The following is a 57,671-nucleotide window of genomic DNA, read 5'->3' on the forward strand; positions in this document are numbered from 1 at the left end:
CAGGAACCGCTCCGCCTACCCACCCACCCATCCACCCATCCACCCTCCCACCCACCTACCCGCCCACCCTCCCACTCCCCTCCATGCACATCACCTACCTCACCGGCAGCTACCGCCCTGACCAAGACGGCGTCGCCGACTACCTGGCCAACCTGCGATCGCACCTCCACCACCGCCAGATTAGCTCCACGGTGCTCACGACCCACGACTCGGCCCGCGCTATGGCCGACCCCACCGTGCAGGGGGCGATTTCTCAGTGGAAAGTACCGCAGCTGGTGCCGCTGGTGCAGCGCATTCTGGCCACCCCCACCGACCTGCTGCACATTCAGCACGCGGCGGGCAGCTACCGCTTTGAGCGATCGGTGTTTTTGCTGCCGCCGCTGCTAAGGCTGGCGGGCTACCGTCGCCCCATCGTCACCACAGCCCACGAGTACGGCTGGTGGGAGTGGCAGCCCAAGTGGTTTCCGGCTCCCTGGCTGGAGCGATTAAAAGAATGGGGCCAGGCCCGCACCTGGTGGGATCGCGAGGATGGCTTTTTGCTCACCGGCAGCGACGCTATCTTCACCACCAACGAGAACATTACGCGGATTATGAAAGAGCGGCTGCCGGAGCGGCGCGATGGTTCAGGAACCGGCCCAGCGGGCCATCGCATTAACACCGTTCCCATTGCCGCCAACCTCGCCGTCGCCCCCGTAGACCGCGCCACCGCCCGCCAGCAGCTGCGCCACGACTGCGGCTGGCCTGAGCAGGCCCAGGTTGTCACTTTCTTTGGCTTTTTGCACCCCGTCAAGGGCATTGAGCCGCTGGTGCAGGGCTTTCGCCAGGTGGTCGAAGCGCAGCCCCAGGCCCGTCTGCTGCTGCTGGGCGGCGTCGAAACCCTGGCCCTGCGCGGCCAGGACGCTGAGCAATACTGGCAAAAGATACAGAAGCAAATCCGCGACCTGGATCTCACCGATCGCGTCCACTGCACCGGCTATATTGATGCCGATCGCGCCTCCCGCTACCTCTCCGGCTCCGACCTGGGCGTGCTGCCCTTTAACCCCGGCGTGACGCTCAAAAGCGGCTCGCTGCTGGCCCTGCTGGCCCACCGCCTGCCCACGATCGCCACCCGCACCGCCGAAACCGATGCCGTTCTGGTCGAAAAACAGGTGATTTGCCCTGTACCCCCGCGCAATGGGGCCGCTTTGGGGGATGCGATCGCCGCCCTGCTGCAAAACCCGGCTGAACAGCAGCGTTTGGCGGAAGCAGGGCACAGCTTTGTTCAAGCCTTTAGCTGGGATGCCATCTGCGATCGCCACCAGGAGGTCTACCAGCGGCTAGTAGCTCCCGCCTCGGTGGGGGCCGCCCATCCGGCTTGATCAACTATTCTCAACGATTCAAAGTCTTCCCTACTGTTGAGGTCGCCAAGGTCTCTCTTTCCTAGACTAAAAGTCCACCATCACAGACAGGACTTACCATGGCTAACCCCGAAACCCGTCAAGACGACCTCTCCGACGACGTCGCCCAAAACCCTGGGGCTAGAAAAGCCGCCACTAAAACCAACCCCGAAATTTCTCAAGAAGAAGCTGGCAATGCCACCGCTGGCGAAAGCCCCAACGGTGCCGGCGGCGGAACCCCCAGCACCGCCGAAGATCACATCCCCTCCGAATCCAGCCCGGAGGCCAGCGACTTGCCCACCGCCAACCGTCCCAACCCCGACTAATCAGCGTTGCTCCGCCCGCCCCAAACAATAGGCCAGGACAGGGTCAATACCAAACATTAGGGTTCTCGTAGGTTGAGTGGAACCCAACAGCAGGCGACCTTTTCGGGTTCCGCTGGCGCGTCCCCAACCTACAAATTTAGTTTTGACAGATCGCTAGGGCTGTAGCCGCTGATGGTTTACGACTCAGCAGCTACAGCCCTAGCGAGTTTTTCGCTGGCCAAAGGTTTCAATTGGTGAACCAAGACCTATCAAAAGCATAGATTTCGCCTGTATGGTGCGAATGAAGGAGTTTTTTGCCGTCTTTACCCGTCAATTAACCTTTATCGCGAGAAAATCATGCTCAAACCCTACCTGCTTTCCGCCCTGACCACGGGTGTACTGACAATGGCGCTGATGGCCTGTCAGCCCTCCACTACCACCCCAGAGGTCGTTCCACCCGCTACAGAAGACCCGGTTCCAACGCCAGGGGAGGAAGATACTGGGGGCGATCGCTCGGCCTACAGCGAAATACCCGTTCCCGAAGGTGCGGTGGGCGCAGACCCCACCGAAGTCGCCCTCGCCACCTTTGGCAGCACCGAGCCGGGGGAAGGCAACTTTGAAGAAGAGGCCGAGCTAGTCGAGCAAACCGACGAGCAGGCGCTGGTTATTCTCACCCAGACGGGTCTGGCCGACGACTCGGTCAACGGTATGCGCTACTACCTGGAATTTGTGCCCGAGGGCGACCAGTGGCGGCTCGACTGGGCCGGTCGGCAGGTGCGCTGCCAAGTGGATCGCGGCTCCCAGGAGTGGACTACCGACCTGTGTAGTTAAGCAAACTAGGGTCGAAGATTATTCTCCGTTAAGACTGTTAAAGACTGTTGAAGCGCGCGGTTGCCCCAGGCTCAATCGGCCTGAGGATTAGGGAGAAAAGCCTTTCGGACAATCTTCTATGACCCCCACTCAGCGCATTGGCATTCTTACCAGCGGCGGCGACTGCCCCGGCCTCAACGCCGTCATTCGAGCGGTGGTTAAGTGCGCCAATCGGCGCGGCTGGGATGTGATTGGCATTCCCTACAGCACCGCTGGGTTCATTGAGGTGGCCGACGGCAAGTACGACCCCGACCACCTGCGCCTCACCGACCACGGCTACGACATCCCCGGCATTTTGCAGGGGCTCGACGTGCTGCAATTTCTCAGCGGCACCATTCTCGGCTCGCTCAACAAGGGCTACCCCGAGGGCATCGACAATGTTGAGAAAATCTTGGCGGGCTACCAAAAGCTGAACCTGGATGCGCTGATTGCGATCGGCGGCGACGGCAGCCTCGACATCATCTACGACCTAGCCCAGCGCGGCGGCTGGAACCTGATCGGCATTCCCAAAACCATCGACAACGACGTGCCTTTCACCGAAAAATCGATCGGCTTTAATACCGCCGTGCAAACGGTGAATAGCGCCCTTTACGACCTCACCTTTACCGCCGCCAGCCACGATCGCGTCATGGTAGTTGAGGTCATGGGCCGCGACGCTGGCCATCTGGCGCTCCACGGCGGCATTGCGGGTGGGGCCGATGTCATCCTCATTCCTGAGCTGGTACCCGAACTGAACCCTCTGGTGGTCACACAGATTTGCCAGCACATCGCCGAGCTGCGCCAGCGGGGCCGCAAGTTTGCCCTGGTGGTGGTGGCCGAGGGCGTCCACGGCGAAGACGGCCAGCCCCAGCACCTAATTGGCGAATCGCTGGCGACGGCGATCGCCAATCGCAGCCGCACCCTCTGCCAAACCGGCGACATCGCCTACTGCGATATGGATCGGGTCGAAACCCGCGCCATGGTGCTGGGCCACATTCAGCGCAGCGGCATTCCCACCGCCAGCGATCGCCTGCTGGCCGCCGCCTTTGGCCGCAAAGCCGTGGATTTGATTGCCGAAGCCCGCTACAACCGCCTGGTGGTGTGGGAAGCAGGCCGCGTGCGCTCCAAAGACCTCAGCGACGTGATCGCCACCGTGCGCAGCTGCCACCAGCGCGGCGTCTGCCCCAGCCCGGTAGAAACCGACAGCACCATGGTCAAAGTGGCCCGGTCATTGGGCATCTACGTGGGCGACCCCGACACCCTGCCCGACCCCAAAGCCGTGATGCAGGAGGTGCAAGAGGTGTCGGCGCTGGTCTAACGCGCAGGGGCAAATGGCGTTTGCCTAACCCCAACCTGTGCCCAGCGACCATCTAAGCCCAGCGATCGCAGGGGCGCAAGGTTTGCGCCCCTGCGATCGCGCCGTCCTCAATAGGTCAAGGTCGGAAACACGTTTACATCAAACTCGAAGCAGTGCCGTCCCTCAGGGTGCTGCCAGCGCTGAGCCTCAGGGGTAGGGTTTTGATTGCTCAGGCGATGGGTGCTGCTATCGGTGTCGAAGGTGGCGCAAAGCTCAAAGGTGCGATCGCTCAGCCGCGCGTATTCGTAGGGCTGATTGGTCAACGGGTCGTAGCGCAAATTTTCTGGTTCCAGGGTGGTGGGCAGCGGCAGGTCGCTGTTGGTCCCCAGGTAGCGCTCGTGGAGCTGCTGAGCCATGGTGGCAATATCCTGCAATCGCTGGCGATCGGCGGCGATCTCGCGCTGTCGCCCCGGCGTGCCCAGCACCCAAAAGCCCGCTGCGATCGCAGCAATCACCGCCGCCGTTGCCACCCCGGCAAAGGCCCGATCAAACGACTTGTGACTATCCGTCGTGCTAGTCATTGCCCTTGTCCACTAAAACTTTTTTGTTTGCCAAGTTCAAAGTTCAAAATTCAAAATTCAAAGTTAGATTCTCATTTTGCACTGTCCATTTTGAATTTTGAACGGCTCCACTTTACCCTTCACCCTGCACCCTCAATCTCTTCGGAGCCGGTTTGCGCCGAATCCAGTCGAAGTAGTACCACAGCACTCCACCATCCAGCACCAGCACCACCAGCACCTTGAGCAAAAAGCGCAGCGTCAGTTCGCCCCGCAAAAACGAGGTCAAAAACGCAATCACCGCGCCAATAGCAATGATGGTGGCGATCAGCAGGGTCAGGTAGGTGAGCACCTTGCGAACCTCCGAAAAGTGCTTCTCGCAGTGGGCGGCCAGGTCGTAGTTGATCTGCCGCATCAGCCCCAGGTACACCGGGTAGGCCACGATCAGCCGCGCCAGGGCAAAGGCCACCTGCCACGACGGGTCGCCGTAGTAGTTGTTTAAACTGTCGGGAATCAGATGGTTGATGAAGATAAACGCCATCTCCCCCAGCGCCTGAAGCCAAATGCCCAGGGTGACAAAGGCCAGCAAATAGAAAAACGCATCGCGCGCCAGCTCGCCCGATCCGCCGCGCGGCGTGGGGATGGGGCGACCCAGCAGCCCTTCGTACACTTCAAAAAAGGCCCGCTCGACCTCGCGGGAGGGCCAGCCGTAGTCGCGCAGCAGCCTGCTAATGAACTCGTCGGAAGTGCCGCGATCGCGCGCCAGCAGAATAAACTGCACCAGCTCGCTGCGGCTGTCGGGGGGTGGGGGAAGGTCTGTACTCATGGCCCTACGGTAATGCGCTGGCAATACCCTGACTATACCTAGCGATCCACCTGTTTAACTGGCCTGTGAAACCAAAAAAACGCTGACTATACCCAGAACGCTGTAGGGGCAAAGGTTGTTTGCCCTGCTCAACGGCGTATTCATTTGGTGGAATGCCCATGGGTTGGCCGGGGATGGGGTCGAGCTGGGGTTTACCCCAGGCGCGGGGTTCGGCAACGCCGATGCCGTGGAGCCTGTGAGTCGCCGAATAGTATGTCAGTGCCGCATAGATATCCCCTAGAAAACTGCTGGGGTGATGGTAGACAATCGCATCGGTAGTCAGGTTTATCTGCTCATACCAAACCGCAATATCCTGCACCCGAACGCGGTGCTCAGCAATACGAAGCTTGCCGCCGCACACCCCCGCAGTCTCAATAGGCTCTCGCCATTGCCCCCTTACCAGGTATCGATTTTGGATGGCTTGGACTGAGCACCAGCCTAAACAAACGTGGCTGGGGTAATGTCGGCTGCACTGGTCGACAGTAGCTGGGCCATCACGTCAAAGGTTGTATTGTCTAAAACAAACGTAGTGCTGGCCGCTGCGCCCGTACCCTGAGCCAAAATGACATCAAAAAAGGTGGTGTTGGTCAGCTTGTCCACAGCGGCATCAAAGTCGAGTACGGTAGTAATGCCAGCCCCCTCAACCAAGGCAAAGGTATCTACACCCTCGCCACCAGAGGCAATATTGTTGCCGGTGCCAGCGTTGAAAAAGTCGTTGCCGCCAAAGCCAAACAGGCTGTCGTCACCGCTGCCGCCAAGTAGTTCGTCGCTGCCGTTAGACCCCTCGAAGCGATTGGTGCCCGATATCAGTTGCGTCTCTGGGCTGATGTGAGCAATCCCGGCAAACGCGCCATTGAAAGTATTATTCTCAACCACAATGTCGGAGAAAGCCTCAGCCGGTTCTCGATGATCAAACGCTACGGCAGCGGCTGTAATGCTATTGAAAAGATTGCCGCTAATCTCAATGTCAGACTGAGTGCCCTGCTCTGATTCGCCTGCCGCCGCTGCCAAACGAACGCCATAAAATAGGTTGTTGAACGTGTTGTTGACGATATCTACCCCCGTCAAATCGCGATCGTCGAGGGTGACGATGCCGTCGTAGGCACCTGAGAATGTGTTGCCTGCGATCGCAACATTTGAGGTAGAGCTAGCCGAGCCATCCTTATCTAAAGAAAGCTGAAGATTGTAGAGGGCGGCACTAAATGCGCTTGCTTCGCTGGAAAAGTCGGTTACACCTAGATCAATAACATTGCGTACAATCTCAACATTCTGAGAATTGTCAACCTGAATGCCTCGCCGCCCAGAGGCACTGGTGTCGTTATGGAATCCGACATTGTCAGCGATCAGCAGTCCGTTGACGTTGTCAATGCGCATAATCGAAGCATCGTTGCCGCTGATGCCGTTAAAGTAATTTTTAGTAATTGACCAGTTGGCCCCTCCCGAAGATGCGCCTCCGGTACCAAATCCATTGGTAATAAAGGTCTGAGTCGAGTTGGTTAGCCCCACAAAGTCGTTAAATGCGATTGCAATATTGCTGAAATTATCGCGACTGCCGCCGCCTTGAATGGTCGCTGAGTCGTTGACAAACTCAAACCCCAGAATCGAGATATTGTTGTCGCCGAGCGTAAATGATCCTTCAACTATAGACTCTGGGCCACGGGCACTGTCGTTACCAGCTAGGCCAAAGTTAGCTCCAATCAGGGTTAATTCTTTATCGAGAATAACGTCTTCGCTGTAGATGCCAGCGGCAGCAACCAAAATATAGCCATCGCTAGCAGCATCTACAGCGGCCTGAATGCTGCTAAAACCGCCGACCAAATTATTGCTGGTGTCGAAGAGCTGTAAAGGCTGAGGCGATAGCGTACCGCCATTTAACCCCGCAACCAGGGTGATGTCGGGGTCAAACTTATTTAGGGCGAATGGCCGCTGTAAAAAGTCAAATATTACATTAAAGCCGTTGGTATTCGGTAGACCAACCAGTCCCTGATCAAAAATGTCGTTGGCTATATCTGTCGCCGCTAAATTTTTGATCTGAACTGCATCAATGGCCTCTCCCGAAGCCAGACCAAAATCGCTTAGATCGAAGGCTGTGGCAAAAAGCCCTGTACCGTCGCTGGGGCCGTTGATTGCGCTTTCGTCGTAGCTGTCAAAGGTTTCGTAGCGAAACGGGGTGAACTGTCCCGTAGTGGCGCTGCGTACGGCGACAGCGTAGTATTCAGGGCCATTAGCGAACCCATTTTCAAAGACAACGAAGTCATCGCCCGTTTGGTTGACGGGGCCAGCGCCCATATCCCAGGTCAATTCTAGGGTTGAGCGATTAAAAAGATTACCCAACGCAATCGATTGGCCATTGCTGCCACTCACTAGCGCGCCGACCGTGTTGTCTAAAAGGTCGGGAAACTGCAGCCCCGACAAAAAGAGCTGGGTTGTCGATGCTCCTTCTACGATAGAGCCGTCGGTGACGAGATCGCTCTCTTCAAACGTAAAGCCAGCGATTGTAAAGGCAGCCATAATTTGCAAGATCCTGTTTGCTTGTAGGTGCAAGAAGTACAAGGCGACGATTCAGGCAACAAACCCATTCAGCAGGCGACCCAGGAATAAGGGATGGCACTACCTAAATTAGTAAACACGTCATCTTACTGAAGGATGACTTTGAGCTGACAGAAAGTTCGGCGGGTCCTTGGGCACGCAAATCTCTACTTTTTACTTTAATAGTGAGGGATTCTGCAGCTTTATGTGTAAAGAGAAATGAAGCGATCGCTCATTTGCAATTTGTAACAACAGGGCGGCCATTTTGCCCAAGCAAACCAGATATTTGCTCTACAAAATTTCACGGTTCACGCTGAATTGCTGCAGGATTTAGCCTGCTCAACCATTAGCAGTAGCCAGGTGTGTAAAATCTATAACTAACGGTGAATAACACTTAAGAAAAAAGTCTATAGGCTATAAGCATCAAAGGTTTGCTCTACTGAGCTTAACCCTGGCTAAACCGTAGCTTGTGGTCAACAATCTACAGCCAACGTTTAGCTGCTGTGGACAGACTAGGCATCCTTTGTGGTTAAAAACTTGGCTTTAGGAACTGAACGTATGAAAAGCAATCTTGCATCGAAATGGGTTGGAGCTAGTGCACTGGCGCTGAGCCTGGCTGTTCTGCCATCTGCGCTACCGGCTGCTGCCCAGACAACTCCTGAACCGGTTAATCCGACCCTTTCTGACGACGCTGCGCCTGGGACTGTCGCGCCTGATGCAACCTACTCTGACCCAAACTACGCTGTCGAGGACAACGACGGCTTTGACTGGGGCTGGTTGGGTCTCTTGGGCTTGCTTGGCCTGGCTGGTTTGGCCGGACGCAACAAGGAGCGGACCACAACAACCTATCGCACCGACGATCGCGTGACGACTCCGACCTCTACGGATCCTCGCATTTAGGGCAACGGTTTCAGAACTAATTGATGTAACCAGACTGCTTGGGGAAGGGGTGCCATTCGGTACCCCTTTTTTGACTGGAGGTTTGCCCTTCAGATTCAGTCTAACGGCGAAGTTGGGAGTCGCCCCGCTTCTGCGCCTGATTGAATGGGGTGGTGGCGATCGCGCTAACGGTTCAATCAAAACCGATGGAAGTTATTGCGATCGCTCCAGAAACTTTGGCATACCCTAACCACGCTTGGCGATCGCGATACCCGCTTAAAGCTAAGGTGTCCGGGTTGAGACTTACCTCAACTCGGACACCTTAAATATTGCTTAGCTTGTTAGAGCTTGTCACAATAGACAAAGCGAATTTGCCACCGGCCCGCTGTCCCTACGTTGCCAGGGTGTAGCGGTAGACCGCCGCTGCCGGGGTTTGAGTTGGCATGGCCTCTTCGTCAAGCACGTAAACAGTACCCCCCTGCAAAAAGGTCTGCACAGCGGCCAGATCGAGCAAGTCCTGGTCGTGGGGCTGGGGCTGGTCGTGCTGCTGCAGCTGACCCGAATTGAAGTCGAACTGTCCCCAACAGTGGGCATTGGCTTTGGTAAACAGCACATCGACCTGGCCGCGACAGGCGGCGGGCAGCAGGTCGGGCAGGCGATCGCTGGCCTGGTCGGTGCTCTTGAGATTGTTATAGTGCACCACCGCCTGCTGTTGAGACTCCTCCAGCAGTCCGGCGACTTTTTCCCAGGCGGCCTGGCGCAGATCCTCGGGTTTGGCCTCGTCTGGGTTGCCCGAAACACCGTCCTCAAGCAGGTGGGGGTAAGTATTCACCTCGCGGTAGATCGGCTGCAGGTAGTCAACCGAGGCAATTACCAGAGGCGCGTCTTCCTGGTTGAGGTAGGGGTGCAGCCCTTCGTTCACGGTTCTTAGGAAGCGGCGAATGTTGTCTTTGTTGTCGTCGGTGCCAACGCCGTGACCGTGGTAGTTGGGCACGCTGCCCGAGCCGCTGACGTTATGAAAGTGCAGCTGGGCCTCGGGGTCATCGTAGCGCAGCGCCTCATCTAAACTGGTGGGCACCCTTTCGAGGGTCACTTCGCTGATGTGGTAGCGGGTGGCCTGAAACAGTCGCACCTGGTTTTGGCTAAGCGCCAGCAGGTAGAAGTAGCGATCGCTTGAAAACAGCGGCAGCAGGGGCTTGAGGTGAAAGCGATCGCCCACCACCACCAGCGACTCAAATTCCAGCGGCAGTCGGTACAGTTCCATCGACTCAGTGGTCAAAAACAGCGCCAACCCCTGACTCTGGTGTCGCCAAAAGCCATCGTCTTCGAGCAGATCAAAGCCGGGCTGCAGCAGTTGCTGTCCCCCCCGCTTGTCTAAGCCCGCTTCGAGCAGTTTGGTTTCTGCTTCACCGAGCAAATTCTTGAGTCGAATTGGGTCTTGCTGAATCTCTGGCCCAGCCACGTGGGTGGGCAGGTAGATTGAGGCCGAGTAGTCGCTCGCAGACTGGCTCAACCGCTTAAATTCAGATTGGGATAGTAAAGGCATAATCTCTTCAGCATTCGTCTTACTGGCAGCCTAACGAACGCGCTGGGGATCAACTTCTATCGATTGGACTGTTTGTTTTGACTCCTGATATTGGCAGGCCCCCAAAGAATATTGTGGGCGGTCGGGGGCTCGGCGTCGGCGCTGCCGGTGGTCAGCACGGCGGCGATCGCTAAAAGAATCGCCAAAAGAATTGATAGATGAGGCGTTCTACTAAACTTTATTACGATTGAGCACAGGTCGCTTCATCTTATACCAATCGTCCATGCCGCTAGCGCGGCACCCCCAACGATAAAAACAGCCATAGCCGGTCCCTGAGCGAAGTCGTTGGTGTTCGCGAAGCGAGTGCTGGGCACTCAGCCGCCCCAAAGGGGCTAGGGACGGCTATTTATAGAGCAAATCCTATCTGTATACCCCCCGATTTGTAGGGGCATTGCACTGCAATGCCCCTACGGGGTGCTGGTTTTAAATTGGGGGTTTGTGGATCGGATTCGGTATTAATCAGGCGCTCTATCCCTTTAGTAGCTTTGTAATGAATGCCACTCTAACGTTCATACCCCTATAAAAAACCTAGCCGATGCCAGCTAAAGACCAGCATCGGCTAGGTTGAACAATTCAGACTATAGCAGGCGCAAATCTGACCAAGTCTAAGCAGAGGCCGCTGACTCAGATTCGTGCTTAAGAACTTCGCGAGCTTTAAACGACAGCCCAATTCGAGAAATACCTGTAAACAAAATACTGGCACCTACCAGAGTACCCAGCAGCCAGGGCGCATCGAAGGGAAACTGAAACCAAATCATCGCCCCCAGCAGAAGCGTGACAATGCCGTTGCCCAAGGCCCAGGTCCAGTTTTGCTGAGGTCGCAGCCGAAAGGCCAAAATCAGCTCAAATACGCCCTCGGTGAGCAAAAAGCTGCCCAGCAAAAGGGTCAGCGTCAAGATGCCGGTGCGGGGATTAATAAACAACATAATGCCCGTGGCGATGTAGAGAACGCCGAGCAGCACCTTCCACAATGTGCCACCCTGGGCGCGGGTTTGATACGCGTAAAACAGCTTGGTCGCCCCGGCGGAGGCCAGAATTAGGGCAATCCAGGTTTCAACAAAAATGGTGGAAACAATCGGTAGTGTGATCGCCACCACGCCAAAAATAGCGAGTACAACGCCAGTCCACAGCGAGCGATCGCGCACCTGCTTAACGTCGTTTGTATCCAGTGAAACATCGCTAGTCATAAACACTTTTCTCCCGATCCAAATAAATAAACATTGGTCTCAAACTAAAGAAAAAATCAAAGACTGAGTAGCGTCAAAGGGTAGAACGTAGTATCAAACTCGACCCTCTCAGGCTGAAATAAGTGCAGGCTGAGCTAGTCCAGGTCAAAAATTTCTTCGCCAGAGGTGGGGTGGAGACCAATGGTTTCCGACAGTTCCGCCAGGGTTAGCCCCCGCCGCAGCGCCGGAATAAAACCTTGAATCATCTCTGCGGCTTCGTCACCTACCAGATGCAGGCCCAGTATTTCTTGAGACGCTGCGTTGACCACCAGCTTGATCATCGCCTCTCGTTTTTGCGACAGCGGCCTGTAGCGCAGTGGCGTAAAGCGAGAGCAGTGCACCTCAATCTCCAGGTCGTCGTGGGATCTCGCTTCGGCCTCGCTCCAGCCCACGGTAGCGGCCTCGGGAGAGCAGAACACTGCCGAGGGCACCCAGCGGTAGGAGACGGCCTGAGGCTGATCGGTAAAGAGAGTCTTGGCGGCGGCAGCGCCTTCGGCCTTAGCCACGGGGGTTAGCGGCAGGCGATTGGTGCAGTCGCCGATCGCAAAGATTGACGGCTGCGAGGTGCGGCTGTACTCATCGACGGCGATCGCCTTCTCGTTGACCTCAACCCCTGCTGCCTCCAGGTTGAGCCCCTCCAGGTTAGGGGCACGCCCCAGCGCCAGCAGCAGTGTATCGGCCAGCAGCGTGTCGTCGTGCTGACCCGAAAGCGAAACGTGAATGCCGCTAGAGTCGGTGCGTACCGATTCTAGCGCCGTCTCTGACCACACCCGAATGCCCTGCTCCATCAGGCTGTGGTGCAGGGTTTGGCGAATATCTTGGTCAAAGCCGGGCAAAATCCAGTCGTTTTTGTCAACCAGGGTGACGTTGCAGCCCAAGGTAGCAAAAATGTTGCTGAACTCAACCCCAATGTAGCCGCCGCCCACAATCGTGAGCTGGTTGGGCAATGTCTCTAGGCGAAACATGTCGCGCGAGGTGAGGCCACAGTCGACACCCGGTAGGTCAGGCTTTACGGGCTTAGCGCCAGTGGCAATAATAACTTTGTCGGCGGTAATCGTGCGATCGCCCAGCTCAACTTTGTGGGGGTCAACAAACCGGGCTGCACTGTTCAGCACGGTAACGTTCAGTTTGGCTAACTTCGACTGATACGACTGCCGCAGCTTGGCGAGTTCTTGATCGATCACACTGCGCAGCGCCAGCCAGTCAAGTTTGCCACTGGGGTTGACCCAACCGTAGCTTTTAGCCAGGCACTGCTGGCGAGCAAAGTCGGCGGCAAACACCAAAAACTTCTTAGGAATGCAGCCGCGATTGATGCAGGTACCCCCAATTAAGTCGGGGTCGGCGATCGCCACCTGGGCTCCGTACTGAGCAGCGGCCCTTGCCGCCGACAAACCAGCCGACCCGGCACCAATAACAAGGAGGTCGTAATCAAACATAGAACCAGTCACGGCGTACTCCAGCGCGATCGATCGCCGTGCTTAAAGCTGTTTTGAGCCATGAAAAATTATTCGCTCTGCAAAGGGAAAGCTAGACCCCTTCAGCTTAAAGAGAAACCTCAGCTCCGCCGCTCTGTCTTTTGGTAGAACCCGACCTGTAGGGCCGTGCGCTGCGTACCCAAGGTACTTCTGCTTCAGTACAAGCCATTTAAATGGGTCGGGCGTGGCAGCGCTGGTGAGATTGAGCACTGTAGCGGGAGTTGGTCGCGCGCCCTACAGTTCGCAAAGCTAAGGGTTTTATAGTAAGACGTTCATCCCAAAACCACTGGCAGCTCAGGCAGAATAGCTATCTACCTTTAGATTAAGCGAACTGTACCCTTAGAGAGTATCACCAGCCAGGCTGGCTTGCTAAATTAATGTTGAAAAGAAAAAAGCAAGTAGGTTTTTGAAGTTCTTAACTGCTTCCTAACTGCTTTTTTCAACACTCTGGAGACAGTCTTATGAATATTTTAGCTTGGCTTATTTTGGGTTTGGTTGCCGGTGCAATTGCTAAAGCAATTTATCCCGGCCATCAGAGCGGCGGCATTCTGGGCACCCTCATTCTAGGTGTTATCGGTGCATTTGTGGGGGGTAGCATTTACACCCTGCTCACCACAGGATCATTAGCCCTCACGGCAACTGGCCTCAGCATTGGTGGCGTCATCATCGCTGTTTTGGGTGCCATTGTTGCCCTGTTCATCTACTATGCAGCAACCAAGCGGACTGTCTAATCAGCAGCACTTACAGCTAACTGAAATAGATGGATGCCAGTAGCCTAGGCCAAGAGTGCGTCGTGGCCCTAGCCCAATGCACTGTAAGATAAGGCCCCGGTACGCTACACCAGGTAGTATACTGCCCTGGAATAGTACGGCTCACCTGCTTATAATGATTTAGGACAACTGAATGCCAGTTGTCCTAAAGCCTTTTTTAAAGGCGGGTTGTCAAGGGTTTCGTTGTGTTAACTAGGGTTTTCTGTGAACGATCAGTTAAAGCGATCTGAAGAATTAAAGCAAGAACTGTATAACTTTGTGCTGGACGCCGATGGCGCTTTAGCCACGGCCTTAGAAAGCTACAGTGCCGATCGCTTAAAACACTGGTCAGCGACCAATCTGCAAGGCATCAGTCGCTCCGAACTCGCCATCGATATGTTTCTAACCGAGGGTCAAGTCGCCGACCACTCGGTTCTAGATGCTTTTATCCAAGCTCAATCCCAGCTGTCTGCGGCTGACCAGGCGTTGGTCAAGAGCTGGCAAAATACCTTCAACGGCCTGTTCAAAGTTCTTCAGGTGCCAGACAAGGGTTCGCCTGAGGGTTCACCCAGGCGCTACGAGCTGATGAACTGGCTGACAGAAAAGCACTACTGGGTAGAACCCAACGGAGCCCAGTCAGCCGAAGAGCTGGCCCGGTTCAGTCCGGGCGAAATTGTCGTCACTCGCCTGCTGCCCATTGCCCCAGACGAGTGGACGTTTTCAGGCCCGCTGATGCTGCTGGGCAAGCTAGGCAAGCCCAAACTGGCGGTCGCCATTGGCAACTTCAAAAACTGGTTCCCCAACTACCTCTACGGTGATGCCCCAGATCTTTTAGAAGAAGCCTGGGAGTCTGTAGAGCGCTTTCACCAAGACTTTGTTGATTTTTTTGGCGGCGATCGCGTCACCCTCTCGGGTCATGAGCTCAACAAAAAGCTGAACGAATACCAGGATGTCACCACCCAGCGCCGCCTGGAAGAAGCAGGGATTGATGGGTCTAAATCGCTGCAGGAGCTGGCGGCTGAAGCCGGTGTTTCTGAAGAAGAGATTGCAGAATCGATGGAGTCGTTTGGCGAAGACGGCAGCCAGGTGAGCCGCCTGCTCCAGAACAAAAAAGCTCTCAAGATGGTTATGCCATCTATCAATCTGCCCGACGACCTGCGCCGGGCAGAAGCGGTTACCGTGTTTGTTCACCCCCGCTGGGGGCAGACATTTCTAAAAGACTACACCCGACTCACCGAACTGGTGGAATCGACCGACGAAGCCTCCACGGCTAAGCTAGACCGCTTGGTTCAGAAGTATCTCAAGGATGACGCGGTCAATGCCTACATCTGGCGCTGCCTGGTTGACGAAAACCCAGGGCCGCTGATGGCGGCTCTGGGCCGAGTTTTAGATCGCCCAGAACTAACCCCGGCCGATTTAGATGAGGTGTTAGTTCAGGCCGACAAGCCGCTAGAGCCGACGCTGCCAGAGATCGCAAACGTACCGATACACCTGCACAACCTGTTTCAAGAGGCGTTGCAAGAGGTCGGCCAAAGCTCGTCAAAGAAAAAGTCGAAGACCAAACGAAAGCAAAAGACGGGTTTCTCCGTTTGAGTTTGCTACAGAGCCAGGCTCTCTAACCGACTGACGGCGCGATCGACAATATCTAAACTGGCTTGCCAAAACTGAGGCTGGCGAATGTCTTGCTGCAGATGGCGTTGCACAACGTCTTCTGCGGTCATGCTGCCGGTGTCGCGCAGCAGGTTGGTATACAGATCGTTAAAGGCGCTGCCGTAGCGGTCTTTTTGAGCGTAAATGCCGAGGCTAAATAGATAGCCAAATAGGTAGGGGTAGTTGTAGAAGCTCAGTTCTGCGATCGAGAAGTGCAGCTTGCTGGCCCAAAACATGTCGTCGTAGCTGGTCAGGCTGTCTTCGTACCAGTGCTGCCAGCTGTCGCGCATCATGGTTTTGAGGGTGTCTGCGAGCACAAATCCGCGCTGGCGAGCTTCGACCAGGTTTTGCTCAAAGGTAAAGCGCGACGGAATGTTGAGCAAAAATGTGGCGGCGGCAGACCCCTCCTCCCAGGCAATGTTGAGCTTTTGCTCGGGGGTGCTGGCCTGCTCAAACAAGGCGTCGCGCACCAGGGTTTCGCCAAAAATGCTGGCCGTTTCAGCCAGGGTCATGGGGTAAAAGGTTTTGTAGCGGGGCAGATCTTGCATGACCCAGTTGTGCCAGGCGTGGCCCAGCTCGTGGGCTAAGGTCAGCACGTTGTTCATGCTGCCCTCGAAGGTCATAAAAATGCGCGGCTCTTTCGGCTCGGCAAAGCTGGTGCAGTAGGCCCCCGTGGACCGGTTGGGGGTAGGCTGGGCGTCAATCCAGCCTTTTTCGGCCATCATCACGGCAAAGTCGCCCATGGCCGGGGTGAACTGGCTAAAGGCGTTGGCAACCAGGTCAATGGCCTCGGCAAAGGTGATTTTTTTGCTCTGGCCCTCGTGGCTGCTGTCAGGGGGCGGCGCAAACAAATCCCACGGGGCGGGCTGAAGGTCGAGCACCTTGCCCATTGCCTTTAAGGCCCGCTGGCCAATGGCTCGCCGCTGATAGGTGGTGTCCATCATGGCGTCGAGGGTGGCGCGATCGATGCGGCTCTGGTGGCAGCTTTTGTCGAGGTAGTGCAGGGTGCGGTGGTGCGATCGCCGTCTGGTTTCCTCTAGCCGCCAGCCGTTGATAGCGTTGAGAATGGCCGCTACCGTTTCGGCCCGGCTCTCCCAGGCGGCATTGACACCGTGCCAGGCCTCAGAGCGAACCGCGCGATCGGGGGAACTGAGCAGGTTAGCCGCTTTAGCTAAGCCCACGCTGTCGCCCTCGACGGTGCATTTCAGGGTGCCCGAAAGCTCGGTGTAGAGGTTGCCCCAGCCCTGTAGCCCATTCACGGCCAAGCCGGTGATCAGCTTTTCTTCGGCCAGGCTGAGCAGCTGGTCGTTGAGCTGGCGCTGGTGCTGCAGCGAAAAACTTAGCTCTTCAAGCACCGGATCGGCCACTAGGGCCTGAATAAAGTCGTCGCTGGCCCGCAGCAGAAAAATATCCAGGGCTTTGGTGGCCTGGCTCAGCTCAGCGCCGAGCTGCTGTAGGGTAGGCTTCCACTCGCTGGCGCTGGCATCGCGGGAGTCAACGCTGAGAATGGAGGAAATAAAGGTGCGCAGGTTACCCAGCTGTTTGGCGGTGGCGGTGCGCTGCTGGTGGGCAGCTCTAACCTGGGTCAGCCAGCTCTCGACCTGATCTGGAGCGATCGCGGCGGCCTCAATGGGCTCGACGAAGGGAGCGCAGAGGGTGGCCAGACTATCGATTTCAGCCTTGAGGCGATCGACGGTAGCCGCAATTTGGGGGTCGTCACTGCCGGTGAAGAAGCGGCTGTTATCCCAGGTTTGTTGCAGATCAGGCATGGGGGCACAGAGCGAGAGGAGTGACTTCAGCTTAGCCAATGTTTGAGAGCTTGACCCTGGATTTTAATCAACGGGACTACAACCCCTATTTTTGGCCAACTTTGAAAGGGCTGACGGTGCCTACCCCAGTAGCTGACGCAAAGTATACCGCTAGAGGGAACAGGCGCTACCGCTCGCGCCGTTAGGTTGAACCAAAGCAGAGGTAGGCCAGAGGGTTTGCCTCTCAATAAAGACTACGAGATTTTCCTATGACGCCATTTTCCTGGTTCCACTGCGATCGCATGGGACGACGCTTGCTGATGATCGGGTTAACCTGTTTCCTGAGCCTGACCAGTTTTTTGACCATTGCCGTACAGCCGAGCCTAGCTCAAATTCCCTTTGACTCGAAAGAAGCCCACGGCCAAACCAAGGATGAGCTGACGGGGCGCACCCAGGGCAAACCCTTGAGTGCCGAAGAACGGCTCAATCGGGCCTATGACATGAGTGAAGCGACAGGCATACGCGAAGAAATGCGCCAGGCCGAAGGCAAGGTTGACCCAGAAGAGGACAACGAAAGCCTGATTGAAAAGGCGACCGATGCCGTCAAGCGCGTTACGGGCACATCGGGCAAGTAGACCTAATGCTGACTACTGAATCCGCCCTGGCTGACTCTCGGTTGGCCAGAGCAAAGACTGTTTGCCCTGCACAAGCCGCCTGTTTGGCATCGGGGCTATGCAGTTCGGAGCTGGTATAGGCACTAACCGATTAAGCCCTACTGAGAACCCATCAACGGCTGTGGAGAACTACTTCACGCTTAAGCAGAACTGGTTAGCATCTAAAGAGAACTGCTTTACGCTTAAGCAGAACTAGTTAACGCTAATACCAAATCCGAGTCACACAACCCCGATTCGTAACCGGTACCTCGTAGGGAGCATTGCACTGTAATGCCCCTACAAATCGGGGGTATACAGACAGGATTTGGTATAAGGAGACCTAACAAGCTGTTAAGTCGAACTGCTTTACGCTTACGCAAAACCGGTTAGCAACTGAGTTGAACTCTTTAGGTGACTTCTGGCTAATAGTTACCCCAATGGTGGGCAGTGCCCACCCTACAGCGGCTGTAGTTTAGCCACTATCCTGTTTAGCCAACCCAGGAAACGTCATCCGGGTTAGGCTCGGTTGGCGTTTCGGCCTGCGGCGCTTTAGCCGTCTTTGGCTGGCCGGGTTGCGCCTGGGCTGCCTGCTTTCGCTTTATAAAAGCAGAAGCCGCAGACTCCTCCGGTGCCAGCGATCGCAGAAACCAGTCTAGGGTCTCTTGAGACAGCCATCCGTGCAAAACCGCCAGCGCCCCAATTCTCAACCCCGCCTGCGTCTGCTCCTTCAGCAGGGCGTCTACCTGTTGAGAGTTCAGCAGCCCCGCCTGCTGAAAGTAGTACCCAATGGGGCCATTCCGGCCCTCTATGGCGAGCTTTGGCCACTGTTCGGCGAAAAATTCAATGGCGTCGCGCTTGACCCACCCGCGCAGCTCAAGAATGTCGCCTAGTCTCAAATCAGGCTGCCATTTTTGATCCTGAAGCACCACGTCAAGCTGCGCCTGGGAGAGCAATCCTGCCCGCCGCAACATTTCACCGAGGGGTCTGGTCTGAGGCTGAGTTGGCATGGCTAAACAGTTAATGTGGACTAAAAATATAGTTAGACAATTTCAAGGCGTGAAACGTTTGTCTTACCGTTGTACTCCAGGGTGAGGGAAATAAGGCGTTGCTGAATCAAGAGATGAACCTTGACGGGACTGGCACATCGCCGAACTTGAGGTAGTGAAGTAACAAGCGAACAGAGTGAGCCAGCATTTCTACGGTCTTGGAGTAGCAGAGCGTTTTGCGGTGCAGACGGGCTAGATAGTGCCGTAATCGAGTGTTCTCTCCTTCAACCCGAGTCATATAGGTTTTGCTGACAATCTGATCGCCTGCTGGAATAAAGCTGGGATACACCGTCCATCCATCGGTGACATAGAAGTAACACTGCCAGCTGCCAACCAGGGTCCAAAGCGGTTGAAACGTCTCGGCACTATGGTCGCCTAAGACCCAACCCAAGATTCCTTTTTTGAAGTGGTCAACGGCTGTCCACAGCCAAATCTTGTTTTTTTGAGCCTACAAAGGTTTCCAACTCGTCGAGTTCGCCGACCTCTGGCGTCGTTTCAGGGGCGTAAGCATCGGGGAGGCGTTCGCCCACTTGCTTCACCCAAGTAATGACCGTCGTATGGTGCACCCCTTTGACTCGCTCTATCGCTCGAAACCCAGCGCCGTTAACGTACATCTTGAGGCATTCGCGTCTGACCTCATCCGAGTACCCTCGGTGAGGCTCATAGGCCTCAATAAACTGACGACCGCAGGCTACACAGATGTGGTTTTGTTTACCTTTCCGCTTGCCATTCTTACGGATGTGAGTGGCTCCACATTCTGGACATTGCATCGCAGATCACCCTAACTCATCTCTCAATTATGCAACGCCGGAAATAAAAAGGTAGAACAGTTTTCATTACAATCGAAAAAATTCAATTTTTTTGAAAAAACGGTTAAACAATTCCCGAAAGCCTTATGTACCAACGGAATCAAGTCTCAACTCTTTCTGGGGCCATGGGTGGTTGAAGCATTGTTACTCTAGCCTTGAAGTTGAAAAACCAGGTCGGGGAGGCAACTGTTTGATGACCACGCAGCTTCTGGGGCGTTACCTAACGCTAGACGAGTTTTGTACCTGTACTCGGACTTACCGCAAGTACGCCGACCAGATTGATCCGTACCCCAGTAACTCTGACGAAACGCTTCCGGCCTTGGAAGCCCTATGCCGTCATATTGTTGATCCGGTAATTGATGAGTTTGGGCGCGATCGCTTCCTGCTCACCTACGGCTTTTGCTCGGTAGAGCTGAAACGGTGGCTGGCGAAAAAAGACCCGGTGACGGGCAAGAAGCACGGCATCGCAACCCCCAGCGTGGACCAACACATGGCCCACGAGGTGAATCGAAACGGGCGGTACTACTGCGATCGCCTCGGGGCAGCCTGTGATTTTCGTGTCCTTGACTTGCCCAGCGATGTCCTAGTGGATTGGATTGTGGCTCAGAAGCTACCCTTTGACTCACTCTATTTTTATGGAGCACATCGCCCTATCCATGTTAGCCGCGGCCCTCAACACAAGCGCTATCTTTGGGCCTTTGCTGCCAAGGGAACACCCATTCGATTTAAGCTTTGACCTAAAGATCGTTACCAATCAAGATGAAGGGTGCCCAAAAGAAGGGGTGGCTGGCATCGACGGAATGCTGAGGGGAGTTTGCTAGTTCAAACCCGCCCCGGTGCAGATCATCGGCAATGGCTTCTGGGTTGTCTAGAAAGTCTTGTTGTGTTCTTTGCAAAGCCTGACCTTTGGGCAGACCTTGGGCTAGGTAGCCGTAAAACCGCTGCATAAATACGCTGGTGCTGGCATCTGCAACTTTCCATAGAGAAGCGATTACCGTTTTGGCTCGGTTAGGGGCCAGAAAATAGGCGCTGATGCCGGCAATTTCTCGACCGTCTTCGGTGCGCTGGCCACCGAGGGCAGTTTCACAAGCCGAGAGCACGACCAAATGCACGTTTTGGAGCTGACGACCGATCGCATCAACGTCATTCATACTCAGGCGATCGCCATTGCCCAGCACAAAATAGGAGCTTTCGTACAGCCCCGGTACAAACTCGGCGTGGGTAGCGATGTGCACAATTCTGTGATTGCGGGCATTGTTGCGCAGCGCATCTAAGTTGAAGGCATCATTTAGAAAGATTTGACCGGGGAAAATCCCGTCAATTGGGGCTTCAGCATTTCGAATAATGCCTTCTAACTCGGCCTCAACGTAGGGCAGCGCAGTGAAGTTAGGCACTTTTTGCGATAGCCCTAACCCTAGAACAGGAGACAATTCTACAGCACCTAAACGCTCTGTGGTGTCAGTTAGTTCTACCGCTAACACGGTGGAGAGGGCATAGCGCTGAACCAAATACTGCTCGCCATCGTATAGCGCCGCCATAGGAATGTAGCGAGTAACGCGATCATGGGCAAATACCAGCCGTTGAATACCCCGAATATTACTCTGCCGAAGAGAGGCCTCCAGGGGGGCAATCAGCCAGCTGTGGAGAGTTTGAGATGTCTGTTGCAGGGCTTCGAGGGAGTATATTTCTGGCTCTTGGAGTTGTTGACGAAACTGCCACACGGTTTCGCTAAGTGTGGCTAGGTCAACGGATACCTCTACCTGGCCAGCAATGCCGCCGGCAGTAGCCCAGAGCAACACCAGGCGATCGTCTAGCACGAAAGGATAGACCAGCATGGTATTTGGTGTAGCCAGAATGTCTCGGGCGCGATCGGACAGGTTATCGGGATATTGGAAGTAGGGGTCGTTGGCGCGGCGATCGCTAATGATCTCGTAAAAAGCTAGCAGCTTGCCGTTATAGTCGGCAACCAACCGCTCCTGGTCGCGGTAATAGCTGTTTAGCTCAGCAGATGGACAGCCCCCCTGCTCACAGACCAAAATTTTGCGCCCTAACTCGATCAGGCTGTTGTGGGCCGCTACAATCTCGCGCTCTAGATCATCTAACACCAAGCCTTGGCTGGTCCACACGGCACGGGTTTGGCGATTAAATTCACGAATTTCTTCAAGCTTGAGCAAATCTAGCACTTGCTGAGCCTCTAGAATACGCCCCTGCTTAATCAGCACATCGGCCAGCAGGCGATACGACTCCTCTACAGAGGACAGGTAAGACTGTTCGTCGGCCTCACTCAGCCCGCCCTCGACCAGCTGTTTCCGAAAGCGTTCGGTGACATTGACCGATTGTTTGAGGAACACTGTGGCTGTGGCCAGGTCGCCCCTTTGGCTGTACAGGGCCCCAATGCGTCGCAGAGTAAGGGCCTGGCGGCTGAGGTTTTGCTGCTGCTCGGCCATGGCTAAGGCCTCTCGGTAATACGCCAGGGCGGTGTCATACTGCTTAAGCCCGGTGTAGATGTTGCCCAGATCGTTGAGGGTAACGGAAAGTCTAAATAAATCGCCCTCCTGACGACGAAAGGTAAGCACAGACCGAGCAATTGGTAGGGCGTCCTGATAACGCTCTAAGGAGGTTAGGGTACGAGCAATGTTACCAAGGGTTGTAGCTTCTGCCCCCAGATCATTGGTTTGACCCAAGAATTGACGTTTAATTTGCAAACTTTCTTGGAAGCTCTGGAGGGCGAGGTCATACTGGCCTAGGTTTCTATGGGCCAAGCCTAAGTTATTGAGAGCAGCGCTCTGGGCTTCCAGGGTGCTATTGCCCAAGGACTGATAAATCCGCAAAGCCGCTTCTATGTACTGAATGGAGGCACTGTAGTCACCCACGTTGGAGGTCACAGTGGCTAGCTCTAGCAGGGTGGAACTTTGCCAATCTCGAGAGTCGTAGGGCCAGGTAGGGCTGGGGGGCGCGCTAAAGATGCTCAACGCCTGGTTGAGGGTAGTGAGCGCCTGGGCGTAGTGAGTGAGTTCAGTATGGCTGAAGCCTTGGTAGTAGTAGATTTGCCCCAGGGCGAAACGCGCCTCGGGTGAGCCTGAACGGGCAATGGGTTCAACGATTTGCAGGGCAGGGGCCAGGCAGTCTAGAGCAGTCTGAAAGTTGCCTGATTCAAAATAGCGAATGCCTGCGCTAAGCAGTTGGTTGGGGTCGCGGCTTTGGCAAAGGGTAGGGGTTTGAACAAGGTTTACCGAAGCGGCGGCTGGGGCAAACCCACCTGCGGCTACCCAAGCTGCCAAAACTCCGTAGCCGAGGCCTTGAAAAAGAAGGCGCATATTCATGGCAGACAAATCTCTGTTGAGCAAGTCGGGTAAATCTCCTCATCTTAGAAGAGCCCTTTTGGAGCCTTTGCGAAGAGTTGGTGATGGACAGCGTTGGCACGTTAACACATTGACTGAATTGGCGGTGTGTTTGGGAGGTGTTAAAGACCATTGCCGATCAAAATGAAGGGTGCCCAGTAGTGGGGATGGGCCAGGCCGCTAACAACCTCATCGGGGATATCGGCGGGCACAAGCCCGCCGCGAGGCAACCCAGCCGCTTCACCATTGCCGGTGAGTAAGGCTTGTTGCGCCAGTTGCAGAGCTTCGGCCTTGGTTTTGCCAGTGGCCAGGGCGCTATAAAACGCATTCATCAAGACCTGGGTGCCGCCGTCGCTGACGGGCCAGAGAGAGGCCAGGGTCGCCTTGGCCCCCGCCTGCTGAAGTTGATCGCCTGCTTAAGGAAAATGATGGCTAAAACCGGGTCGTCCTGGGCCTCAAACAGCAATCCTATGTTGCCTAGGGTTTGAGCTTCGCTAGCGCGATCGCCAATCTCGCGGAAGGTTGCCAGACTTTGCTCGTAATAACTCAGCGCCTCGGAATAGTTCCCCAGCAATTCATAAACGACGCCAATGTTGTTAAGGGTTGCTGCTTCGGTGGCCCGATTACCAAGCTCGCGGGTAATTGCCAAGTTTTGCTCGTACTGCATGATCGCCGCCGAATAATTCCCTAGCGATTCATAAACGACACCAATGTTATTGAGGGTTCTGGCTTCGGTGGCCCGATCACCAAGCTCGCGGAAGATCGCCATACTTTGCTCGTACTGCACGATCGCGGCCGGATATTGCCCTAGCGATTCATAAACAAGGCCATTGTTGTTGAGAGTTCTGGCTTCATTGGCCCGGTTACCAATCACTTGAGAAATTTCTAAGAGGGTGTTTGAAAAGTCAGACGAGGACAAAAATTATGCCAACCGCCTGACCATGATACGGATCATGGCGAGGTAGATGAGGGTTTCCGACGTTTCCGGCAGCCGTTCGTAGTCTCGCACCAAGCGTCGGCATCCCATCAACCACCCGAAGGTGCGTTCGACCACCCAACGCTTTTTCAGAAGGACAAACCCTTTGGTCTGCTGCGGTCGTAAGACGACCTCGACAATCCAACGACAGGTATCCATTACCCACATCATGAAGGGGGGACCACTAAAGCCCCCATCGGCCCAGATCAGGTTCAGACGCTCCATGGACGAACCCATCGCCTTCACCCGAGAGAGCACCTGCTTGCCGCCCTCCCGGTCGGGCACACTGGCGGCGGTGACCAGCACCCACAACACTAGACCCAGCGTCTCGACGGTCATAAACCGTTCGCGACCAGTAATAATGTTGCCCGCATCGTAGCCCACCGCCTCATGGACCATGGCCGCACTTTTCACGCTTTGGCTATCAATGACAGCCTCTGAGGGTTGGGCACGGCGGTTTTGCTCGATGCGCACCCATTCCCGGAGATGATCATGAATGGCCACCCAGGTGCCATCCTTACTCCAGTTGCGAAAGTAGGTGTACACCGTTGACCACGGTGGAAAGTCGCCCGGTAACGCCTGCCATTGCACGCCTTCTACCAGTAAATACAAGATAGCGTTGAGTATCTCCCACAAATCCACACTTCGGGGACGTCCACCGGGCTTAGCCTCAGGCAGTAAATCACTCAGGAGTTCGTATGGGTCTCGCGTTAAATTGCTGGGGTAGTCTTTACTCATAGTTCCACTCCGGCGTTGCTGTCATCTATCTGCAACCTACACGGAGTGAGCTTTTTTACTCAAACCTTAGCTTTTCAAACACCCTCTAAGGCTTTTTGCCATATAGTTAGAGCTGCTTGCCATTCACTACGATCGTACTGAGCAGCGCCTTCGACCAGAAGGCGGTTGGCTTCGGTTTGGCGGGTAGTTGCACTGTCTGTGTTTTGCTTGATCTGTCCAAATGGGTTATCGCTGCTGCTAATTAATGGCAACGGCTGAGCCGTCTCAAAAAAGACCTCAGTGTATTTGCCTTCAATGAGCTCCTGCTCTAACTCGGTGGCTAGTCCAGGCATTCCCCACAGCAGCAGCGGCAAGGGCAGCAGGCTCAACCAGGGCAACCGATGGGGCATGGGAATTTTCTATGGGTAGCTGCAAGTATAAACACACTTGCTCACACCCATTCCGGAAAAGCGTTCGTAACAAGTTACTTTAGACATGCTGCTACGGCAGTTCAGCGGCGATATCATCAGCCAGGGTTATATCCCCCAGCGCCAGGGCACCCGCCTGGGCTGCCTCTAGGTATTCAACCGCTTTCTCAGGTTCCTCCACCCGAGCATAGAGCGTACCCAGACCATACTGGGCCAGCACCTGTTCTTCGAGATTGTCTGTGGCTAGAGCCAGGGCCAGGGCGGTTTCGTAGTTTTGCTCCGCCAGCAGGCGCAGGCCGCTTTTGAGGTAGAAATCGCCCAGCAGCCGCCGCACTTTGGCGGTTTCGCAGCCCCCGGCTACCATTTCCTCTAGGACGTCAATAGCGGCTCCGGTCAGATCGTAGCGGGGGTAGATATCTTCCACTAAGATCAGCGCTTTTACCATATCGGGCAGATCCAGGGCCTCGACGGCAGCGATATCGGTTTGGGCGGCCTCAGCGCGATCGCCCGTCAGCAGATTAAACCGCAGAACGGGAAGATCATCGGTAGAGATCGCGCCTGTATCGGTCTCCACCACTAGGGTATATAAGGTGCCAGGAGACAGAGGTGGCTGGTCTTCGGGGTAAGGGATGGTGGTTTGGTCAGTTTCGATTTCCCACAGCGGGCCGCGTCGGGTTTGCAGCGAGACCCGGTAGGTCTCAGCCCCTTCTACCGGGTTCCAGCGCAGGGTCGGCGTGGGCGAGAGCACTGTATCAAGTCGGGGAGAAATGACGTAGGGAGTGGCTGGGTCGCTGCCCCCGCGCAGATCGCCAACGCCGAACTGGGGTTTGATTACTCTCGGGGTGCCGGGGCAGCCGTTATGAACCGCAGATTCCGTGCCTGCGGGCACGAGCCATCGACTGCCGCTGGGGCAAATCACCAAAATCCGGCTGCCTCGGCTGGGCTTCAGCCAGTCGGAACCGTACAATGCTGTGCCGGGGTTGGCACGGCGAAACTCGCTCCAGGCTTCGCGTCGCAGCTCTACAGTGCCGCTGATGGTCATGATGCGGGCTAGGCCAGCGTAGGCAGCGGTGGGCAGCAGCGCCAAGCCGACTCCGGCGGTCGAGAGGGTGAGCAGCGATCGCCAGAATCGGTTCCAAGTAAGCGGTTGATGCCGCCGCAGGCTCAAGGGCCAATCCTGAGGGCTATTGCGATGGCTCGGCATAGTCTGGGGTCTCCGTGGTTGTTAGGGCATCTCGGGCCAGGCCTGCCCAGCGATCGTCTTCGGGGCGATTGGCGTATTGCAGGCACTGGGTCCAGGTCTCTCGGGCGGTGGGAATGGGGGCGGCAGGCTCGGTTGCCCCCTCGGGCTGTTGTTCCAGCACTTGAGCTAGCAGACAGTAGGCATCCGGGCGGGGTGGGTCAAATTCCTCGCCAATGCGAATGGCTTCTAGCAGCTCGGTCTCAGCCTCGGGCAGACGACCCTGCTCCAGTCGCACCTGGCCCAAGTTTTTGCGCAGCGCATACTCTAGTTCTGGGGTTTGCTGCTGCAAATTGGGGTTGCTGAGGGCTTGCAGCAGCAGGGGAGTAGCTTGGTCGTTGTTGCCGTCGCGCAGGTAGAGACGGGCCAGGTTGTTGTAGGCGGGGAGGTAGCCCCCTTGTACTGCTTTTAGATATTCGGTTTGGGCCTTGTCGTACTCCTGAAATTCTTCATAGATCACCCCCAGGTTGAACTGGGCCTCGGGGTAATCGGGCTTTAGGCTGAGGGCCTGCTGAAAGTCGTTTTGGGCGCTGGCCCAATCACCGGTTTTGTACTGCGCTTCACCCTGCTGGTTATAGGCGGCGGCGATGCGGGGCAACCCCAGGGAGTGAAAGAAAAACAGCCCCAGGGCGAGGGCAAAGGCGAGGACAAATTTGATGCTGGCCCAGTTTTTGCGGGCGGGGCCACGGGTAGACAGAACGTTTTCTAGCGCCTGCTGGCCCACTTTGGTCAGGGCTCCACCGCTGGCAAACAGTGTCAGAATGACCGGGGCGATCGCCCCCAGCGAACTCCATACTCCCGGCGTATCGGCGGTAAAGCGGCTGGCAATATCCTGCGCTAGGGCCAAACTAATGGTCAACATCGCGAGGGTGAGGCCGCCCCACAGCCAGGCCAAAGCATCCTTGGGCGGCTCGGGGTCGGGCGGGTACCACCACCAGTGGTGCTCAGGGGGGTGGACACTTTTGCGCCAGCCCGTCAGGGCAGGCATGGCCCGCAGGCGATCGCTCTGACGGCCCAAATCGGCATCGGTGTTGGCCAAATCGAGCCAAAACTGGGGTGGCAGCGTTTCTTCGTCGGGCATTTCGGCCAGCTGGTCGATCAGGTGCTGAACGCGATCGCGGCTATGGAGCGTTGCCAGCACCGTTTCCTCGCTCCAGGCATCGGTGTTGCCCGCCAGTTTGCTAACCCACTGGCGGTAGTCGTTGGCAGAGCGTTCTAGCGGATGCACGGTGTCCATATTCTCGGGTGGGGGAGCGAGGGAGCGAGGGAGGGCTAGGTGGCGGAGACGACATCAAATAATAACGACAGCACCGCTACAGAGTTGGCATTGATCAGCCGAGGCCCCGGTGGCGGGTTGCTCTCGGCACTGCTGCGACGACTGTCTAATGCCCCAAACATATCGCGCATGACTTCTTCAGCGGAGGCCTCACTGGCGCTGCCCCGCACCGCTGGCGCAATTCGCCGCAGGGTTCTAAGGGCACTCTGCAACGGTTGAGCGCTGGCCATCACCAGCACCTGGGTAATGCCGTAGGGCTCTGCGGCCCTAAGCCGCGGCAGCGACAGCGAACGACCTGCCCGCACAATATCGGCATTGGCGTCATCGCTGGCGGGCGGAAACAACACGTTGACCTCCCCAGCGGCATCAATCACCAGCAGGCCGATGTGAAGGTCGGTGAGCTCGCTGTTGGTGGCCCGAATTGTAATAAGGTCATCGACGGGAATTACCTCAATGCCCTGGTCGGTCTGCTGGGGAATAAGAATGGCGTCGTCGCTGCCGCCACGAGTGGCGGTGCTACTGCGCGAACTGCCGTGCTCAATGGCAAGGCTAACTTTGAGCTGCGAGGCATTTTGGTTCACCATCAGGGCCAGCATACGACCAATCAGCAGGCTGGTCAGCGGGGCTTTGAGCCGTCGGCTCAGCGCTGCCTCAACGGTTTCGCTGGGGGCACCAAACGAGTTCAGCAGCAGTGGTTCCTGAGTGGCGGAGAACAGCCCGACGCTACCCACTGCTGGCAGCCGCGAGACACCGCTCAGTGCCATGCGCTGGTCAATGGTATCTGTGTAGCGCCCCAGCAGCACGTGAGGTGGATTGGTGGTCTGCACATTTACCCCGGTCCACTCGATTGCGCCGAAGCCTTGCAACAGCTCTTGGGCGATCGCCTTTTCGGCCTCATTTAAGGTGGCGTCGAGCCCCACCCGCAAGGTGATCACCTCAGGAATGCCGCGAACGCGCTCCTGTAGCAGGGGGCTGGGCGCAGCCCCACTGCGGGAGGTTTGGCGCTCAATCCACTCCCCCGTGGCAAGCAGGCCGTTGCGACTCAGAAGTTTAATTGTGCCAAGGGCATTGCCCGTCTGATCGATCTGGGTGAATTCGGCGTTGCTGTCAAACGATTCCAAGCTGATTGGGTCGAGGCCGCCCAGCCACAACTGCACCTGACCATCGGCTTTACTACCCGTCGCCTCTAGCAGAATGGCCTCGGCGGGGGGGGATACCGGCTGCAGATGGTAAACCGGGGTTTCCCTAACCCGAGGGATGTCTTGAGGGTCGTACTCTGGAATTTGGCTGTAGCGCGACAGGCTGGTGGTGCTGCTGGCTACCGCTGGTAGGGTAAGCGAGAGCGGCTGGCTATTTTGCCAGAGATGCTGAGTCAGCAGATAGGTAAATGCTCCCGCTGTGAACCCATCGAAGGCGTAGTCGGCGGACTGCTGGCTGGCCCGCGACGAGGTGACGACAAAGCCGTTGCTAACTGGGGAGTTAATTGCTTCAACAAATCTCTCAAAATTCCACCCAAGGCGATTGAGCAACTGCTGTTGGTAGTCATCTTCTAACGTTGTAATTAGAGGCGCGTTGCCGTTGGCAACTTCCAGCTCAGTCTGGCGCGATCGCATCACCACGTTGCCTCGCTTGCCGCCGCCTGCGTAGCAGCAGTCGAGCACAAACGTCAGATTTTCGGTGGGCACCAGCGATCGCAGCAGCAGCAGGGTATGGCCCATAATATCATCGACTACAGCGTCTCCCCGACTGCTGTAGTCGATGGGGACGAGGGTGGTGTTTTGACAGCTGGCGTCAATGCAGTCGCGGTTGGCGGCATCCAGCAGCGATCGCATCCGCTCGTATTCCTGCACCTGGCCGCCGTGGCCCGAATAGTGAAATACCGCTACATCACCAGCGCTGACGGGCTTGATCAAATACTCGTCAAAGGCGTCGAGAATGCCCTGGCGGGTGGCCTGCTGGTTGGTGAGGGTGTGCACATCGCTGGGGTGAAAGCCAAAGCGGTGGATGAGCAACTGCTTTTGCAGCTCTACATCTATGACGGGGCCATAGAGGCGTTCGCGGGCCGGGTAGTCGTTAATGCCCACCAGCAGAGCCACTTTCCGAGGGGTACTCTGGGCTAGGGCTTGTCCGTATTGGACAGCGCGACGTTCAAGCCCAAACTGGCTGAGGCCAATAGCCCCGAGCGCCCCAGCGGCCGCTTGTAGAAAATAACGGCGATTGATGCGAGTCATCGTAACGACCTGAGAAATAACAAACCAACTTCTAAGTCTTATTCAGAGCAAAAGTGCCTAAATTTAAGCACTTTCCGCTGGTATCAGCCCATTACCCGACCGGGTGATTCAAGGAAATGTAATGCTACTCCGCTGCACCAATCAGAGTGAATGCTGCCCAATCGGTAGGGTTGGGGTGGGTTGCCATGGTGGTAAGCATGGCCTGGCGAAGTGCTTGGGCCTTGTCTTGGCCCTGCTGTATCTGGCGATAAAACTCGGTCATAAGGTCTGCCGTAGGAGCATCGGGCACCGACCATAGGGAGACGACGACGCTAGAGACACCGGCTGCAATCAAAGAACGGGAGAGGCCAATCACCCCATCACCGGTAATGTCGCCCAGACCAGTATCACAGGCGCTAAGAACGACTAATTCGGCATTTAAGTCGAGGTTCAGAATCTCAGCTGAGGTAAGCAGGCCATCTTCGTCGCTATCAGGGGTGAGGGCGATCGCGCCCGGCACGTCGCTTACCCCAGAATTTTGGGGATTGCCATATTCCAGCAGCCCGTGAGTAGCCAGATGGATGAGGCGGGCGGTGCCTGCTCGCTGCTTGACAGTGCCCTCCAAGGCATCGGCTCCGGTCAAGGCCTGGGTATTAAAGAAGCTGGCAATGCGGGTGGCCTCCTGGTGAGCACCAGCTAGCGGCGAAAGCGGCTTTGTCTGTCCAGATTGGGCATCCCACACCTCTGGCATAATCGGGTTCCCGACGATAAGCATGTCTTCTGCCGTGAGGGAGCGATCGCGCCTCATCCTGTTTTCTTGCTGTTGAGTCAGAGCTAAGACCTGAATGGAAGGAGCACTCAGCACAGTGTGGTGCTGAATTAGGTAGTTTCCGCTGCTGTCGATCAGGGCCGGAAACGGTACTAAAAACAGATCACCCTGAGGAACAAACACTACTTGATCTTCAGGTGTTGCAGGTAGCAGATCTTGGATGGGAGCGATCAGCAGCTGATGCAGAACTTTCAAGTTCTCTGTAGCTTCTGAGGGGATGACTTCGGCAGTTACAAACCCCCCTCGGCTGCGCTGGCCGATCGCACTGTGGGCGGTTTTAACCAAATCTTCGAGCCGATGCTGAGGATCGATGGGGCTGCGGCGGAAGTGAACGGTGCCATTGGGCTGGACAACCCAAATATAGATTTCAGCGGTGGTGCCTCGCAGCTTGCCCTGATGGACAAACTCGTTGTCGGGAACCAGAGAATATTCCACCAGCGTAGCCTTTTGGCGGCGGGCGATCGATTGAAGCTGATTCAGAGAAATGGCCTCTGGATCTAGTTGCTGCTTTTCAGTCAGCAGGGTAGTGAAGGCGCGCGATCGCCCCTGTTCCGAGGCTTGGAGAGCAGCTTCCTCTTGGTCTTGCTCAACCAGTACCTGCTGAAGCAGGTTATAGGTCATAGCTTGGGTGTCAAAGACCGAAACTTGCTCAGCGTCAGTACTGAGGGTACTGCGAATGGAGTCTAGTAGGGCAATCGCGGCATTGAGGTCTGTGGCTGCCTGCTGAAACCTGGCTGTCGCATCAGTCGGTGCGCCGCTGGTTCTTAGGGCTTTGCCCCACTCCAAAAGGGTGTGGGCTTTGTTATTAAGGGTCATCGCTATATCTGGTTTAGAACCGACCTGTTGAAACAGTTCACTGCTGCGATTATGAAAGCCCAGGGCCGTTTCAAACTGCTGGAGTTTTTCGTGGGCTAAGCCCAGATGAGAGGCATTTTTGGCGGCTAGCCACAGATCGGGGATTTGCTCGGCCAGAGATAGCGCCTGGCTCCAGTGCTGGAGGGCGGCCTCGTAGTTGCGCTGATAGCTGAAGTAGGTTGCCCCTAAGTTTGTCAGGGCGTAAGCCTGGCCACGCAAATCGTTGAGGGAGGTGGCAATCGCCTGACTATCCTGGTAGTAGCCCAAGGCCTCAGCGTAGTTACCCTGGTCTGCATTGAGCGCCCCTAAGCTGGCGAGAAGAATTGATTCTGCTGGACGGTTTTGTATACCTCTAATCAAGTTCAGGCTTTGCTGGTAATTAGCATCGGCGGTGACGTAGTTGCCCAAGACTTGATAGATTTGCCCCAGGTTGATTAAGGCTTCGGCTTCGCCAAGGGCGTCTTGGTGGGTACGGCGCAGGCTGAGCACTTGCTGCTGTACTGACAAAGCTTCGACATAGTTGCCGGTCATTCGGTGTGCCAGAGCCAGATTGCTCCAGGCGGCAGCTTGCCCCTGCCAGTTGGTGTCTTCAGCAGGGACATCTAAGAGGGGGCGAAGATGGGCAATCACCTGGTCGTACTGCCGCAGCTTGAGATAAACCGCTCCCAAGGCTTCACGGGCGGTTCTGGCTCCAGTTGAGTTTTGGGCAGCCTGGTATTGGTCTAGAGACTGCTGCCACAGTCCAACTGCCTGTTCAAAGTTCTGGTTTTGATAGGCATCCCAGCCCTGCTGATAAAGCTGGTCTGGGTTGACTTGGGCAAGTCGTGGGGCAGGCGGCGATTGAGAGAGGGTGGGAATCGTGGCTATTGCTGGAGGGTTAGCAACGGTCACAGACAGAAAGGCTGGGAGCAGGGCGATCGCTAGCGGAAGGCGATCGCACCTAACAAACTTAAGGAGTCTCTTCATCTTGAGCCCCAACTGATGGTGTTTCAGGAGCCGTTGAAGCCTGACATTCTTCTGGAGCTACTTCCTCTACAGACAATACCTCATTAGAGTCAAATATCTCACAGACATCATCTTCATTTTCACTATCTTCTTCCTCAGGGTTATCTAAGCTATCAGAAGAGGCTAAAAGAGCTGAGTTCCTAGTCAGAGAAATCTCAGGGTTGATACTATTATCACGAGGCACCTGAGGCGGTTCATATTCTATTCCTAATACTGCTGCCCCTATTCTAGTATCAAGATCTCGTACAAGTATCATTCCTGCACTTCCACTTACAGTTTCAGGAAAACGGTTAGATCTAAAAACCAGCGGAGAGTAGTCTTGAACTCGAATCGCAATTACTGGTTCAGCGTTAAAAATTTCAAAAAGAGGTAAATCAGTTCGAAATGCAAAGCTATTATTTCCAGAATTTTGCCTCCTGGCAACACTAGGGCCAATGACAAACTGACCTTCTCCGTTACCTTGTATTGAAATTCTAGTTCTAGATTCTATGTTCTCAGAATTTTGAGAGGTTAATCCTTGAACACTGGCAGGATCCAATTCAACAGCCCGCCCTGAATGGGTAATTTGAATCCTTGCGTTCGGGTTATCAGTCGCAACTATACTAACAGGTATACCAGAAGTATCATTGAAAACGAACCTCCTTTGAGAACCTGGCTCAGTGCTGATTAAAAGAACTTTTGTAGAACCTTGTGGAGTAATATCATTCGGAGGTCTTGCGATGAACCTGTTGTTGCTATCAATAAATACATGCCCAGAGGGACTCACAAATTCCTCATTTATTTCGCCATTACTTTTTAATAGGTTTTGGCTCATCAAAAATGACTTGACATCAGCATTTTCGGGCAAATCTAGGTCGAGTGTCGGTGGAGGAGCAGAGCCTTGCAAATCAAAACGTTCTATCTCTCCCGTAGCTTGAAAAAGCCCTTCTGCATCAATTACAATAACTCCGGGCCCTGAACTGATCGCAGAAACTTGAATATCCCCCTCCTGAGATTCTATGAAAACGCCGTCGCCACCTCCATTAGTAATGGACTCAGTCTTGATACTGCCTCTTGCATATAAACCAATTGTTCCATTAGAATTAATGTCTCCTACTGAAATTGTTGAGTTAGAAGAGATCCGAATTGAATCTCCAAAATTATCTGCATTAGAGAGGTTTCCAGCCGTGACAGCAGCCCCGGAAATCGTCAAGCTTCTACCTGGCGTAGTAATTGACTGAGTTCTATCCATACGGAAAGAACCCATTCCGTTCCCGTCTGCATCCGCCCGAAACCAAATAGAACAAGAAGGGCTGCTGCAAGCTGAAAAGGCTAGTGACAGGCCATTATCAACAGTAATGTCATTGGTCGCTTCAAGAATGATATTTCCAGGTTGGCTAGTCAGTGTAGTAGCGCGTACGGTAATGTCATTTCCTAATGAATCATTCGCAAAAATATCGGGTAATTGACTATCTACCCCACTAGTACTTGGCTCATCTGCAATTCTGATATTTCTTGGATCAAGCAATAAAGTACCTGCTGCACCGTTAGCAGCACTCATATTTGCGGTGCCATCATACACTAAAGTTTCATGCCCAGAGACCTCAGCAAAACCACCATCGCCGGAGGCAACACCACCCCCGGCACTAATAGCGCCATAAAACCTGGTAGCGTCGTCTGCCCAAACAATGACGCGTCCCCCATCGCCTTCTGCCAACGCATCTGCCGCAATAGTTGAACCCGCACCAACATACGTCTGCTCAGCATTGGGCACCGTCCCCTGCCCACGATAGTCGCCGCCTACTCGCACAGTACCGCCCCCAGCGCTGCCAGAAGCTTGTAAGGTGGCATCCAGCAGGGCAACACGATTTCCTAACACATCAATGGTGCCACCCGTACCGCCAGGGGCCGCATCCGATGCGTCTAGCGTGCCTGACGCAATTGTAGTGCCCGCTTCCGTAGGCAAAATAGTGTTCGTAATGGCTAATCTAACTACGCCATTGTCAACAACTAATCCTAAATTTTGCGGTGCACTGGCGCTTGAGAGCAGTTCTGGAATTTCTATCGTGTTTAGAGCCTGTACTTCGTTGTTCAAATTATCCTGAACTTCGACAGGAAGCTCTAAGCTCAGTAAACTTCCTTCCTGGGTAATGCGTACTAAATTTTCACCGGGAACTGAGGCAATCGTGATTTTCCCTCCGGGGGCATCAATCGTTCCCGTGTTCACAACAAAGCCGCCTAGCAAGGTTACGCTTTCTCCGCTTAGGTTTCCTGCATTAATCACTGTGCCTGGTGAACTATTGGCAAAAGCAAATCCGCTGGGTGCAGCTACCAGATTGGCGTAGTCATCAGTCCCCAGAGCGTTGAACCAGTAATCACTGAGCTGAATTGCACTTGCAGTTGTAGCCGTAAACGCACCTGGCACAATCACCTGAGCATTAGGGCCAAACACAATCCCTGCTGGGTTCATGAGAAACAGGTTAGAGTTGCCTCCTGTCACCTGAAGCAGACCATTAATGACTGACGGGTCACCGCCAACAACTCGACCCAAGATATTTTGAATAGCAGGATTAGAAAGAAAGTTCGCTACCTGCCCAGCATCGAGACCTAGCTGTTCAAAGCTATGAAAAAGATTGGCACCCGTTTGAGTACCACCAGTAATATCAAACGTGTTACCCGTTTGCGTGACCACGCTGCCCGTCCCATCTGCCGCCGCCTCAATAGACTGAGCTAACAGCACCTCTGATTCTCTAGAGCCGCTAAACTGCGGTGCCGCTGAGATAGTAGGACTGGTAGCTGTTGCTGATATCCTGCCCGCTGTTGACACCGTTTGCGGGCTGACCTGGGGCATAATGCCGTCGCTAGTGGTTGATTGCTCAATACTTGCCTCAACAGGAGCCGCTTGCCCCGCCGCGATGCTTGCCAACGCCAGCGCCGTTATGGCGACAGAATGACGGCTAGAAAACCTAATCAGCTGTTGAATCAAAGAGGCATTTGGACGAGTCATAGATAAAGACCTCAAAAATGTAGCGGATTGTAGCGACGGCCCAGCGGGCCAGAATTTAGAATTCGTAGCGCACGTCGAAATGCACCTTGAGCCCGGAAGGGCGATCGCCTGGTACTTCGTTTAATCGCACCAGAGGTACCCCCAAATCCATCCGAGCCGTTAGTCCTGGAGCTGGGTTTAATAAAAATCCGACTCCCGTTCCCGCAATCAAGTTTTGATAAAAGGCTTGGGCAGGCACCGGGCTATTGTTCCACACGTAGCCCACATCAAAGAACGGAATCACCTGGGCAATTGGCGACCCGTCCTCCTCCTCACGCACTAACGTAATCCGATCCTCAATTGAAAACCGCAGGCCGTTGTCCCCATAGCGAGCGTTTTGGTAGTAGCCCCGCACCGACTGGCCGCCTCCCACAAAAAACTGCTCTGAGGTAAACAGGCGATCAGGGGTGAGCTGTAGGTCAGCGGTAGCAATCAGCAAATGATCTGGACCCAGCACCTGCACTCGCTGGGCCTGACCCAGCCAGCTAAAGAAGGTTTCATCTTCTCGGGTAGCCTGACCGCTAGTCTCACCGCTGGCGGTGCCAATGTCGAACTGCGATCGCAGTCCCCAGGCCCCAGTCGGGTCGCGCCGCGTATAGTCCTGACCAAAGGTGAAGACGCTACTGCGAGTCGCCGGGGTGACGGTTCCTAGAACAACTGTCGAACCATCCCGATAGCGGTAACCCAAGGACAGGGCGAACTCCTCTCGCAGGCTGCGCATTAACGGCTGCCGCACAGAGACCTCGTAGATATTGGTAGAGCCATTAATACCCAAGGCAAAGCCAGGCTCTTGGGGGTCGGTAATGCGAAAGTTGTTGGGCGCTACCCGCAGAGTTACCGTACCGTTGGTCGGGCTAATTGGCACCTGATAGCTCAAATCGTAGACCTGCGAACCGCCGCTGGTTGAACGGTAGGCCGAGGCAATCAGCCTGTCGCCCAAGCCAGCCAGGTTTAGGTATTGCAACGTAGCCCCGGTCCGGTACTCTCCCACACTGCGGGGAGATAAGGTATCGACTCCAATGTTTCCAGAAAAGCGATCGGCCTCCTCCACAGTGACTATCAGCAGGGTTTGCCCCGGCACTGTGCCTGGCTGTAAGCTACCTCGCACTGTCTCAAACAGAGGATCCGTGGCTAGTAACCGCAACTGTTCTTCTAGCTGTAGCTGGTTGAGGGGAGTCTGCGCCCCTAGCCCAATTCGACTGCGAACATAATCAGCCAGTTGATTGGTGCCCTCCACCTGAATAGCTTCTAGCCCTCCCTCGATCACCTGAATCTCAACGATTCCAGCTTCGATTGTTTGCTCTTGGAGCACTGCCTGCGAGGTGATGTAACCTTCGCTGAGATACAGCTGGGTCACCGCATCTGCCGCAGACTGCAGATCAGCCACGCTCAAAGGCCGATTCTCATAGGCTTGCACCACCTGATCCAGAGCTTCGGCACTAAACACCGTGCTGCCAGTCACCACAATCTCGCGCACCTGAATCTGCTCTAAGGATGGAGCTTCTCCCTCGGGTAGAACGGGCGTTTCCGGTGGAGCGATCGGTTCCAGCTCCTCAGGCGTAGCCTCAGGCAAAGGCTCAACCGGCAGCCCAGGCTCTGGGAGACGTTCTTGTCCAGGGTTGACCTGGCTTACCCACTGGGCCATAGTGGCTTTAAAAGTAGGCGCTTCATCCATCTTCCGCTGGGTCGTTTCAGCAGTAAGAGCAGGGGATGATAGCGTTAAAAAGATACTTAAAAATGATGCTTGAGTCAATAAAAACGAAGCTGGGGGCTGCTGAAAGCCGCAAAAGCTGATCTTTATTTGCATATACTAGCTTTCAGGAAATGAAAATTAGGGACATAAGCATACCCAAAACGTTCTAATTACAACGGGTTCTAACCACGAGTTACCAAAGGACTCCGTAATCCTACGGATTTAGAGTAATGCAGAATATATCCTAGAAAATGTAGGAGAGTAAAAAGCTTGATCAAAATCTTTATGTTTGACTCCACTGTTTGTAAATTATTTAGTAGTTGGCCACCACGGTGAGGGTGGTCTGTTGCGCAGAACCCTTAGAGTAAGAGACATGACGAAGCATCTGAGCACCAAATGGCGGTACTAACAGGTCGCTAGGTGCGGAAAGGTTTTCCGCTAGCTCAGAAGGACGAATAATCAACTTTATTTACCGAACGCAGTAGTCGCTACTGGGTTTCGGCCTAGGCGGGTCGTGAAGGATAAACCGCTCTTTCAGCGAGAGACGTAACAGGCTTGGCAGTGGGCACAAGCTTGTCCTTAATCGGATGAGACTGCACTGGAGACTAAGGCATTTTTGGGGCAGGAGAGTGGAGCGAAAATTGTGGCTTCTTTTGATTTGATCCTGTAACACCTGTAGCAAAACAACATAAATTTTAGCTCTGCTGTGAGTGTAAATTACTACGAATACTGTAATATGATTTGCACTGTTTTTTTACAAAAGAAATTCAGTAAGGGTGCGTTGCTCTCAATTTGCTAATCTTTGCCCATTCTGGTTCCTAAAGGGAGTCAAACACGCATGGCTGGTAGAAGTTGGAAGAATGCTGCTAATGGAAACTGGAGTGCCTCAACAAACTGGGATACGGGCGTTCCAGTAACTACTGATACGGCTTCAATTACACTTAATGGGCTCTACACGGTTGATCTGGATGTTGATACCACGATCGTTGGACTTGCATTAGGCAATACAACAGCTGGAAGCCAAACGCTCATTTTGAATGGGTACACTCTTACCTTAAATGGTGCCAGTACAGTCAACAGCAAAGGAATTCTCAACTTCAACGGTGGAACTCTAACAGGAACGGGCAGCCTCACCGCAAATGCTGGAAGTACACTCATTTGGAGTGGTGGAACTCAGTCGGGCAGTGGCAAGACGATTGTTACGGGCAACTTGCAGATCAATGATGACAATTACTACAAGAACCTGGATGGTCGCACCTTAGAGACTAGAGGCAACACCACTTGGACAGGCAATACCTTACACCTGTACGGTTCCAACGGCGCAACTTGGAACAACACCGCTAGTGGCAGCATCGACCTGCAAAGCGATGCAGACTTTTATGGCGACAGTAGCACCACCTTTAACAATGCTGGAACGCTAACGAAGAGTGTAGGCAGTACAGATGGCACAGATTCGTCCGTCATTTCTGCACTCTTCAACAACTCCGGCACTGTCGAAGTACAGCAGGGAGTATTGTCTTTACAAGGAGGAGGCAGTAGTACAGGCAACTTCAGTATTCAAAGTGGTGGGTCTCTAGAGTTTAGTGGTGGCACCCATACTCTGGGTAATAGTTCTTCCATTGATGGAGCAGGCAAAGTTCGATTCAGTAACGGCAGCACGACCGAAGTTGGAGGTGCTTATAATCTCACAGGTACTACTGAAATTACAGGTGGCATAGCCAACTTCGGCAGTAGCAAGGCTATCAGCACAACTAACTTTGCTCTTTCTTATGGTGACTTGAGTGGTTCGGATACTGTCACTACAACCAATATGGTTTGGAGTGGTGGAACTCAGTCAGGCAGCGGCAAGACAATTGTTACAGCCAGCTTGCAGATCAATGATGACAATTACTACAAGAACCTAGATGGTCGCACCTTAGAGACTAGAGGCAACACCACTTGGACAGGCAATACCTTATACCTGTACGGTTCCAACGGCGCAACTTGGAACAACGCCGCTAGTGGCAGCATCAACCTGCAAAGCGATGCAGACTTTTATGGCGACAGTAGCACCACCTTTAACAATGCTGGAACGCTGACCAAAAGCCTGGGAGTAAGCGATGGCACAGATTCGTCTGTAATCTCTGCCCTCTTCAACAACTCTGGCACCGTCAAAATCCAGCAGGGAGCACTCACTTTTACTAGTGGGTATACTCAGACAGCAGGCTCAACAATCCTTAGTGGCGGTTTGTTGACAGCAAATGCTGCAATCGCCCTTCAAGGAGGTTCACTCTTAGGCTTTGGAAATATTACAGGTAATGTTTCTAACGCAAGTCAGATTGACCCTGGTTTAGGAACTGGCATTCTCAACATCGACGGAGACTATACTCAAGCAGGAACTGGCATTCTCAATTTTGACTTGGGTGGACGAACGGCTGGAACAGCTTTTGACCTGCTCAGTATCACTGGAACTGCCACTCTGGATGGCACGCTCAAAATCAATCTGATTAACGGCTTCACACCTACGATTGGAGACACGTTCCAAGTTCTAAAAGCTGGCACTCTCAGCGGCAGTTTTACGAATATTCAGGGTTTGAATCTGGGAAATGGTGTAATTCTTGCACCAACCATTGCTAACAATAGCCTTATACTGACAGCAACCCAGGACGCTAATTATAAGCCAGGAACCCTCTCCTTCAGTGCTCCTACCTTTAGTGTGAATGAGGATGGTACAACTGTTGCGGCTGTCACTGTGTTCCGGACAGGTGGAAGTGATGGTGTTGTAAGTGCCTCAATTGTATTGAGCAATGGAACAGCAACCTCACCTGCGGACTATGATTCTACACCTGTTGTCGTCAGCTTTGCTCCTGGAGAAACCAACAAAACCGTTACGATACCAATCGTAAACGACACTTTCTACGAAAGTGATGAGACGATTAGCCTAACGCTCACTAATCCTACGGGTGGGGCAACACTTGGAACTCAAAAAACGGCTGTTTTGACAATTATTGATGATGATAAATCAGCTGGTATTTTAGCTTTTAGTAATGCAACCTTCAGTGTGAATGAAGATGGCATACCCATCACCACGATTACGATTACACGCACAGGTGGTAGTGACGGGGCAGTAAGCGCCACCGTTTACCTGAATAACGGTACTGCAACTTCACCGGATGATTATAACAGCACTCCAATTGTTATTAACTTTGTCAATGGTGAAACGTCCAAAACAATCGCAGTTCCAATTTTGGATGATGTGATTTACGAAGGCAACGAAACGCTCAACATTTACTTAGAGAATGCTACAGGTGGAGCAACCATTGGCGCTCAAAGTTCTGCCACTCTGACGATCGTCGAAAATGAAGTTCCCGCATTTGGGGCACTTGCCTTCAATGGTGCTACCTATAGCGTGAATGAGAACGGTGTACCAATCACTGAGGTTATAATTACACGCACTGGTGGTAGCGATGGAACAGTTGGAGTAACTCTTACCCCCACCAATGGTACTGCTACTACCCCCGCTGATTATGACAGTGCCCCTATTACAATAGATTTCGCGGCAGGCGAAACCAGCAAGACTATCACCATTCCGATTGCTGATGATACGCTTTATGAGAGCAATGAGACAATCAATCTAACCTTAAGCAATCCGACAGGTGGGGCGACACTTGGTACTCAAAAAACAGCAATTCTCACAATTGTAGATGACGATGCTGTGCCAGGAGTTTTGTCCTTCGGTAGTTCTGCCTTTAGTATCAATGAGGATGGCACGCCTGTTGCAGCTATCACGATTAATCGAACAGATGGCAGCGATGGTATTGTTACAGCAACAATTACGCCCACTGATGGCACCGCTACTGCTCTAGCAGACTATAACAGCGCTCCGATCGTGGTTACTTTTACTGAAGGTGAAACCAGCAAGGTAGTCACTTTGCCCGTCATTGACGACAGCCTTTCTGAAGGTAGCGAAACGATCGATCTGATTCTCGGCAACCCAACGGGTGGAGCAACAATTGGCGCACAAAGTGCAGCTGTGCTCACTATTCTTGATGACGACGTTCCCGATCTTGTTGTTAGCAATATCGTTGCGCCAGTAAAAGGAATTGCAGGACAACAGATTGAAGTTGCTTGGACGATTACAAACCAGGGTACAAAAGACGCAACTGGAACTTGGACAGATTCAATCTATCTCTCTGGCGATCAGCAACTTGGGAATGATCAAGCCTTGGGAAGCTTCTCCTTCACTGGTACGATCGCGGCAAGGCAATCCATTACTCGCCAGCAACTGGTAACGCTACCGACAGATTTGACTGGCGATCGCTGGGTTGTTGTTCAAGCGGATACTGGAAATCAAATTACTGAATCTGTAGAGGATAACAATGTTGTCGTTGATAATCGGTTAATTAGTCTAAAGTCGCCTCTATTGCCCGATCTGAAGGTTACAGAGGTTACTGCGCCACCAACAGCCTTATCTGGCGGACAAGCGACAGTTAAATGGACGGTTACAAACACAGGTACAGGAGCGACGAATTCACCAGTTTGGTATGACAGCGTTTGGCTTTCCCTTGACAATGAGTTTGACAACACTGATATCTTCGTGGGGCGGGTAGCGAACCCCAGCTACTTAAATCTAGGAGAGGGTTACACCAATAGCCTCACAGTCTCGCTTCCTCAAGGCATTGCTAATAATTACCGCTTCATTGTTAAAACAGATGAATACAATCAAGTCGAAGAATTAAACAATGAAGGTGACAACTTTGGAACCAGCGCTCCAACGGATATACAACCATCGCCGCTAGCGGACTTACAAGTATCTTCAGCAAATGCTCCTACTCAGGCATTTTCAGGTCAATCTCTGTCTTTAACCTGGACAGTCAGCAATGAAGGCCAAGGCAAAACGTTAGGAGATTCTTGGTACGATGCCGTCTATATGTCTACCGATACAACGCTAGACAATCAAGATAAGCTGCTGGGATTAGTTTTACACACTTCTGAGTACGAATATCTCTACTACGTTCCTGATGGGCTATCCAAAAATTTGATTCGCTCAGGTGTTTTAGGATCAAATGAAAGTTACAACGCTACTCAAAACTTTGCTTTGCCTATTGGTATTAGTGGCGATTTTTTCTTCCTTGTACAAGCTGATACATCTAATGAAGTTTTTGAGGGTGGTTTTGAATCTAACAATGTCAGTTACGATTCGATCGCTACACGGGTCACTCTAACGCCTCCTCCTGACCTTGAGGTTGAAAGCATTGATGTTCCCACAGCGGCATTAGCAAGTAATCCATTCACGATCAATTATCGGGTTACAAACTTTGGAGCAACTGTAACACCAAACTTCTCTTGGCAGGATGCTTTTTATCTATCAGCTGATGATCAACTTAATTTAAATACAGACCTGTATTTAGGAATCCGGAACCACTCTGGAGCCTTAGAACCAGGCGAGTCTTATGATGGCTCTGAAACCTTTACGCTGCCAGATAGATTAACAGGCAACTACCGTATCTTTGTTGTCACCGATAGCGGAAACGATGTCTTTGAACTTGATAATGCGAACAATACTGTCATTGGTGAAAATGAGATTGCTATCTCATCTCGTCCGGCTGACCTAATTGTTCAAACAGCTGGTATATCAGGGAATGCAGAAGCAGGCAAAGCAGTTCGTGTCGATTGGACTGTTACTAATCAGGGGACTGGCAACACCGCAGTTGAGAACTGGACAGATCAAATTTACATCTCTGCTGACGGAGTTCTCGACAGTAACGATATTATGCTGGGTTCCTTTGCTCGCAGTGGTCTCTTGAATGCTGGAGCTTTCTACACTCGTAATGAGTTAGTAGAACTACCCTTCAATCTCGCTGGTGATTACAGCCTCTTTGTTGTAACCGATAGTGGTGGCAGCGTTTATGAAGCGACAAATGAAGGAAACAACAGTTCATCGGCGTTGCCTGTCACTGTAAACCGTCAAACACCAGATTTAAGAGTCACTCAACTTAATGTACCAGTTACGGCTCAATCAGGCGGAGCGTTTACTATAAATTGGACAGTTGAAAATCAAGGTATTGCTCGAACCAATGTAGATTTCTGGTATGACCAGGTTTATTTGTCTCTTGACTCAGTCATTAGTGATGATGATATTAGCCTTGATCAGGTTTATCGTACAGGTGCGTTAGATCCAGCAGCGAGCTACCAGGTAAGTAAGACCTTTACGCTACCGAGTGACTTGACAGGGCAGTTTCATGTGCTGGTTCGCACTGACAGTAGTGCAAATGTCATCGAGGGAAGTTTAGAAACCAATAATGACCTAGCAACGAACGACCTCACAACCATCAATCTTGGCGCTGTATCCGATCTCGTTGTGCAAAGTGTAGATGCGCCTGCAACTGCTATTAGTAATCAGCTGTTTTCGCTGACCTGGACAGTTCAAAATAACGGTGCAGCGACAGGCGATCGAGCATGGCGGGATACATTCTATTTATCGCGTGACCAGTTTTTCGATCGCAACTCCGACATCTTCCTGGGCTATCAAGATCAGGCTGAGGGTTTGGAAGGAGGAGAATCTTATACACAAACTCAATCCTTCCAAATTCCGCGTGGGCTATCTGGTTCTTACTACGTCTTCGCTGTTGCAGATAGTGGTGAGGACATTTACGAACGCACTGGGGAGCAGAACAATATTGGATATAACGGTAACTCAATACAGGTGAATCTGCCTGCACCGGCAGAGCTAAGCATCAGTTCAATTACGGTTCCTGCGACGGGTGTTTCTGGCAAGAACACGACCATCACCTACACAGTGACGAACCAGGGCACAAATGCAGCTGAAGGGGGCTGGTGGGATTCTGTCTACTTGTCTAAAGACAGCCAGTGGGATATCGGGGATACGTTAATTGGACAGGTCTATCACTTAGGTGGTGTTGCAGGTGGTGCAAGTTACACGGAAACACTGGAGGCACCTCTGCCTGGTGCAGTTCCAGGTAATTACAACATCATCGTTCGTAGTGACATTCGCAATCAAATTCCAGAAGTTAATGAGGCAAACAATACCCAGGCTTCGGTCGATCGCATTGCTTTAGATGCAGAGCGGTTAGATCTGGATGTTCAAGCAACAGGAACTTTAGCTCAGGGGCAGGCTGTTTACTACCGGATTGATGTCGCAGCAGGCGAAACCTTGCAAGTGAAGCTGGATAGCCAGTCGAATGCGATCAATGAGCTTTACATCCGCTATGGGGAGATGCCAACCCGCAGCCAATTTGATGTCGGTTTCTCTGAACTCTTTGTCGCTGATCAGGAAGTCGTTATTCCTACGACACGGGCTGGAACTTACTATGTCTTGGCTTACGAGAATGCCGGACCTTCAGCTCCATACACCATTAAGGCTGAGACCCTTGACTTCTCACTGCTAGACATTGGTACAAGCCGTGGTAGCAATTTGGGGCAAACCACAATCACCCTATCAGGTGTGAAACTATCAACCGATGGGGTTGTTCGCCTAATTGCAGCCGATGGAACGGAGCGCACTGCCAGTCGAGTTCTGTGGAAGGACGATTCTACCCTATGGGCAACGTTTGATCTACGAGGGTTGGCTATTGGGGAATATGACGTTCGGGTTGATGATAAAGGAAAGACGGCAACCCTTGAAGACCGTTTTACAGTTACGGCAGGACCCGTTGGCAAAGTTGAAATTGGACTCAGCACCCCTAGTGCTTTGCGCCCAGATCAGCAGGGCATTGTTACGGTTGCTTACACCAATACAGGCGAAACTGACTTCATTGCGCCTCTATTGGAAATTGTGGCTGCTAATGCTGATTTGCGGATGCCAAATCAAAGCAGTTACACCGATTCTGAAGTTCAGTTGCTTGCCATTAATACGAATGGTCCAGCCGGAATTCTTGCTCCAGGTGCTACAGGGCAGTTCTCTTTCATGTTTAAGCCTACAGTTGATGAAGGAAGTGTTAACTTCTCAGTCAGTCAACTTTCGCCTAGCAGTGAAACGATCGACTGGTCAACGGTTAAAGAGAGTGCTCGTCCCAGCGATGTTTCGCTAGAGGCTTGGGAAGCGATTTGGAGTAATTTCACGGCAGGAGTGGGACAAACAGTTGGTGATTATCTGACTGCTCTAGCGGACAATGCAACGCATCTGAGTCAACTGGGTGAATATACAGCTAACGTTTCTCAGCTATTAGGGTTTGAGTTGCAGCAAGCTGGAAATACGTTGACTGGTGTTGCTTTAACCTCTGCGATCGACCTTGTCGATGAAGCACCCGGAATCGCACTCGCATTTGGTCGAGTGTTCCAGCAATCTTTAGTAGAACGTTACACCCTTAGCTCTCTGGGACGGGGTTGGACTCACCAGTGGGATACTTCTTTAACCGCAGATGCTGATAGTAATGTCACCATCCAAACCGCCAGTGGGCAACGTGTATTTACCCGTCAAGCGGATGGGACATACGTGGGTGCGACGGGTGATTTCGCTAGCCTGACAGTTGATCAAGGTGTTTATCGACTTCGTGAACTAGATGGAGCAATTTCTGTCTTCCGTTCGGACGGCAAGCTGGATTATGTGCAGGATACCAATGGCAACCGCATCACAGCAGGGTATACTAGCGGTCGTCTTACGAGCTTGGCTCACTCCAATGGGGATATTTTAGCAATTGCCTACAATCCTCAAGGTCGAATTGGGCAAGTGACTGATTCCACAGGTCGCACCACGACCTATACCTACGATGCTGTTGGCGAGCATCTGTTATCGGTTACTGGAGTAGAAGGAACCACGTCCTACACTTACGACACGGGGCATAGCGCAGCACGAGAACATACGCTGCTATCGATTACCAATCCTGATAGCACTCATCGCTATTTCAATTACGACAGTCAAGGTCGCCTAACACGCGAGTTTGGAGATGGCGGTGCGGAATCCATTTCTTACAGCTATGACACCGCTGGCGGTATTTATGTCACTGATGCAGTAGGAAACACCACAAAGCTCTTACTGAATAGCTCTAACTCAGCTAATTTCGATTCTAAACTGGGTCAAGTCCGTGATGCTCTGGGTCAGACTACTCAGTTCAATTACGATGCCAATCAAAATCCGATTTCGCTAACTCTACCGGGCGGTAATTCTTACTCCTACGAGTACGATGCACGGGGTAATGTCATTAGCCAGGTTGATCCGTTAGGGCGCAAAATTGAGTTCACTTATGATCCAACTTTCAATCGACTCCTTAGCGTTCGAGATGCGAAGGGGAATATCGGCACCTACAATTACGATAGCCAGGGTAATTTGCAAGGGATTACCTATGCAGATGGCAGCAGTGAGCGGTTTAGCTATGACTCAACTGGCAATTTGACCAGATCGATTAACCGTCGTGGCAAAGACATTGACTATACCTACAACAAAGACGGGTTGCTGATTCGTAAAGAGTATGCAGATGGATCATTTGTCAGTTATGGCTATGACGCTCGTAGCAATTTGATCTCTGCTACCGATGCTAGTGGCACCACCCCTATGACCTATGATGCGGTAGATCGGCTGACCCGTATCGTTTACCCCTCTGGTCGCTCTCTAGATTTCACCTACGATGCGGGTGGTCGCCGCACTCGCATGGTCGATCAGGATGGCTTTGTCGTGAACTATGCCTATGATCCGAACGGACGATTGGCAAGTTTGACGAATACCACGGGTGAATTAATTACGAGCTATACCTACGATGCAGTGGGTCGTTTGGCTCTTGAAACCAATGGGAACGGTACGTATACTACCTATGCTTATGATGCGGCAGGTCAACTGCTCCAAATTATTAACCACGACAATGATGGAACTGTAAACTCTCAATTCGACTACGGCTACGATGCGCTAGGACGACGCACTAGCATGACAACGCTCGAAGGCTCCTGGCAGTATGAGTATGATGCAACCGATCAGTTAACGGGTATCACCCTTCCCGGTGGTCGTACCATCCAGTACCGCTATGATGCGGCAGGCAACCGGATTTCTGTGACCGACAGTGGCGTTGCAACCTCCTACAGCACAAATGGTCTAAATCAGTACACCACTGTTGGCAATACCACTTATACCTATGATGCAGACGGCAACCTGATTTCTAAGACTGAAGGTAGCAACGTCTGGACTTATCAGTACGATGATGAAAATCGTCTGATTGGCGTTACTGCCCCCAACGGTGCCTGGACATACCAGTATGATGCTTTAGGCAACCGTATTGCCACCATTCAGAATGGTCAACGAACTGACTATCTCCTTGACCCTACTGGTTTAGTAGATGTTGTCGCTGAATACGATAGTAGTGGAAACCTGGTTGCACACTATACACACGGTATAGGACTTACAAGCCGGATTGATGCAACTAATTCAGCAACTTACTACGACTCGGATGCTATTGGTTCAACGGTTGGTCTAACAGGTGCGAATGGTGATTACCTCAACCGTTATAGCTACTTGCCGTTTGGGGAGAACTTTACCACTATTGAAGCCGTTGCTAACCCATTTGAATATGTTGGGCAATGGGGCGTGATGGATGAGGGCAATGGGCTCGATTTTATGCGAGCAAGGTTTTACAGCCCAAGTTTTGGAAGATTTTTAAGTGAAGATCCACTAGGACTACAAGGAGGAGATGTAAACTTCTACACCTACGTCATAAATAATCCTCTCCAACAAATAGATCCGTTGGGACTTTCAGGGGGAGCAGCCGTAATAAACCTTCCTACAAGGCAACCAAAACCTACTCCCACCCCAACTCTCCCCCCAACTCCCACCCCAACTTCAACTCCTATACCAAACTCATCCCAAAACCTTGCTTCAGGGGGAGCAGCCGTAATAAACCTTCCTAGAAGACAACCAAAACCTACTCCCACCCCCAAACCCCAAAATTTAGCAGATAGAGCTTCTTCATTGTTATTTCCAGAGGCTCAAGCAGCACCAGCAATACCCGTACCACCTGGAATTCCAAGTGCTAATGGCAGCACTCCTATTGTTCGCCCCTCAGATCCTAATGATATTGTAGGCCCAGCAGGTTTCGGTGAAGAGAAATGGATTTCCTCATCTGCTCTTTTGCCCTACACTATTCGCTTTGAAAACCGTCCTACCGCTACTGCACCCGCCCAACAGGTTACCATTACCCACCCCCTCGATCCTGACCTCGACTGGCGCACCTTCCGTCTAGGCAACTTTGGCTGGGGCGATCTCATGTTTGAGGTTCCCGCCAATACCGCCTTCTACAATCAACGCTTAGACCTGAAAGATAAGCTTGGCTTCTTTATTGATGTGGTTGCAGGGATTGACATTGCCAAAGGGGAAGCCTTCTGGACTCTCACCACCATCGATCCCGCAACGGGTGAAATTCCCGTCAATCCCTTAATTGGCTTCCTACCTCCCGATAATCCCACCACCGAAAATCCTGATGGCGGTTTAGGAGATGGCTTCGTCAACTACACCGTCAAAGCCAAACGAGATGTTACAACGGGTGCAGTCATTGACGCTAAAGCCACGATCGTCTTCGATACTGAAGAACCGATCGATACTCCACCTATCTTTAATACGATCGATGCTGGCAAACCCACCAGTTCCATCGCTGCACTGCCTACCACTGCCACAGGCGAAGAATTCCTGGTCAGTTGGTCTGGTAACGACGGTACCAATGGCTCCGCCCTAGCAAACTTCACCATTTACGTCTCAGACAACGGCGCACCCTTTACCCCCTGGCTAGAAAACACCAAACTCACCGAAGCAACTTACATCGGCAAACCCGGTCACACCTACATCTTCTACAGCGTTGCCCGTGATAACGCAGGCAACCTTGAAGCCACCCCCACGACTCCAGACGCACAAATCAGCGTTCCCGGCACTGCGGTTGACATTGGAACTCTCGCTTTCAGTGCGACTGAGTTTAGCGTCAACGAAGATGGCACTCCCATCATTGCCATCACCGTCACCCGCACAAACGGCAGTTCTGGAGCAACTAGCGCCACGATCGCCCTGGCTAATGGTACTGCCACTGCTCCGACTGACTACAACAATGCCTCTATCCCCGTTAACTTCGCTAATGGAGAGACAACAAAGACGGTTGTTATCCCGATCTCCAATGATGGATTGTATGAGACGAATGAAACGATCGCTTTAACGTTAAGTACTCCGACTGGAGGAGCTGCGATCGGCACACAGAACACTGCAACGCTCACGATCGTCAGTGATGATTCGCTGACTGTTGTTAATTCCCTGCCCGACCTGAGTACCGCAGAAGATACGTCCTTCATCTTCACGATTCCTGACAATACCTTCAACGCAGACTCCACCGTTAATCTCAGCTACAGCGCCACTCTCAGTAACGGAGCTTCCTTACCAACCTGGTTAAGTTTCGATCCGACCACTCGCAGTTTCAATGGCACGCCTACAAACGAGCAGGTGGGAACTCTCAATATCCAGGTAACTGCGACAAATAACACAGGCAGCAGCAGCAGTGAGACCTTCACGCTGACAGTGACAAACACCAATGATGCGCCGATCGCGAGCAACGCGATTTCGGATCAAATCGTTGCAAAAGGCTCGCCTTTCAACTTCACACTTCCAATCGATACCTTCAATGATGTAGATGCAGGCGATACGCTAAATTACGCTGTCACCTTGAACAATGGTGATCCGTTACCAACCTGGTTAAGCTTTAACCCAACCACTCGCACCTTCAGTGGCACACCGCCAGCCAATACCGGTAGTCAGCTCAGTATCATAGTCACTGCAACGGATATGGAAGGCGCATCTGTCAGTGATGCATTCGACCTAACCATCCTCAACGTTCCACCCGTTCTCGACCTGAACGGAAGCACAGCAGGAGCCGATTTTGCCACGACTTTTACAGAGGATCGGGGTGCGATCGCAACAGTAAGTAGTAGTCTTACCCTGATCGACACAGACAATACCACCGTTACTTCAGCCACGATCACCATTACCAACCTAGTAGACGGTGCTGCTGAATCCCTCTCTGTACCCAACACCTTCGGGTACATGACTGCTGCCTACGATGCTGCAACCGGTACGCTTCACCTCACAGGTCCAGCAACCCTGATCCAGTATCAGCAGGTTTTACGCACCGTCCGCTACAACAACACCTCTCAAAATCCAGATCCTACTCCTCGCATCATCACCCTTGTCGTCAATGATGGGACGGCCCCAAGTGCCCTTGTCACCTCCACCGTGACCATTGTTCCGGTCAATGATGCCCCCGTACTCGATCTCAACGGTGCTGCTACAGGGCTTAACGCCAGCAGCACCTTCACAGAAGATGCAGGCTTCACCCCCATCGTCAGCAGTCTCAACCTGAGTGATGTAGATAGCCCCAGCATCAATGGCGCGGCTGTCAGCATTCGCAACCTGAGCGATTTGGGTCAGGAGTTCCTGGCTGCTAATACAACCGGCACCAGCATTACGGCTAGCTATGATGCTGGCACAGGCGTACTGACCCTGCAGGGCATAGATACGGTTGCCAACTATCAGCAAGTTCTGCGCAGCCTTGCCTACAACAACACCTCTCAAAGCCCAACCACAACCTCTCGTCTCATAGACTTCGTCGTGAGCGATGGCACCGCCAACAGCAAGATGACTACCGCTACGGTCAAAGTTGTTTCTGTGAATGACCGACCCTTAGTTGCCTTGACAGGGACGTCTGCTACCTATGCTGAAAACGGTTCCAGTGTAATTGTTGATGGTGGTCTTACCCTTAGTGATGCAGACAATACAACCCTGCAAAAAGCAACCGTGCGCATCACTAACTTTGTCTCTAATCAAGACAACCTCAGCTTCATACCTGTTGGAGCAATTACCGGAAGCTTTAGCGCAGGTGTTCTGACCCTCACTGGAACGGCTTCCTTGGAGGACTATCAAAGTGTCCTGCGCTCAGTGACGTACAGCAACAGCAGCGACAGCCCCAAGACAACCCCGCGCGTGATTCAGTTTGTGATTAATGACAGTAAGTCGAATAGCCTTATCGTCAACAGCACAGTAACAATTACAGCGGTCAATGATGCACCTGTTCTAAACCCCACTGGTGTTAAAAACCTCACAACCATTAACGAAGACCCGACAATTAATGCTGGCACGCTTGTCTCCACCCTGCTTGGCACTGCCGTTACTGATTTGGACGCAGGAGCTCTGCGTGGCATTGCCGTTACCAATACTTCTGGTTCAGGCATTTGGCAATACTCCACCGATGGCGGTAGCACTTGGTTCAGCTTCCCAACCGTCAGCGAAACGGGTGCCCTCTTACTCGCCTTCAATAACCGCATACGCTTTAGCCCCGACCTCAACTTCAATGGCACCATTAACTTGAGCTATCGGGCTTGGGATCAGACAATTGGCAGCCTGGGAAGTCAGGCAGATACCAGCAGTAATGGTGGTGGTACTGCTTTCAGCAGTGCGATCGCAACCTCTAACCTAACCATTAACCCTGTTAACGACGCTCCCGTCACCTCGGCTCCAGGTGCTCAATCGATGGACGAAGACACCGTGCTGGCCTTCCCCACTGCTACGGGTAACTCAATCAGCCTAAGTGATGTTGATGCAGGCACTGCGCCGGTTCAACTCACCCTGAGCGCTACCAATGGAAAACTGCAACTAGAAAGTTTGGACGGGCTAGCCAATGTCACCGGTAATGGCACTACAAAAATTACAGCAACGGGAACACTGGCCGACTTAAGTGTTGCGCTCAATGGCTTGAAGCTCACGCCGACCGTCAACTTCAACGGCACCGCTAAGCTGACTATCACTACCAATGATTTAGGCAACAGCGGTAATGGCGGGGCAAGGAGTGACAGCGATGTCATTAACATTACCGTTAATCCTGTCAACGATGCCCCTGTCAACCAACTACCAGCAAAGCTTCAAAGCATTAAGCAAGGTGCATCGCTTGTCTTCTCTAGCGCTACTGGCAATCGTATCTCAATCAGCGATATTGATGCTGGTAGTGGTATCGAACAAGTCATCCTATCCGTTACAGAGGGTGCCCTTGCTCTCGGCAGTGTTGATGGGCTTACGCTGGTTGAGGGCAACAACACGAATAGCTTGAAGGTGCAAGGAACTCTCTCTGCTCTTAACACTGCGCTCAACGGCCTACGCTTTACCCCGGATCCTTTGGCTGTGATTGCTGGAGCCGTAACTCTCACTGTCACCACAGATGACTTAGGCAGCACTGGAGGTGGAGAAGCCAAGGTTGATACAGACATACTCAACATTACGGTCACTCCCACTAATCCAGTGACTAGGACAGGGAGGAATGATAGTTTATACAGTTCATCGGCTGCTAACTCCATTCGAGGTTTGGCAGGAAATGACATCCTCTATGGCAATGACGGTAATGACATTCTCCTGGGTGGTGAGGGCGATGATGTCATTTACAGTGCCGCAGGGGATGATTTCATAGACGGTGGTTTGGGCAATGACACCCTTTGGCTAGGTGGGGGGCAAGATGTCGTTGTGCTAGCAAAAGGTAATGGGTTGGATACGATTTACAACTTCCCATCCGGTTCTACCCGCTTCAAGTTAGGCGCAGGTTTAACCCTCAATGATTTAACGATCGTACAATCTGGTAGCAGCACCTTAATTGGTATAACCAGTGGAGAGCAATTAGCCTCTCTTATGTGGACTCAATCAAGCAGCATTACTACTAGCAACTTCATCTACTCAGATCTTGCACCTTGACAGTGGGAATGAGAGGAAAGGGAATGAAACCAATAGAGTTGTTGTGAAACAGTGAGCCATTGATCAGTTGTTGTCGGGGTTAGTGATTTTGTGTCCTCACCCTATGCCGCCTCCAAACAGAAGTTCCACAGCCCGGCAGCCGTGACCATCGAGCGGTCATCAAAGCCTTCAATCCGGTTGCGATAGACCTGATGCGCAATTCCGTAGCGCTTGAGGCCCGCAAACGAATGTTCACACACCACTCGCTCGCTGGCTAACGCTCGATTGTCTGCTTTCTGCTCGTCGCTGAGTTGTCCCCCGCGCAGCTTTTTGTGGGGCAACTCGACATTGACCACCTCATTCTGCAGTCCGAAAAAGCCCAGGTCACCCTGTATCGACACCTCATCAGGTATCCACTTTGCTCAGCCTTCCTGGTTTAAGATGCCTTTGTCATTGTGTCGGCCCGCATAGGCATGACTGAAAGTTAGTATCTTCCGGTTCGGTTCTACCAGGGCCAGATGTGAGCGGGTATGTCGCGTCTTCTTGCCTAAGTAGTCGTCCCGTTGCTTGTCCTTATCTTTGGCCCGTTGCACGGGCCGCTCAGTGGCGTCAATGATCACCCGCTTGACCTGTGGGAAGGCTTCGACAAACTCACTCATGCTGCTCAGCTTCCGTTTCGGTAATACGAGTTTTTGGCCTAATGCGGCTTCGAGTAAGGGCTGTAGGCGATGCATCCAGCGGTTGGCCTACGACCGGTCGAGGTCAAACAGCGGACCGGCGAGGTCAAACGTGGGATAGCACTTGACGTAAAACAGGATGTAGATGAGTTTGTCTTCGACGCTCGCAAGTCGAGGCTTACGCCCCCCGCCCACCGACCGCTCTCTCGGCTGCTGGCTACGACGGGGGATGGGCGCTTCGGCAAGGGCTTGAGCAAACGAGGGTTGGAGCGCCGCGAGGGCTTTGTGATTTAGACCTGTCAACGCCCGCAGCAATCGGTCATCCCGTTTGACGCGCTCTAGATCCAGCATCGGGCTACCGTCTCAACACCTGTATTGGTGTAGCTAATTTCCATCTATTTCACAACAGGTCTAATAGATTCATCGGTGATTCGTCCTATTATTGAGCTTTGCGCCGCACCAGCCGGTGTCCCCGTAGTTCTACACTGTGGTCAGCCAAACACTGCTCCCAGCCGCGCTGATCAAAAATCGCCTTCACATCGTCGAGCAGGCCCCACTTTTGCTCTTGCTGGCTGAGTTTGGCGAACTTGGCATAGTTAGGATAGTCGGGGGCAATAGTCTGATCTTTTTGGTGGAGCAGGGGAGAGTTGTCGGGGTCGTAGTCGCGGCAGCGCACGTAGAGATCTTGAAGGGCGATCGCCATGCTGGTCCTCAACGCCGGGTGCGGCTCTTTGTCGAAATTGGGAAATGCCAGGTAGGTGATTTGTGGCTTCTGAACATGGAACTTCACTACTGTGGCTTCCTCGGGGCGGCCAATAGTGCGGGATGCACACCCTTCGTAAAGGCGTAGCAGCGGGTCGAGCTGATCTAGAGCAGAGACATGCACCCACAGGGAATTGGGTCGCTGCTGGCCGATCGCACTCTGTCGACAGCGCTGTTCGATCATCTCCGTGCGGCCCAGGGTCATGAGCATCAGATCGGCGGCGGTGCAGGCCTGCTGGTAGCTGCCGAAGAGGGCTTTGATATCGGCCTGTACTGAGGGGGAGAGGTCTTTGAATTTGGGGCGATTACCGAAGTGGCTGAGGGCCAGGTAGACGAGTAGATCGTTGCGGCGCTTGTCAGCGATCGCATCCCACTCCCCCACATCGGTCGCTTGCAGAACGACGGTGAAGGCTCGCTTGATGCTGCCAAAGGTCTCCTGTAGGGGCACAGCATGCTGTGCCCCTACCTCTTCAACGGTGGGCAGGCGACCGCGATCGGTGTAGAAGTCCATCAGCGGTTGGAGGCGATCGCGGTATTCCTCAAACTTGCTGACCTTGAGGCGAATGCGCGGTGCCGTAGCATGGGAGCGATAGCGGGAGGCGCGGAAGGCTTCGGCCTGGGCCTCGTCGCGAAAGACAAAGTAAATCCCCAGAGCGATGGGGATGGCGTCTACGCCGAGCACCTGGTCGATGTAGGCTTTGAGTTCTTCTTGCTCGTAGTATTTCTGGAAGGTGTTGCGGCTGGTGATGATGCCGTCGCCGTAGGCAATGACGCCTCGGGTGCGATCGTCGATCAGCACCTGGGCGGCGACAATGAGCACCTTCTGGGCCAGACCCCAAGCGTTAATCAGGGCTTCCCTGCGCTCGGCGGTGTCTTCGATGACGTTGATCACGTAGCCCAGGTTGACCACATCGGCGGGGGTGTGGGGAATATCGAGGCGAAAGTGAGGATCCCAGCCGGAGCTGGTGAGGCCCAGGCGGTGGATGTACTCAATATCGGCTCCATGGCCGCAGCCGTAGTCGAAGTAGGTGGTGTCGGGCGGAAAGAGTTCAGCTTCCACAGCGAGGCGGACGGGTTTAGATGCAGTGACGCGGGCGATCGCCGCTTTGTGCCTCTGAATCTTGGGCTTGGCCTGTTGAGCCGACTTGATCGGGCAAGCCAGGGCGTGGTTGTGGATTTCGATGCCCTGCTGAGCGAGGCGGCGTTCCCAGTTGAGCTGGGTGCCAATTTCGCGAGAGTTGTCGAGCAGACCCATAGCGACCTGCTGCTGGGTCAAATGGGCAAAGCGGCTGTAGTGGGGGTAGTCAGCGGTAATGAAGGTTTCTTTGCGGTGGAGCAGCGGCGGGTTGGGGGCATCGCTGTAGTCGCGAGTTTCGACGGTGCCGGTGGCCCAGTCCACAATGGTGCTAGTGCGGAGCAGGGGGTGGGGTTCGGCGTCGAACTCGGGGTAGTAGAGGTAGGAGAGTTTGGGCTGGTCGAAGTGGAACTTGACCAGGGTAAAGGGCAACTGCTTTGTTAGCAGGTTGCGGGCGCACTGTTCTTGATGTCGCAGGGTGCTATCTATAGATGGCAGGGCGGATTTATGAATGTAGAACGCATTGGGCAAGCATTTGCCGATTGTGCTGCCCTGACAGTGCTTGACCAGCTCGGCGTGGGGCAAGCTTGTAGCGGGTTGCGACAGAACATCAACACTCTGAGTCATATTCAGTACACTTGTATGACACCTCTAACAGGCATTCTCTGGCCCCAAACCACCTAATTCAAAAAGAAACTCCTACATCTAGCGCCCCGGTATCCCTTTGCCGTTAGAATGACGCTACTCAACGTTTATTGCCGCTGTAATGCTTGGCTTGAATGAGAACGCTCAGCCTATTTGAAAGCGATCGCCTCTCCCTTGACCGCAGCACTGAGCTATCGGCGGAGTCGTTGCGCCACTATGGTTCTTTGTATAAGCATTGGGCGATCGCGTTCTCGGGCGGCAAAGATTCTTCAGCCACCGTTACATTAGTTGCCGATTTAATTGATAAGGGTCTGGTGCCTCGGCCTGAGAGCGTTACAGTTCTCTACGCCGATACCCGCCAGGAGCTGCCGCCGCTGCACAATGCGGCCATGGCTCTGCTGGCCAAGCTGAGGGAAAAAGGTTTTGATACCCGGGTCGTGCTGCCCAAGCTTGACCACCGCTACTTCGTCTATATGCTAGGGCGAGGGGTGCCGCCGCCGAGCAACACTTTTCGCTGGTGTACGCCCAAGCTCAAGGTGATGAGTATGGAGCGGGAGCTAGAAACCCTGCGGCAGGAGCGGGGCGAAAAGTTTTTCATGCTGACGGGGGTGCGGGTGGGCGAATCTGCGGCGCGTGACCAGCGAGTTGCCATGAGCTGTAGCCGCGACGGTGGCGAGTGCGGTCAGGGCTGGTTTCAGCAGACCACCTCTAGTGCGGTGGCCGATACGTTGGCCCCGCTGCTGCACTGGCGAGTCTGCCACGTGTGGGACTGGCTAGTGCAGGCCGATGTGGAGCTAGGCTACCCCACCTTCGACATTGCCGAGGTCTACGGCCACGACCCCCAGGATGACCTGGGCGAAACCGAGTCGATCAACGCCCGCACAGGCTGCATTGGCTGCCCGCTGGTGCAAGAAGATGCAGCTCTAGAGCGGGTGCTGGCGAACGCGAAGTGGACTTACTTGGCCCCGCTGCGGCAGCTGCGCCCGCTGTATTGGGAAGTCAAGAAGCCTCAGTACCGTTTGCGGAAGCATGGGGAAGTGAAGAAGGATGGTTCGTTGGCGAAGAAGCAGGGCCGCTTGGGGCCGCTGACCCTGGAGGCGAGGGAGTGGATGCTGGGGGAAATTCTTCGCATTGAAGCAGAGGTGAATGCCGGGGCGGCCCAGATGGGACAGCCGGATATTTGCCTGATTAGCGCTGAGGAGCTGGCCCGCATTCGAGAGCTGATTGCTGCCGAGACTTGGCCCGAAAAGTGGGATGGCACCGAGCATCGCGGTGACGAATGGCTGCCGGAAATCTTGTCGGATGGGAGTGTGCAACCGCTAATTTTTAGTGAGTGGTAGACGATTATCTATGCACCCCCCCAAGACTGAGCTGTTTGACAACTGGCTCAACAGCAAACCAGAGGGCAATCTGGAGCTGATTGAGGGGCAGCTGATTGTGGGCAATTCTCTCATGGGGAGTCGGTTGCTGCTGAGGCAGATTTTGCAGGGCTGGGGGGCCGAGGCCGCGATCGCACTGGCCCCAATCGAAACCTGGTTCCAGGCCCTGGTTGCTGGCTATAGTCTGCCGCTGCCGCAGACAGGTTCTATCAATGCCCAGCTCAATGAGTTGGAGTCTGCCGCTAGTGCGATCGCATTTACCCCAGAGGTCCTATC

Annotated in this window: 35 protein-coding genes and 1 pseudogene (1 of these 36 running past the window's edge); 13 read left to right on the plus strand and 23 right to left on the minus strand. The window is 53.5% G+C overall.

The features are described 5' to 3' along the window. The 4 genes from IQ265_RS27835 to IQ265_RS27850 form a co-directional block, all read left to right on the plus strand. Window positions 1–1,358 (plus strand): glycosyltransferase family 4 protein (locus IQ265_RS27835; protein ID WP_228038600.1); only part of this gene is annotated, 1,358 nt, incomplete at its 5' end. Window positions 1,359–1,456: 98 nt separating this feature from the next. Continuing rightward, on the plus strand, window positions 1,457–1,702 hold the full coding sequence (locus IQ265_RS27840) for a hypothetical protein (protein WP_194059711.1): 246 nt from the start codon (window positions 1,457–1,459) through the stop codon (window positions 1,700–1,702). Window positions 1,703–2,038: 336 nt separating this feature from the next. After that, entirely contained in the window at window positions 2,039–2,512 is a 474-nt protein-coding gene (locus tag IQ265_RS27845; protein ID WP_194059713.1) for a hypothetical protein, read from the plus strand. A gap of 118 nt (window positions 2,513–2,630) precedes the next feature. Continuing rightward, window positions 2,631–3,848 carry an ATP-dependent 6-phosphofructokinase gene (locus IQ265_RS27850; protein ID WP_194059715.1) on the plus strand — a complete coding sequence of 406 codons (1,218 nt, stop codon included), beginning with the start codon at window positions 2,631–2,633 and terminating at the stop codon, window positions 3,846–3,848. A 107-nt stretch (window positions 3,849–3,955) separates the two neighbouring features. Here the strand turns inward: IQ265_RS27850 and IQ265_RS27855 are convergent, their stop codons facing one another. The 4 genes from IQ265_RS27855 to IQ265_RS27870 all read right to left on the minus strand — a co-directional run bounded on the left by IQ265_RS27855 (window position 3,956) and on the right by IQ265_RS27870 (window position 7,760). Continuing rightward, on the minus strand, window positions 3,956–4,408 hold the full coding sequence (locus tag IQ265_RS27855) for a hypothetical protein (protein ID WP_194059717.1): 453 nt from the start codon (window positions 4,406–4,408) through the stop codon (window positions 3,956–3,958). Between the two features lie 112 nt (window positions 4,409–4,520). Next, on the minus strand, window positions 4,521–5,210 hold the full coding sequence (locus tag IQ265_RS27860) for a DUF5671 domain-containing protein (RefSeq protein WP_194059719.1): 690 nt from the start codon (window positions 5,208–5,210) through the stop codon (window positions 4,521–4,523). A 4-nt stretch (window positions 5,211–5,214) separates the two neighbouring features. Then, the gene (locus IQ265_RS27865) at window positions 5,215–5,610 is read right to left on the minus strand and encodes a DUF433 domain-containing protein (protein ID WP_347405031.1); all 396 of its coding nucleotides are present in this window, start codon (window positions 5,608–5,610) and stop codon (window positions 5,215–5,217) included. Window positions 5,611–5,687: 77 nt separating this feature from the next. Next, window positions 5,688–7,760, minus strand: coding sequence for a hypothetical protein (locus tag IQ265_RS27870; protein ID WP_194059721.1), 2,073 nt, complete (start codon window positions 7,758–7,760; stop codon window positions 5,688–5,690). Between the two features lie 576 nt (window positions 7,761–8,336). Here IQ265_RS27870 and IQ265_RS27875 point away from each other — a divergent pair. Further along, window positions 8,337–8,678, plus strand: coding sequence for a WGxxGxxG family protein (locus IQ265_RS27875; RefSeq protein ID WP_194059723.1), 342 nt, complete (start codon window positions 8,337–8,339; stop codon window positions 8,676–8,678). Between the two features lie 370 nt (window positions 8,679–9,048). Here the strand turns inward: IQ265_RS27875 and IQ265_RS27880 are convergent, their stop codons facing one another. The 3 genes from IQ265_RS27880 to IQ265_RS27890 all read right to left on the minus strand — a co-directional run bounded on the left by IQ265_RS27880 (window position 9,049) and on the right by IQ265_RS27890 (window position 12,916). Next, the gene (locus IQ265_RS27880) at window positions 9,049–10,203 is read right to left on the minus strand and encodes a hypothetical protein (RefSeq protein WP_194059725.1); all 1,155 of its coding nucleotides are present in this window, start codon (window positions 10,201–10,203) and stop codon (window positions 9,049–9,051) included. A gap of 644 nt (window positions 10,204–10,847) precedes the next feature. Then, window positions 10,848–11,429 (minus strand): HdeD family acid-resistance protein, encoded by a 582-nt coding sequence (locus IQ265_RS27885; RefSeq protein ID WP_194059727.1) that lies wholly within the window; start codon window positions 11,427–11,429, stop codon window positions 10,848–10,850. 134 nt (window positions 11,430–11,563) lie between these two features. After that, the gene (locus IQ265_RS27890) at window positions 11,564–12,916 is read right to left on the minus strand and encodes an FAD-dependent oxidoreductase (protein ID WP_194059729.1); all 1,353 of its coding nucleotides are present in this window, start codon (window positions 12,914–12,916) and stop codon (window positions 11,564–11,566) included. A 488-nt stretch (window positions 12,917–13,404) separates the two neighbouring features. Here IQ265_RS27890 and IQ265_RS27895 point away from each other — a divergent pair, with 488 nt between their 5' ends. Both IQ265_RS27895 and IQ265_RS27900 read left to right on the plus strand, forming a co-directional pair. Continuing rightward, entirely contained in the window at window positions 13,405–13,674 is a 270-nt protein-coding gene (locus IQ265_RS27895) for a GlsB/YeaQ/YmgE family stress response membrane protein (protein WP_194059731.1), read from the plus strand. A gap of 243 nt (window positions 13,675–13,917) precedes the next feature. Beyond that, window positions 13,918–15,285 (plus strand): hypothetical protein, encoded by a 1,368-nt coding sequence (locus IQ265_RS27900; RefSeq protein WP_194059733.1) that lies wholly within the window; start codon window positions 13,918–13,920, stop codon window positions 15,283–15,285. Window positions 15,286–15,290: 5 nt separating this feature from the next. Here the strand turns inward: IQ265_RS27900 and IQ265_RS27905 are convergent, their stop codons facing one another. Beyond that, window positions 15,291–17,111 (minus strand): M3 family oligoendopeptidase, encoded by a 1,821-nt coding sequence (locus IQ265_RS27905; protein WP_194059735.1) that lies wholly within the window; start codon window positions 17,109–17,111, stop codon window positions 15,291–15,293. A 248-nt stretch (window positions 17,112–17,359) separates the two neighbouring features. Between IQ265_RS27905 and IQ265_RS27910 the strand changes: the two genes are divergently transcribed. Next, complete coding sequence (locus IQ265_RS27910) at window positions 17,360–17,725, plus strand: hypothetical protein (protein WP_194059737.1); 366 nt, start codon at window positions 17,360–17,362, stop codon at window positions 17,723–17,725. Between the two features lie 506 nt (window positions 17,726–18,231). On the opposite strand, the gene IQ265_RS27915 is transcribed toward IQ265_RS27910, so the two are convergent. Then, complete coding sequence (locus IQ265_RS27915) at window positions 18,232–18,750, minus strand: hypothetical protein (RefSeq protein WP_194059739.1); 519 nt, start codon at window positions 18,748–18,750, stop codon at window positions 18,232–18,234. A gap of 106 nt (window positions 18,751–18,856) precedes the next feature. After that, window positions 18,857–19,559 (minus strand): IS1 family transposase gene (locus IQ265_RS27920; RefSeq protein ID WP_194052070.1). Its coding sequence is split into 2 segments (ribosomal slippage): window positions 18,857–19,225 and window positions 19,227–19,559, totalling 702 coding nucleotides; the frame shifts between segments, so codons are not numbered across the junction. Window positions 19,560–19,791: 232 nt separating this feature from the next. Here IQ265_RS27920 and IQ265_RS27925 point away from each other — a divergent pair. Continuing rightward, entirely contained in the window at window positions 19,792–20,334 is a 543-nt protein-coding gene (locus IQ265_RS27925; RefSeq protein ID WP_194059741.1) for a hypothetical protein, read from the plus strand. A gap of 1 nt (window position 20,335) precedes the next feature. On the opposite strand, the gene IQ265_RS27930 is transcribed toward IQ265_RS27925, so the two are convergent. The 11 genes from IQ265_RS27930 to IQ265_RS27980 form a co-directional block, all read right to left on the minus strand. After that, window positions 20,336–22,921: a CHAT domain-containing protein gene (locus tag IQ265_RS27930; RefSeq protein ID WP_194059743.1), complete on the minus strand. Its 2,586-nt coding sequence runs from the start codon at window positions 22,919–22,921 to the stop codon at window positions 20,336–20,338. A 140-nt stretch (window positions 22,922–23,061) separates the two neighbouring features. After that, complete coding sequence (locus IQ265_RS27935; RefSeq protein ID WP_194059768.1) at window positions 23,062–23,316, minus strand: CHAT domain-containing protein; 255 nt, start codon at window positions 23,314–23,316, stop codon at window positions 23,062–23,064. Beyond that, window positions 23,271–23,858, minus strand: a complete 588-nt coding sequence (locus IQ265_RS27940) for a tetratricopeptide repeat protein (RefSeq protein WP_194059745.1) — start codon at window positions 23,856–23,858, stop codon at window positions 23,271–23,273. Before IQ265_RS27940 ends, IQ265_RS27935 begins: the two co-directional genes overlap by 46 nt. 3 nt (window positions 23,859–23,861) lie before the next feature. Further along, window positions 23,862–24,653, minus strand: a complete 792-nt coding sequence (locus IQ265_RS27945) for an IS5 family transposase (protein WP_194059747.1) — start codon at window positions 24,651–24,653, stop codon at window positions 23,862–23,864. Between the two features lie 74 nt (window positions 24,654–24,727). Continuing rightward, entirely contained in the window at window positions 24,728–25,006 is a 279-nt protein-coding gene (locus IQ265_RS27950; protein ID WP_194059749.1) for a hypothetical protein, read from the minus strand. A gap of 127 nt (window positions 25,007–25,133) precedes the next feature. Beyond that, window positions 25,134–26,264, minus strand: a complete 1,131-nt coding sequence (locus IQ265_RS27955; RefSeq protein WP_194059751.1) for a tetratricopeptide repeat protein — start codon at window positions 26,262–26,264, stop codon at window positions 25,134–25,136. After that, a complete protein-coding gene (locus tag IQ265_RS27960) occupies window positions 26,245–27,537 on the minus strand; it encodes a tetratricopeptide repeat protein (RefSeq protein WP_194059753.1) in 1,293 nt (430 codons plus the stop codon). Before IQ265_RS27960 ends, IQ265_RS27955 begins: the two co-directional genes overlap by 20 nt. A 35-nt stretch (window positions 27,538–27,572) precedes the next feature. Further along, entirely contained in the window at window positions 27,573–29,807 is a 2,235-nt protein-coding gene (locus IQ265_RS27965) for a caspase family protein (RefSeq protein WP_194059755.1), read from the minus strand. Between the two features lie 124 nt (window positions 29,808–29,931). Then, entirely contained in the window at window positions 29,932–32,436 is a 2,505-nt protein-coding gene (locus IQ265_RS27970; RefSeq protein ID WP_194055135.1) for a CHAT domain-containing tetratricopeptide repeat protein, read from the minus strand. Beyond that, window positions 32,420–35,461, minus strand: a complete 3,042-nt coding sequence (locus IQ265_RS27975; RefSeq protein WP_194055133.1) for a filamentous hemagglutinin N-terminal domain-containing protein — start codon at window positions 35,459–35,461, stop codon at window positions 32,420–32,422. The genes IQ265_RS27970 and IQ265_RS27975 overlap by 17 nt, the downstream gene beginning before the upstream one ends. Before the next feature lie 55 nt (window positions 35,462–35,516). After that, entirely contained in the window at window positions 35,517–37,145 is a 1,629-nt protein-coding gene (locus tag IQ265_RS27980) for a ShlB/FhaC/HecB family hemolysin secretion/activation protein (RefSeq protein ID WP_194055131.1), read from the minus strand. 850 nt (window positions 37,146–37,995) lie between these two features. On the opposite strand from IQ265_RS27980, the gene IQ265_RS27985 reads away from it, so the two are divergent. Beyond that, window positions 37,996–52,878, plus strand: coding sequence for a CARDB domain-containing protein (locus tag IQ265_RS27985; RefSeq protein WP_194059764.1), 14,883 nt, complete (start codon window positions 37,996–37,998; stop codon window positions 52,876–52,878). 101 nt (window positions 52,879–52,979) lie between these two features. Here IQ265_RS27985 and IQ265_RS29190 read toward each other — a convergent pair. After that, a pseudogene (locus tag IQ265_RS29190) lies at window positions 52,980–53,591 on the minus strand (transposase family protein). Between IQ265_RS29190 and IQ265_RS30945 the strand changes: the two are divergent. Then, window positions 53,586–53,828: a hypothetical protein gene (locus IQ265_RS30945; RefSeq protein ID WP_347404972.1), complete on the plus strand. Its 243-nt coding sequence runs from the start codon at window positions 53,586–53,588 to the stop codon at window positions 53,826–53,828. The pseudogene IQ265_RS29190 and the gene IQ265_RS30945 overlap by 6 nt on opposite strands. Before the next feature lie 145 nt (window positions 53,829–53,973). Here IQ265_RS30945 and IQ265_RS27995 read toward each other — a convergent pair whose 3' ends face one another. Continuing rightward, window positions 53,974–55,998: a DNA phosphorothioation-associated putative methyltransferase gene (locus IQ265_RS27995; protein WP_228037942.1), complete on the minus strand. Its 2,025-nt coding sequence runs from the start codon at window positions 55,996–55,998 to the stop codon at window positions 53,974–53,976. A gap of 152 nt (window positions 55,999–56,150) precedes the next feature. Between IQ265_RS27995 and IQ265_RS28000 the strand changes: the two genes are divergently transcribed. Next, a complete protein-coding gene (locus tag IQ265_RS28000) occupies window positions 56,151–57,356 on the plus strand; it encodes a phosphoadenosine phosphosulfate reductase family protein (RefSeq protein WP_194055125.1) in 1,206 nt (401 codons plus the stop codon). A 10-nt stretch (window positions 57,357–57,366) separates the two neighbouring features. Next, window positions 57,367–57,671 carry the start of a Uma2 family endonuclease gene (locus IQ265_RS28005; RefSeq protein WP_194055123.1) on the plus strand. It continues 1,090 nt past the right edge of the window, so only the first 305 of its 1,395 coding nucleotides appear in the window; it begins with the start codon at window positions 57,367–57,369; its stop codon lies off the right edge, out of view.

Source organism: Nodosilinea sp. LEGE 06152 (assembly GCF_015207525.1).
Classification (GTDB): domain Bacteria; phylum Cyanobacteriota; class Cyanobacteriia; order Phormidesmidales; family Phormidesmidaceae; genus Nodosilinea.

Bases quoted from the DNA above. Each gene is read 5' to 3' on its own strand.
- IQ265_RS27840 (WP_194059711.1), top strand. From the start codon at position 1,457: ATGGCTAACCCCGAAACCCGTCAAGACGACCTCTCCGACGACGTCGCC.
- IQ265_RS27845 (WP_194059713.1), top strand. From the start codon at position 2,039: ATGCTCAAACCCTACCTGCTTTCCGCCCTGACCACGGGTGTACTGACA.
- IQ265_RS27850 (WP_194059715.1), top strand. From the start codon at position 2,631: ATGACCCCCACTCAGCGCATTGGCATTCTTACCAGCGGCGGCGACTGC.
- IQ265_RS27855 (WP_194059717.1), bottom strand. From the start codon at position 4,408: ATGACTAGCACGACGGATAGTCACAAGTCGTTTGATCGGGCCTTTGCC.
- IQ265_RS27860 (WP_194059719.1), bottom strand. From the start codon at position 5,210: ATGAGTACAGACCTTCCCCCACCCCCCGACAGCCGCAGCGAGCTGGTG.
- IQ265_RS27870 (WP_194059721.1), bottom strand. From the start codon at position 7,760: ATGGCTGCCTTTACAATCGCTGGCTTTACGTTTGAAGAGAGCGATCTC.
- IQ265_RS27875 (WP_194059723.1), top strand. From the start codon at position 8,337: ATGAAAAGCAATCTTGCATCGAAATGGGTTGGAGCTAGTGCACTGGCG.
- IQ265_RS27880 (WP_194059725.1), bottom strand. From the start codon at position 10,203: ATGCCTTTACTATCCCAATCTGAATTTAAGCGGTTGAGCCAGTCTGCG.
- IQ265_RS27885 (WP_194059727.1), bottom strand. From the start codon at position 11,429: ATGACTAGCGATGTTTCACTGGATACAAACGACGTTAAGCAGGTGCGC.
- IQ265_RS27895 (WP_194059731.1), top strand. From the start codon at position 13,405: ATGAATATTTTAGCTTGGCTTATTTTGGGTTTGGTTGCCGGTGCAATT.
- IQ265_RS27905 (WP_194059735.1), bottom strand. From the start codon at position 17,111: ATGCCTGATCTGCAACAAACCTGGGATAACAGCCGCTTCTTCACCGGC.
- IQ265_RS27910 (WP_194059737.1), top strand. From the start codon at position 17,360: ATGACGCCATTTTCCTGGTTCCACTGCGATCGCATGGGACGACGCTTG.
- IQ265_RS27915 (WP_194059739.1), bottom strand. From the start codon at position 18,750: ATGCCAACTCAGCCTCAGACCAGACCCCTCGGTGAAATGTTGCGGCGG.
- IQ265_RS27925 (WP_194059741.1), top strand. From the start codon at position 19,792: ATGACCACGCAGCTTCTGGGGCGTTACCTAACGCTAGACGAGTTTTGT.
- IQ265_RS27930 (WP_194059743.1), bottom strand. From the start codon at position 22,921: ATGAATATGCGCCTTCTTTTTCAAGGCCTCGGCTACGGAGTTTTGGCA.
- IQ265_RS27945 (WP_194059747.1), bottom strand. From the start codon at position 24,653: ATGAGTAAAGACTACCCCAGCAATTTAACGCGAGACCCATACGAACTC.
- IQ265_RS27955 (WP_194059751.1), bottom strand. From the start codon at position 26,264: ATGCCGAGCCATCGCAATAGCCCTCAGGATTGGCCCTTGAGCCTGCGG.
- IQ265_RS27960 (WP_194059753.1), bottom strand. From the start codon at position 27,537: ATGGACACCGTGCATCCGCTAGAACGCTCTGCCAACGACTACCGCCAG.
- IQ265_RS27965 (WP_194059755.1), bottom strand. From the start codon at position 29,807: ATGACTCGCATCAATCGCCGTTATTTTCTACAAGCGGCCGCTGGGGCG.
- IQ265_RS27970 (WP_194055135.1), bottom strand. From the start codon at position 32,436: ATGAAGAGACTCCTTAAGTTTGTTAGGTGCGATCGCCTTCCGCTAGCG.
- IQ265_RS27975 (WP_194055133.1), bottom strand. From the start codon at position 35,461: ATGACTCGTCCAAATGCCTCTTTGATTCAACAGCTGATTAGGTTTTCT.
- IQ265_RS27980 (WP_194055131.1), bottom strand. From the start codon at position 37,145: ATGGCCCAGTGGGTAAGCCAGGTCAACCCTGGACAAGAACGTCTCCCA.
- IQ265_RS30945 (WP_347404972.1), top strand. From the start codon at position 53,586: ATGCATCCAGCGGTTGGCCTACGACCGGTCGAGGTCAAACAGCGGACC.
- IQ265_RS27995 (WP_228037942.1), bottom strand. From the start codon at position 55,998: ATGACTCAGAGTGTTGATGTTCTGTCGCAACCCGCTACAAGCTTGCCC.
- IQ265_RS28000 (WP_194055125.1), top strand. From the start codon at position 56,151: ATGAGAACGCTCAGCCTATTTGAAAGCGATCGCCTCTCCCTTGACCGC.